The sequence below is a fragment of the Pseudomonas ovata genome (assembly GCF_003131185.1).
In the GTDB taxonomy this organism is placed as follows: Bacteria; Pseudomonadota; Gammaproteobacteria; order Pseudomonadales; family Pseudomonadaceae; genus Aquipseudomonas; species Aquipseudomonas ovata.
In genome coordinates this window covers 1-56,024 of record NZ_QFFU01000034.1, presented here as the reverse complement: position 1 = coordinate 56,024, position 56,024 = coordinate 1, and the positions used below count along the sequence as shown (strand labels likewise).

55 protein-coding genes and 1 pseudogene (1 of these 56 running past the window's edge) are annotated in these 56,024 nt (G+C 62.9%); 30 read left to right on the top strand and 26 right to left on the bottom strand.

Annotation, left to right across the window (positions count from 1 at the left end; genetic code table 11):
* On the bottom strand, positions 1–661 hold the 5' portion of the coding sequence (locus tag DGA31_RS27735) for an SDR family oxidoreductase (protein WP_109514678.1). 98 nt of this gene lie to the left of the window's left edge; the window shows 661 of its 759 coding nt (coding positions 1–661); its start codon is at positions 659–661; its stop codon lies off the left edge, out of view.
* Between the two features lie 109 nt (positions 662–770).
* On the opposite strand from DGA31_RS27735, the gene DGA31_RS27730 reads away from it, so the two are divergent.
* The 5 genes and pseudogenes from DGA31_RS27730 (at position 771) to arsH (ending at position 3,544) form a co-directional block, all read left to right on the top strand.
* A complete protein-coding gene (locus tag DGA31_RS27730) occupies positions 771–1,343 on the top strand; it encodes a TetR/AcrR family transcriptional regulator (RefSeq protein WP_161959239.1) in 573 nt (190 codons plus the stop codon).
* A gap of 187 nt (positions 1,344–1,530) precedes the next feature.
* Positions 1,531–1,887 (top strand): metalloregulator ArsR/SmtB family transcription factor, encoded by a 357-nt coding sequence (locus tag DGA31_RS27725; RefSeq protein WP_109514677.1) that lies wholly within the window; start codon positions 1,531–1,533, stop codon positions 1,885–1,887.
* Positions 1,888–1,913: 26 nt separating this feature from the next.
* Positions 1,914–2,272, top strand: a pseudogene (locus DGA31_RS27720) (ArsB/NhaD family transporter); the annotation flags it as partial.
* A gap of 36 nt (positions 2,273–2,308) precedes the next feature.
* Positions 2,309–2,779 (top strand): arsenate reductase ArsC, encoded by a 471-nt coding sequence (locus DGA31_RS27715; RefSeq protein ID WP_109514686.1) that lies wholly within the window; start codon positions 2,309–2,311, stop codon positions 2,777–2,779.
* Between the two features lie 51 nt (positions 2,780–2,830).
* Complete coding sequence (gene arsH, locus DGA31_RS27710; RefSeq protein ID WP_109514676.1) at positions 2,831–3,544, top strand: arsenical resistance protein ArsH; 714 nt, start codon at positions 2,831–2,833, stop codon at positions 3,542–3,544.
* Positions 3,545–3,876: 332 nt separating this feature from the next.
* Here the strand turns inward: arsH and DGA31_RS27705 are convergent, their stop codons facing one another.
* The 6 genes from DGA31_RS27705 to exaC all read right to left on the bottom strand — a co-directional run bounded on the left by DGA31_RS27705 (position 3,877) and on the right by exaC (position 9,396).
* Entirely contained in the window at positions 3,877–4,596 is a 720-nt protein-coding gene (locus DGA31_RS27705) for a S24 family peptidase (protein WP_109514675.1), read from the bottom strand.
* Positions 4,597–4,913: 317 nt separating this feature from the next.
* Positions 4,914–5,441 (bottom strand): inorganic diphosphatase, encoded by a 528-nt coding sequence (ppa, locus tag DGA31_RS27700; protein WP_056841849.1) that lies wholly within the window; start codon positions 5,439–5,441, stop codon positions 4,914–4,916.
* A 102-nt stretch (positions 5,442–5,543) separates the two neighbouring features.
* On the bottom strand, positions 5,544–6,371 hold the full coding sequence (locus tag DGA31_RS27695; protein ID WP_109514674.1) for a M90 family metallopeptidase: 828 nt from the start codon (positions 6,369–6,371) through the stop codon (positions 5,544–5,546).
* A gap of 4 nt (positions 6,372–6,375) precedes the next feature.
* Positions 6,376–7,023 (bottom strand): DedA family protein, encoded by a 648-nt coding sequence (locus tag DGA31_RS27690; RefSeq protein ID WP_056841851.1) that lies wholly within the window; start codon positions 7,021–7,023, stop codon positions 6,376–6,378.
* 267 nt (positions 7,024–7,290) lie between these two features.
* Positions 7,291–7,749, bottom strand: coding sequence for a GNAT family N-acetyltransferase (locus DGA31_RS27685; protein WP_056841852.1), 459 nt, complete (start codon positions 7,747–7,749; stop codon positions 7,291–7,293).
* A gap of 126 nt (positions 7,750–7,875) precedes the next feature.
* Positions 7,876–9,396: an acetaldehyde dehydrogenase ExaC gene (gene exaC, locus DGA31_RS27680; protein WP_056841853.1), complete on the bottom strand. Its 1,521-nt coding sequence runs from the start codon at positions 9,394–9,396 to the stop codon at positions 7,876–7,878.
* 200 nt (positions 9,397–9,596) lie between these two features.
* Between exaC and mpl the strand changes: the two genes are divergently transcribed.
* Together mpl and ubiX are read left to right on the top strand one after the other, a co-directional pair.
* Positions 9,597–10,946 carry a UDP-N-acetylmuramate:L-alanyl-gamma-D-glutamyl-meso-diaminopimelate ligase gene (mpl, locus tag DGA31_RS27675; RefSeq protein WP_056842006.1) on the top strand — a complete coding sequence of 450 codons (1,350 nt, stop codon included), beginning with the start codon at positions 9,597–9,599 and terminating at the stop codon, positions 10,944–10,946.
* Positions 10,943–11,569 carry a flavin prenyltransferase UbiX gene (gene ubiX, locus DGA31_RS27670; RefSeq protein WP_056841854.1) on the top strand — a complete coding sequence of 209 codons (627 nt, stop codon included), beginning with the start codon at positions 10,943–10,945 and terminating at the stop codon, positions 11,567–11,569. Before mpl ends, ubiX begins: the two co-directional genes overlap by 4 nt.
* Positions 11,570–11,610: 41 nt before the next feature.
* On the opposite strand, the gene DGA31_RS27665 is transcribed toward ubiX, so the two are convergent.
* The 3 genes from DGA31_RS27665 to DGA31_RS27655 form a co-directional block, all read right to left on the bottom strand.
* A complete protein-coding gene (locus DGA31_RS27665; RefSeq protein ID WP_056841855.1) occupies positions 11,611–12,252 on the bottom strand; it encodes an oxidoreductase in 642 nt (213 codons plus the stop codon).
* A 62-nt stretch (positions 12,253–12,314) separates the two neighbouring features.
* A complete protein-coding gene (locus tag DGA31_RS27660) occupies positions 12,315–14,039 on the bottom strand; it encodes a C13 family peptidase (protein ID WP_056841856.1) in 1,725 nt (574 codons plus the stop codon).
* A 143-nt stretch (positions 14,040–14,182) separates the two neighbouring features.
* Positions 14,183–14,638, bottom strand: a complete 456-nt coding sequence (locus DGA31_RS27655; RefSeq protein WP_109514673.1) for a MaoC family dehydratase — start codon at positions 14,636–14,638, stop codon at positions 14,183–14,185.
* A gap of 175 nt (positions 14,639–14,813) precedes the next feature.
* On the opposite strand from DGA31_RS27655, the gene DGA31_RS27650 reads away from it, so the two are divergent.
* Genes DGA31_RS27650 through DGA31_RS27640 form a run of 3 tightly spaced genes read left to right on the top strand, consistent with a single transcriptional unit; the run spans position 14,814 to position 16,485 of the window.
* Entirely contained in the window at positions 14,814–15,176 is a 363-nt protein-coding gene (locus DGA31_RS27650) for a CidA/LrgA family protein (RefSeq protein ID WP_109514672.1), read from the top strand.
* A 2-nt stretch (positions 15,177–15,178) separates the two neighbouring features.
* Complete coding sequence (locus DGA31_RS27645; protein ID WP_164708386.1) at positions 15,179–15,889, top strand: LrgB family protein; 711 nt, start codon at positions 15,179–15,181, stop codon at positions 15,887–15,889.
* Positions 15,890–15,900: 11 nt separating this feature from the next.
* The gene (locus DGA31_RS27640) at positions 15,901–16,485 is read left to right on the top strand and encodes an LON peptidase substrate-binding domain-containing protein (protein WP_056841860.1); all 585 of its coding nucleotides are present in this window, start codon (positions 15,901–15,903) and stop codon (positions 16,483–16,485) included.
* 6 nt (positions 16,486–16,491) lie between these two features.
* On the opposite strand, the gene DGA31_RS27635 is transcribed toward DGA31_RS27640, so the two are convergent.
* Positions 16,492–17,814 (bottom strand): bifunctional DedA family/phosphatase PAP2 family protein, encoded by a 1,323-nt coding sequence (locus DGA31_RS27635; RefSeq protein ID WP_056841861.1) that lies wholly within the window; start codon positions 17,812–17,814, stop codon positions 16,492–16,494.
* Positions 17,815–17,816: 2 nt separating this feature from the next.
* Positions 17,817–18,485: a DNA-3-methyladenine glycosylase gene (locus tag DGA31_RS27630; protein WP_109514671.1), complete on the bottom strand. Its 669-nt coding sequence runs from the start codon at positions 18,483–18,485 to the stop codon at positions 17,817–17,819.
* Between the two features lie 265 nt (positions 18,486–18,750).
* Between DGA31_RS27630 and DGA31_RS27625 the strand changes: the two genes are divergently transcribed.
* The 12 genes from DGA31_RS27625 to lipA all read left to right on the top strand — a co-directional run bounded on the left by DGA31_RS27625 (position 18,751) and on the right by lipA (position 30,123).
* Positions 18,751–20,022: a glutamate-5-semialdehyde dehydrogenase gene (locus tag DGA31_RS27625; RefSeq protein ID WP_056841863.1), complete on the top strand. Its 1,272-nt coding sequence runs from the start codon at positions 18,751–18,753 to the stop codon at positions 20,020–20,022.
* A 22-nt stretch (positions 20,023–20,044) separates the two neighbouring features.
* Positions 20,045–20,704: a nicotinate-nucleotide adenylyltransferase gene (gene nadD / locus DGA31_RS27620; protein WP_161959241.1), complete on the top strand. Its 660-nt coding sequence runs from the start codon at positions 20,045–20,047 to the stop codon at positions 20,702–20,704.
* A 56-nt stretch (positions 20,705–20,760) separates the two neighbouring features.
* Positions 20,761–21,147, top strand: coding sequence for a ribosome silencing factor (rsfS, locus tag DGA31_RS27615; protein ID WP_056841865.1), 387 nt, complete (start codon positions 20,761–20,763; stop codon positions 21,145–21,147).
* Positions 21,148–21,156: 9 nt separating this feature from the next.
* Positions 21,157–21,624 (top strand): 23S rRNA (pseudouridine(1915)-N(3))-methyltransferase RlmH, encoded by a 468-nt coding sequence (rlmH, locus tag DGA31_RS27610; RefSeq protein ID WP_056841866.1) that lies wholly within the window; start codon positions 21,157–21,159, stop codon positions 21,622–21,624.
* A 12-nt stretch (positions 21,625–21,636) separates the two neighbouring features.
* Positions 21,637–23,556: a penicillin-binding protein 2 gene (gene mrdA, locus DGA31_RS27605; RefSeq protein ID WP_056841867.1), complete on the top strand. Its 1,920-nt coding sequence runs from the start codon at positions 21,637–21,639 to the stop codon at positions 23,554–23,556.
* 31 nt (positions 23,557–23,587) lie between these two features.
* Complete coding sequence (gene rodA, locus DGA31_RS27600) at positions 23,588–24,691, top strand: rod shape-determining protein RodA (protein WP_056842007.1); 1,104 nt, start codon at positions 23,588–23,590, stop codon at positions 24,689–24,691.
* A gap of 17 nt (positions 24,692–24,708) precedes the next feature.
* Positions 24,709–25,716, top strand: a complete 1,008-nt coding sequence (mltB, locus tag DGA31_RS27595) for a lytic murein transglycosylase B (RefSeq protein WP_056842008.1) — start codon at positions 24,709–24,711, stop codon at positions 25,714–25,716.
* Positions 25,716–26,726, top strand: coding sequence for a septal ring lytic transglycosylase RlpA family protein (locus DGA31_RS27590; protein ID WP_056841868.1), 1,011 nt, complete (start codon positions 25,716–25,718; stop codon positions 26,724–26,726). The genes mltB and DGA31_RS27590 overlap by 1 nt, the downstream gene beginning before the upstream one ends.
* Positions 26,727–26,937: 211 nt before the next feature.
* Entirely contained in the window at positions 26,938–28,098 is a 1,161-nt protein-coding gene (locus DGA31_RS27585; protein ID WP_056841869.1) for a D-alanyl-D-alanine carboxypeptidase family protein, read from the top strand.
* Positions 28,099–28,191: 93 nt separating this feature from the next.
* Entirely contained in the window at positions 28,192–28,467 is a 276-nt protein-coding gene (locus tag DGA31_RS27580) for a DUF493 domain-containing protein (protein WP_056841870.1), read from the top strand.
* On the top strand, positions 28,467–29,114 hold the full coding sequence (gene lipB / locus DGA31_RS27575; RefSeq protein ID WP_056841871.1) for a lipoyl(octanoyl) transferase LipB: 648 nt from the start codon (positions 28,467–28,469) through the stop codon (positions 29,112–29,114). The genes DGA31_RS27580 and lipB overlap by 1 nt, the downstream gene beginning before the upstream one ends.
* A gap of 1 nt (position 29,115) precedes the next feature.
* Positions 29,116–30,123 (top strand): lipoyl synthase, encoded by a 1,008-nt coding sequence (gene lipA, locus DGA31_RS27570; protein ID WP_056841872.1) that lies wholly within the window; start codon positions 29,116–29,118, stop codon positions 30,121–30,123.
* 71 nt (positions 30,124–30,194) lie between these two features.
* Here the strand turns inward: lipA and DGA31_RS27565 are convergent, their stop codons facing one another.
* From DGA31_RS27565 to leuS, 5 genes are all read right to left on the bottom strand, one after another.
* Positions 30,195–31,523 carry a lytic murein transglycosylase gene (locus DGA31_RS27565; RefSeq protein WP_056841873.1) on the bottom strand — a complete coding sequence of 443 codons (1,329 nt, stop codon included), beginning with the start codon at positions 31,521–31,523 and terminating at the stop codon, positions 30,195–30,197.
* Between the two features lie 82 nt (positions 31,524–31,605).
* Positions 31,606–31,761 carry an alternative ribosome rescue factor ArfA gene (gene arfA, locus DGA31_RS27560; protein WP_056841874.1) on the bottom strand — a complete coding sequence of 52 codons (156 nt, stop codon included), beginning with the start codon at positions 31,759–31,761 and terminating at the stop codon, positions 31,606–31,608.
* A gap of 254 nt (positions 31,762–32,015) precedes the next feature.
* Positions 32,016–33,047 carry a DNA polymerase III subunit delta gene (gene holA / locus DGA31_RS27555; RefSeq protein WP_109514670.1) on the bottom strand — a complete coding sequence of 344 codons (1,032 nt, stop codon included), beginning with the start codon at positions 33,045–33,047 and terminating at the stop codon, positions 32,016–32,018.
* A 44-nt stretch (positions 33,048–33,091) separates the two neighbouring features.
* On the bottom strand, positions 33,092–33,697 hold the full coding sequence (locus DGA31_RS27550; protein ID WP_109514669.1) for an LPS-assembly lipoprotein LptE: 606 nt from the start codon (positions 33,695–33,697) through the stop codon (positions 33,092–33,094).
* Positions 33,698–33,785: 88 nt separating this feature from the next.
* Complete coding sequence (gene leuS / locus DGA31_RS27545) at positions 33,786–36,392, bottom strand: leucine--tRNA ligase (RefSeq protein WP_056841877.1); 2,607 nt, start codon at positions 36,390–36,392, stop codon at positions 33,786–33,788.
* A 311-nt stretch (positions 36,393–36,703) separates the two neighbouring features.
* Here leuS and DGA31_RS27540 point away from each other — a divergent pair, with 311 nt between their 5' ends.
* Positions 36,704–37,072: a hypothetical protein gene (locus DGA31_RS27540; RefSeq protein ID WP_109514684.1), complete on the top strand. Its 369-nt coding sequence runs from the start codon at positions 36,704–36,706 to the stop codon at positions 37,070–37,072.
* 84 nt (positions 37,073–37,156) lie between these two features.
* Entirely contained in the window at positions 37,157–37,918 is a 762-nt protein-coding gene (locus DGA31_RS27535; protein ID WP_109514668.1) for a YdcF family protein, read from the top strand.
* 80 nt (positions 37,919–37,998) lie between these two features.
* Here the strand turns inward: DGA31_RS27535 and lnt are convergent, their stop codons facing one another.
* The 5 genes from lnt to miaB form a co-directional block, all read right to left on the bottom strand.
* Positions 37,999–39,525, bottom strand: a complete 1,527-nt coding sequence (gene lnt, locus DGA31_RS27530; protein WP_109514667.1) for an apolipoprotein N-acyltransferase — start codon at positions 39,523–39,525, stop codon at positions 37,999–38,001.
* A 29-nt stretch (positions 39,526–39,554) separates the two neighbouring features.
* On the bottom strand, positions 39,555–40,397 hold the full coding sequence (locus tag DGA31_RS27525; protein WP_056841880.1) for an HlyC/CorC family transporter: 843 nt from the start codon (positions 40,395–40,397) through the stop codon (positions 39,555–39,557).
* 5 nt (positions 40,398–40,402) lie between these two features.
* On the bottom strand, positions 40,403–40,903 hold the full coding sequence (gene ybeY / locus DGA31_RS27520) for an rRNA maturation RNase YbeY (RefSeq protein WP_056841881.1): 501 nt from the start codon (positions 40,901–40,903) through the stop codon (positions 40,403–40,405).
* Positions 40,896–41,876, bottom strand: coding sequence for a PhoH family protein (locus DGA31_RS27515; RefSeq protein ID WP_109514666.1), 981 nt, complete (start codon positions 41,874–41,876; stop codon positions 40,896–40,898). Before DGA31_RS27515 ends, ybeY begins: the two co-directional genes overlap by 8 nt.
* Positions 41,877–42,503: 627 nt before the next feature.
* Positions 42,504–43,832 (bottom strand): tRNA (N6-isopentenyl adenosine(37)-C2)-methylthiotransferase MiaB, encoded by a 1,329-nt coding sequence (miaB, locus tag DGA31_RS27510; RefSeq protein WP_109514665.1) that lies wholly within the window; start codon positions 43,830–43,832, stop codon positions 42,504–42,506.
* Between the two features lie 129 nt (positions 43,833–43,961).
* Here miaB and DGA31_RS27505 point away from each other — a divergent pair, with 129 nt between their 5' ends.
* Positions 43,962–44,288 (top strand): DUF1820 family protein, encoded by a 327-nt coding sequence (locus DGA31_RS27505; protein WP_056841884.1) that lies wholly within the window; start codon positions 43,962–43,964, stop codon positions 44,286–44,288.
* A 38-nt stretch (positions 44,289–44,326) separates the two neighbouring features.
* Here DGA31_RS27505 and DGA31_RS27500 read toward each other — a convergent pair whose 3' ends face one another.
* Complete coding sequence (locus tag DGA31_RS27500) at positions 44,327–44,878, bottom strand: tetratricopeptide repeat protein (protein ID WP_056841885.1); 552 nt, start codon at positions 44,876–44,878, stop codon at positions 44,327–44,329.
* Between the two features lie 198 nt (positions 44,879–45,076).
* Positions 45,077–46,360 carry a glutamate-1-semialdehyde 2,1-aminomutase gene (gene hemL / locus DGA31_RS27495; protein WP_109514664.1) on the bottom strand — a complete coding sequence of 428 codons (1,284 nt, stop codon included), beginning with the start codon at positions 46,358–46,360 and terminating at the stop codon, positions 45,077–45,079.
* Between the two features lie 110 nt (positions 46,361–46,470).
* Here hemL and DGA31_RS27490 point away from each other — a divergent pair, with 110 nt between their 5' ends.
* Together DGA31_RS27490 and DGA31_RS27485 are read left to right on the top strand one after the other, a co-directional pair.
* Positions 46,471–47,967 (top strand): DNA-3-methyladenine glycosylase 2 family protein, encoded by a 1,497-nt coding sequence (locus DGA31_RS27490; RefSeq protein ID WP_241509667.1) that lies wholly within the window; start codon positions 46,471–46,473, stop codon positions 47,965–47,967.
* On the top strand, positions 47,964–48,494 hold the full coding sequence (locus DGA31_RS27485) for a methylated-DNA--[protein]-cysteine S-methyltransferase (RefSeq protein WP_109514663.1): 531 nt from the start codon (positions 47,964–47,966) through the stop codon (positions 48,492–48,494). The genes DGA31_RS27490 and DGA31_RS27485 overlap by 4 nt, the downstream gene beginning before the upstream one ends.
* 131 nt (positions 48,495–48,625) lie before the next feature.
* On the opposite strand, the gene thiE is transcribed toward DGA31_RS27485, so the two are convergent.
* On the bottom strand, positions 48,626–49,249 hold the full coding sequence (thiE, locus tag DGA31_RS27480) for a thiamine phosphate synthase (RefSeq protein ID WP_109514662.1): 624 nt from the start codon (positions 49,247–49,249) through the stop codon (positions 48,626–48,628).
* 22 nt (positions 49,250–49,271) lie between these two features.
* Positions 49,272–50,072, bottom strand: coding sequence for a hydroxymethylpyrimidine/phosphomethylpyrimidine kinase (locus DGA31_RS27475; RefSeq protein WP_109514661.1), 801 nt, complete (start codon positions 50,070–50,072; stop codon positions 49,272–49,274).
* Between the two features lie 358 nt (positions 50,073–50,430).
* Between DGA31_RS27475 and DGA31_RS27470 the strand changes: the two genes are divergently transcribed.
* Genes DGA31_RS27470 through amn form a run of 3 tightly spaced genes read left to right on the top strand, consistent with a single transcriptional unit; the run spans position 50,431 to position 55,642 of the window.
* Positions 50,431–52,452: a sensor histidine kinase gene (locus DGA31_RS27470; RefSeq protein WP_109514682.1), complete on the top strand. Its 2,022-nt coding sequence runs from the start codon at positions 50,431–50,433 to the stop codon at positions 52,450–52,452.
* A 42-nt stretch (positions 52,453–52,494) separates the two neighbouring features.
* A complete protein-coding gene (locus DGA31_RS27465; RefSeq protein WP_109514660.1) occupies positions 52,495–54,144 on the top strand; it encodes an acyl-CoA dehydrogenase family protein in 1,650 nt (549 codons plus the stop codon).
* Between the two features lies 1 nt (position 54,145).
* The gene (gene amn, locus DGA31_RS27460; RefSeq protein ID WP_161959238.1) at positions 54,146–55,642 is read left to right on the top strand and encodes an AMP nucleosidase; all 1,497 of its coding nucleotides are present in this window, start codon (positions 54,146–54,148) and stop codon (positions 55,640–55,642) included.
* Positions 55,643–56,024 lie beyond the last annotated feature (382 nt).

The window sequence follows — 56,024 nt, the reverse complement described above, 5'->3', positions numbered from 1 at the left end:
CCAGTTCGTGCGGGGTCGGATTGATCTTCAGCAGTTCGAAGATCTCATCGAGGAACTCGTCCAGCGGCATGGCGTTTTCATCATTTTCCTGCCCCAGTAAAGAGGTGCGCACACCGGGTGGGGCAAGCTCGATCACCTCGACCGACGAATGCTCCAATTGCACCCGCAGACTTTGGGTGAATGAGTGAACAGCCGCTTTGGTGGCGCTGTAGGTCGGTGTTGCAGGCAGCGGGACGAATGCCAGCGCCGAGCTGACATTGATGATCGTGGCACTGGGCTGGCTGATCAAGTGTGGCGTAAACGCATACACCATGCGGATGGTGCCAAGCAGGTTGGTGGTCACGGTATCTTCGGCCGTGCTCAGATTGTCCGGATTGGCCAGGTCCTCCCACAGCATGATGCCGGCGTTGTTTATAAGGACATTCAGGTCCGGGTGACTGCTTTTAAGCACTTCGCTGTTGCGCTGGATGGATTCCGGGTCGCAGACGTCCAGCAATACCGACTCGATGCCTGGATGCTGCGCCACGATTTTGTCGAGCAAGGCCTGGCGACGTCCCGCGATAATGACCTTGTTGCCTGCCTGATGGAGCCTGAGCGCCAGACCCAGGCCTATGCCTGAGGTGCCGCCGGTAACCAGAATCGTATTGCCAGTGCTGTTCATAGTAAACTCCAGAAGGATCCGCAACCGGACAAGTGTCCATTTGCGAAATCTACCGGACAGTTGTCCGCTTTACAATGAGATATTGCGTAATCAAGGAAAAGCTTTACCCATGAGTGACGAGTTGGTGATGCGTTCTGACGCCCGCAAGAACCGCGAGCGGATACTGCAGGTCGCGGTGGTCGAACTGACCCTTGACCCCGCCGTTCCCCTGAACGCGATTGCGAAGAAAGCCGGGGTAGGGCAGGGCACGTTCTATCGCCACTTCGCTACCCGGGAAAGCCTGGTATTTGAGGTCTATCAATTCGAAATGCAGCAGGTGGCCTCAATGGCGGAGCAACTGCTCGCGACAATGCCCCCTAAAGAGGCCTTGCGAGAGTGGATGGACCGCCTCGCTGAATACGCAATGACCAAGGCGGGACTTGCGACGGCCATACGACAAGCCGCCTCGGCTTACGAATTTCCAGGAAAATCGGGATATGCCCCGATCCAGGCTGCCGCCGAGCGGCTGTTAAGGGCAAACGAGCAGGCCGGTACGATTCGTAGCGGGGTCACGCACGATGACTTCTTTCTGGCTATTGCCGGCCTGTGGCAAGTAGATGCCCAGAGCGAATGGCGGCCGCGTCTCGCCAGATTGATGGATCTGGTAATGGACGGTTTGTGCGCTGGTAGCCGCAAGGGCTGAGCGATGAGCTGGCGTTGACTATCAAGACGACAATTTGCGCATTTTGATATCTGCTTTACTGAATATTCGATAAAGCATATATTCGATTTTTCGTATGCAGTAGCCAGGCGATGAGCCCATGCACTCATGACATTCACGAACACATCAAGCCCTTCGTGTTGGTCAAACCCTGAAAACCGGAGAGTCCATGACCGAGCCCATGACCCCCACCACACTGTTCAAGTGCCTGGCAGATGACACGCGCACCAGAATCACGTTGCTGGTCGTCAGTGAAGGCGAGCTGTGCGTCTGTGAGCTCACCGCTGCGCTGGAACTGAGCCAGCCCAAGATTTCTCGTCATCTGGCGTTGCTTCGTTCAGCCGGTCTGTTGATGGACCGTCGCCAGGGACAGTGGGTGTACTACCGACTGCACTCTGACCTGCCCGACTGGGTGACGGCTGTATTGAAAGACGTTGTGGATGCCAATCAGCACTGGCTGGAAGCCGAAGCCAGGCGCCTGTGCCGTATGGATGGTCGTCCCGTCAATCAGGCCCTGTGTGACTGACGCCCACTCCAGAATGAGTTGTTGAAATGCTGATTGCCGTTCTGATTTTCATCATCACCATTACGCTGGTCATCTGGCAGCCCAAAGGCTTGGGCGTCGTCTGGAGTGCGGCCCTGGGTGCGGTTCTGGCCATGCTGATGTGGTTCTTTCGCAAAGAACTGCCCAACGCCTACGACATCAATCAGCTGGAGCGTCCAGAGTCGGCTATTCGTGACCGCGCTACGTTTGTCGCCGACGGGGGCTGTTGTTGGTGGGCTTTTTCGTCAGCGAGCCTTTGGGTGTACCGATCAGTGCCATTGCAGCGGTATGCGCAGTCATCCTCTATGCCATTACAGCCCGGGGCCACGTGATTGACACCTACAAGGTACTCAAAGGCGCGCCCTGGCCGTGCGCCTCAGTTTCTGAATCAAGGAATCGGCCGATGAAAGTGTTGTTCATGTGCACCCACAACAGCTGTCGAAGCATCCTGAGCGAAGCGCTGTTCAATCATCTGGCGCCGTCCGGTATCGAGGCGGTCAGCTCCGGAAGTTTTCCAGGCGGGCGTGTCAATGCCCGAGCGCTACAGACCCTCGAAGCGGCTGGCATCTCCACGCAAGGGCTGAGCAGCAAGTCTTCGGATGCCTTTGCAGGCTCGCCGCCAGACATCGTGATTACCGTCTGCGACAGGGCCGCCGGCGAAGCTTGCCCGGTGTTTTTCGGTCCGGCGCTGAAGGCGCACTGGGGGCTGGCGGATCCGTCAGAAGCGACGGGAACGGAGGCGCAAGTGAAAGCTGCGTTCGAATCGACGCTGGCCCGCATCCAGGCGCGTGTAAGTGCGTTCCTGGCTCTGCCTCTGCACACCATGAGTGTTGATGCGCTCAAGACTGAACTGAGCCGGATCGGGACTCTTTAAGATCAAGCGCGCACTGTGGCTGGGCTCAACCGCCCAGTCGAGGGGAGTTATATGCAGGATGAATTACCGAACGTACAAGCCGATCTGATCGATACGCCATCGCTGGAGCAACTGACACCGCGTGCCCCGTCACTTCATAAACCCAGGATCCTGCTTCTGTACGGCTCGACCCGAGAGCGCTCCTTCAGCCGGTTGGTCACAGAAGAAGCTGCGCGTCTGCTGGAGGCCCTTGGCGCTGAAACCAGGCTCTTCAACCCGTCAGGCCTGCCATTGCCGGATGATGCTCCCGACACCCACCCGAAGGTTGTGGAGCTGCGCGAACTGATGCAGTGGTCCGAAGGGCAAGTGTGGTGCTCTCCTGAACGACACGGCGCCATGAGCGCAGTATTCAAGGCTCAGATCGACTGGGTGCCACTGGCCATCGGCGCTGTACGGCCCACCCAGGGCAAGACGCTCGCGGTGATGCAGGTCTGTGGCGGCTCGCAATCGTTCAACGTCGTCAACCAACTGCGGGTGCTGGGGCGCTGGATGCGCATGTTCACCATCCCCAACCAGTCATCGGTGGCCAAAGCGTTCGCAGAGTTTGATCAAGCTGGTCGGATGAAGCCTTCTTCGTACTACGACCGCCTGGTGGATGTGATGGAAGAATTGATGAAGTTCACCCTGTTGCTGCGTGATCGTCAGGACTATCTGGTGGATCGATATTCCGAACGCAAGGAGTCGGTAGAGGCACTGTCCAGTCGCGTCAATCAGCGCTCCATCTGATCAGCCTTACAGCGCGAGCCAACAACCGGAGTCAGGTTACGATCTGCGGTAGGGCCAGGACGGAAATTCCTTAGGCGGGGAAATTCAGGCATTAAAAAGCCGGCTTGTGGCCGGCTTCTCGTTGGCAATCTTGGCTTATTTTTGGTAAACCGCAACCACCTGCAAAAGGTGCATCCGCAAGGAACGCTAATCTGGAATCCAGAACACTCGTGTAGAGCGCCTGGTCAGGCATCGGTGTTGAGCGGTCGATGCCGTAAGTGGCGCACAGGATACTGGCATTCCCCCTTAAAGCCCAGCCCTGAAACACTTTGTCACCTCAAGACCGGCCCTCGTCAGCGACTGGTCATCAAAGGCTTGCGCGGGTTGAGGGTCGACCACCAGAAAATCCAGCCAAGAATACGCAGGGGTTGCCGGGCAATCTGTTCGGCGCTGAAGGATTCATCGGGGTATTCGTGGTTATTGTGGCTGCGCAGGCGCAGGCCGCCGCTGGGCAGCCGGTACAGGTAACGGATGCGCAACAGCCCGCCATGCTCCAGGGCATACATTTCGCCGTCGACCACCTGGGTGGTGCCACGGTCGACGGCCAGCAGCGAGCCGTCTTCCAGGCGATCGGCCATGCTGTTGCCGCTCATCCTGACGCAGAGGGTCTGCTTCGGGTCGATGTCCAGGCTATGCAACATGGTGAGGGGCAGGCGGATTTTCTCGCCTGGCACTTCGACCAGTGCGCTCTGGCCGGTTTCGCTTTCCTTGAACACCTGGATGTCCACATCCGGACCCGAGGTGTTGCGGCCTTGCATCGGAGCAGGCTGTCGTACGCCGCCGGTGCTTTCGTTGGCAGGTTCCGTAGGGTGTTTGGGGCCTTCGCCGGTGCGCAGCCAGCGGGCATTGACAGTCAGCAGCTCAGCCACTTCTTCCAGACGCGCCATGGGAATGCCCCGCTTGAACCAGTTGTTCACGTGCTGGGGCGTTACCTTGCGATTGGCAGCAAAGTCCGTTGCGGAAAGATGGCATTCGCGCAAGAGGATGCGGAGTCGATCACCTGATGTATTCATGGGCTCGGAGTTTACGAGCCTGCTGCCGGCGTTTAAATGAACGAAGTGTTCAAATGCGCAGTGCTTCGAATTCCAGTGAATAAGCCATGTGGCAACTGCCGAGAGAATTTGTAGGATGTTTCTCGGGAGTGGATTTCGAGGCTAAACAGGGGGTGTCCTGTCGGAGCGGATACACCGCCCGTTGCGCTGCGTTTAAAGGTGCGGGGCAATAAACGTGATTTTTCTACGCGTTTTTTACAGGAAGGGCGTCATCGGTGCAGCGCGAGGAGGGCAGGCTTCGAAGCGCCCCGCAGGGCACTTCGAGCCGCACAAACCGATCAGCCCTTGAAGGCTTCGACCGACTTCTGGATTTCGGCGCGGGCAGCATCAGCGTTGCCCCAGCCTTCGATCTTGACCCACTTGCCTTTTTCGAGGTCCTTGTAGTTCTCGAAGAAGTGCTTGATCTGCTCCAGCAACAGCGGTGGCAGGTCGGTGTATTCCTTCACGTCGACATACAGCTGGGTCAGTTTGTCGTGCGGAACCGCGATAACCTTGGCATCGCCGCCGCCGTCGTCGGTCATGTGCAGGATGCCGACCGGACGGGCGCGAATCACCGAGCCTGGCGTCACCGGGTAAGGGGTCACGACCAGCACGTCCAGCGGGTCACCGTCGTCGGCCAGGGTGTTGGGGATGAAGCCGTAGTTGGCCGGGTAGAACATGGGGGTGGCCATGAAACGGTCAACGAACAGGCTGTCGGTGTCCTTGTCGATCTCGTACTTGATCGGCGCATGGTTGGCCGGGATTTCGATCGCGACGTAGATGTCGTTTGGCACGTCTTTGCCAGCCGGAATCTTGCTGTAGCTCATTGGACTTGGTCCCCATAGTTGAACAGACAGTTTTTGACGCAAACCGCCAAAAAGTGGCCCGGATTATAGGCATATTCCAGGTGCCTTGCCATGCGTGGGGCATTATCCATCAGGCGTAGAGGTCACCGTCCGGTAGGCCGGATCAAGCTGTTGCAGGTTTTTCAGGCGTGACAACGGATCCTGGCGATAGAACTGCCCAAGTTGCCCGTAAACCGCCGGATAGGCTTCATGCAACAGGTCTGGCGCAGTAAAGAAATACTCGCTGGTGACCGCAAAGAACTCGGCCGGGTTCTCGGCGGCGTAAGGGTCGATGACCGTCTCGGCCTCGGGATGGGCGTCCAGTTGCCGGTTGAGGTCATCGAACGCCGTTTGCATGGCGCAGGCCCAGTCACTGATGGACATGCTTCGGTGCAGGGGTGGCAGGCCGTTGGCGTCGCCATTGAGCATATCGAGCTTGTGCGCCAGCTCATGGATCACCAGGTTATAGGCATCCCAACCACCGCTCGACTCGATCCCTGACCAGGCCAGGATCACAGGGCCTTGATACCAGGCCTCACCACTGTGCTCGCCATCGTATTGGTGTTCAATGCCGCTGGCATCGCGATAGCGCTGGGGGCTGAGGAAATCGTCGGGGTAGATCACCAGCTCGTGAAAGCCCTTGTACCAGTTCAGGTCGCCGAGGTTGAGCAGCGGCAGCTGCGCCTGGGCGGCCAGGAACAAGCGCTGCTCATCATTCAGGGTCACGCCCGCCAAGGGGGTCAGGTGCTTGTCTTGCAGAAACAGCACGCAGGCGTCACGTAGCCACTCCAGTTGCTGTTCGCTCAAGCCATCCAGAATCGGCAAGTGCTGCAGCACCTGCTGCCAGAGCGGCGCCGGCACGGGGTGCCGGTCCAGAATGCGTTGCCGGCGCCATTTGGCGAATGACCACATGGCCTCAGCGTGCGTCCGCCGAACGGCCAAAGCGACTGCGTACCAGACCGATCAGCATGGGCAGCAACGACACCAGGATGATCACCAGCACCATCAGCGTGAGGTGTTTCTTGATGAACGGCACATTGCCAAAGTAATACCCCAGGGTCACCAGGCTGCCGACCCACAGGATCGAACCCAGCACGCTGAAGGTGAAAAAGCGCAGGTAAGGCATGTGGGCAACACCGGCGACGAACGGCGCGAAGGTGCGCAGGATCGGCAGAAAGCGCGCCATCGTCACGGTCTTGCCGCCGTGGCGCTCATAGAACAGGTGCGTGCGCACCAGGTAATCGCGACGGAAAATCTTCGAATTGGGCTTGTTGAAGAGCTTCTCGCCCATCGTTCGGCCAATGACGTAGTTGGTGCTGTCGCCCATGATCGCCGCGAGCATCAACAGCCCGCCCAGCAATACCGGGTCCATGCCGCCGCCGGCCGCCACGGCGCCAGCGATGAACAGCAGCGAATCGCCAGGCAGGAAGGGCATGATCACCAGGCCCGTCTCGCAGAAGATCACCAGAAACAGGATCGCGTAGATCCAGGCACCGTAATTGGTTACCAGCAGGTCGAGGTAGGCATCGAGATGCAGGATGAGGTCAAGCGGGTTGAAATCCATTTGAGTACCTGGGCAATCAGCGTGATTAAGACCGCCGATGTCGATAACGCAGAAAACGACGAGAGCAGACGCGCGGCATTATAGAGGCAGAACTGCTCAATAGGGCGTAACCAGATGTGAGGGGTGGTTACAGATTGATGCAAGCGATCCGGGCCAACGGATTCCGGCTTCGTCTTGCGCCTTGAGCAGGCAGGGGGGATGAACGGGGTTCGCCCCTGAATATGAGCGAACCGCAGTCGACGAGCGGATAAGGCTAAAAGGCGGCGATCAGCGTTCGCTGATAGGCAGCACGTAGTTCTTGAACTGGGTGTCTTCCTTGAAACCGATGGATTCGTAAACCTTGTGCGCCACTTCATTGTCGATGCTGGTCGACACCCGCATGCGCACGGCCTGGGTCTCCTTGGCCATCTTCTTGGCGTGTTTCATCAGGTGATCGGCCACCAGTTGACGCCGGGCGTCCTCGGCGACGTAGATGTCGTTCAGGATCCACACACGCTTGAGGGACAGCGACGAGTAGCTTGGGTACAGCTGGCAAAAACCCAGCAGTCGGGTGTCATCGTCATTGGGTTGAGCCAGGTAGATGACCGACTCGTCACGGCGTAGCCGTTTTTCAAGAAAGTCCCGTGACGAATCCGGGAAGGGCAGCTCACCGTAGAATTCGCGATATTTCACGAACAACGGCGTCAGCAGGTCCAGATGTTCCAGCGTGGCTTTGATGATCCGCATGGGGAGGCCTCAACTTCGCTATGGGCTGATGCGCATTTCGGGCAACGGTTCGATGCTGCCTGCTGGCTTTAGAAAGCGCAATCTAAAGCGGTTTGTCAGACCGCTTCAGATCAATGGCAGCGTGCCTTAGAAGAAGCCCAGGGGGTTGATGTCGTAGCTCACCAGCAGGTTCTTGGTCTGCTGATAGTGATCGAGCATCATCTTGTGGGTTTCACGACCAACGCCAGACTTCTTGTAGCCGCCGAAGGCGGCGTGCGCCGGGTACAGGTGATAGCAGTTGGTCCACACCCGGCCGGCCTTGATGCCGCGACCCATGCGGTAGGCGCGGTTGATGTCGCGGGTCCAGACCCCGGCACCGAGGCCGAACTCGGTGTCGTTGGCAATCGCCAGGGCCTCGGCTTCGTCCTTGAACGTGGTGATGCTGACCACCGGGCCAAAGATCTCCTCCTGGAACACGCGCATCTTGTTGGTGCCCTTGAGCAGGGTCGGCTGGATGTAGTAGCCGGTGGCCAGGTCGCCTTGCAGGGATTCGACCTTGCCGCCGGTCAGCAGCTCGGCCCCTTCATCACGGGCAATGTCCAGGTACGACAGGATCTTGTCGAACTGTTGCTGCGAGGCCTGGGCGCCGACCATGGTGTCGGTGTCCAGAGGGTCGCCACGCTTGATCTGCTGGATCTTCTTGAGCACCACCTCGAGGAACTGTGGATAGATCGATTCCTGCACCAGGGCGCGCGACGGGCAGGTGCAGACCTCGCCCTGGTTGAAGAATGCCAGCACCAGGCCCTCGGCGGCCTTGTCGATGAATTCCGGCTCTGCGCTCATGATGTCTTCGAAGAACACGTTCGGCGACTTGCCGCCCAGCTCCACGGTCGACGGGATGATGTTCTCGGCGGCCAGTTTCATGATGTGCGAGCCGACCGGGGTCGAGCCGGTAAAGGCGATCTTGGCGATGCGCTTGCTACTGGCCAGTGCTTCACCGGCCTCGCGGCCAAAGCCCTGGACCACGTTGAGCACGCCCGGTGGCAGCAGGTCGCCGATCAGTTCCATCAGCACGGTGATGCCCAGCGGCGTCTGCTCGGCCGGCTTGAGCACCACGGCGTTGCCGGCGGCCAGGGCCGGGGCCAGTTTCCAGGCCGCCATCAGGATAGGGAAGTTCCACGGGATGATCTGCCCGACCACGCCCAGCGGCTCGTGAATGTGGTAGGCCACAGTGTTGCCGTCGATCTCGGCGGCGCTGCCTTCCTGGGCGCGCAGGGCACCGGCAAAATAGCGGAAATGGTCGGCGGCCAGCGGAATGTCGGCGTTGAGGGTTTCGCGGATGGCCTTGCCGTTGTCCCAGGTCTCGGTCAGCGCCAGGACTTCCAGGTTGGCCTCGATGCGGTCGGCAATCTTCAGCAGCACCAGCGAGCGGGCCTGCACCGAGGTGGCGCCCCAGGCATCGGCAGCGGCATGCGCGGCATCAAGTGCCTTGTCGACGTCTTCGGCCGTGGAGCGGGGGAATTCGGCGATCGGCTGGCCGTTGACCGGCGAGGTGGTGGTGAAGTACTGACCCTTGACCGGCGCGACGAACTCGCCGCCGATGTAGTTACCATAGCGCTCCTTGTAGCTGACGATGGCGCCTTCGGTACCGGGATGAGCGTAACGCATGGTGTTGCCTCCTGAGCGGGTTCGTTCTTGTTCTGGGACTGTCGCTTGAGCGTTTGATTCATGCAGTCCTCAAGCGTAGGCCATAAAGCCGGCGCCCGAAGCTGAACTTTAGGCGTAGATGCGGTCGATACAGCGCACAAACACAGGGTGCGATTTAATGGTCGCTGGGCTAACCTGCGCGAACGATTTTCGAGGTGGTCATGCATATTCATATTCTTGGTATCTGCGGCACGTTCATGGGCTCGCTGGCGGTCCTCGCCAAGGAACTGGGACACCGTGTCACCGGCTCCGACGCCAACGTCTATCCGCCGATGAGCACGCAGTTGCAGGCTCAGGGCATCGAACTGACCCAGGGCTACGACCCTGAGCAACTGGACCCGGCACCGGACCTGGTGGTGATCGGCAACGCGCTGTCGCGCGGCAATCCGGCCGTGGAATACGTGCTCAACCGCGGCCTGCCGTATGTCTCCGGGCCGCAATGGCTGGCCGACCATGTGTTGCAGGGCCGCTGGGTCCTGGCGGTGGCCGGTACGCATGGCAAGACCACCACCAGCAGCATGCTGGCCTGGGTACTGGAACACGCCGGGATGGCACCGGGCTTCCTGATCGGTGGCATTCCGCAGAACTTCACGGTGTCGGCGCGCCTGGGCGACACACCGTTCTTCGTGGTCGAGGCTGACGAATACGACAGCGCTTTCTTCGACAAGCGTTCCAAGTTCGTGCACTACCGCCCGCGCACCGCAATCCTCAATAACCTTGAGTTCGATCACGCCGACATCTTCCCCGACCTGGCGGCCATCGAGCGCCAGTTCCATCATCTGGTGCGCATCATTCCCAGCGAAGGGCTGGTGATCCACCCCACCACCGAGACCGCCTTGCAGCGCGTGTTACAGATGGGCTGCTGGACGCCGGTGCAGACCACAGGCCAGGGTGGCCAGTGGCAGGCACGCCTGCTCAGCGAAGACGGTTCGCGTTTCGAGGTGCTGTTCGACGATCAGGTGCAAGGTGTGGTCGAGTGGCCATTGACCGGCCAGCACAACGTCGCCAATGCCCTGGCGACCCTGGCCGCCGCCCGCCATGTCGGCGTACTGCCGACCCAGGGCGTCCAGGCCTTGAGTGCCTTCAAGAGCGTCAAGCGACGCATGGAAGTGGTGGCCCAGGTCAATGGCATCACCCTTTACGACGACTTTGCCCATCACCCCACGGCCATTGCCACGACGCTGGACGGGCTGCGCAAGAAGGTCAACGACGCGCCGATCATCGCTGTCATCGAACCACGCTCCAACTCCATGAAGCTGGGTGCGCACCGTGACGGCCTGCCCGAAAGCGTGCAACAGGCCGATCAGGTGGTCTGGTATGCGCCTGCCAACCTCGGCTGGGACCTGGGCGCCACGGCCGCCCAATGCGCGGTGCCGGCGGTGGTCTGTGACTCCCTGGAAGCCATCATCGCCCGGGTCAAGAGCCAGGCGCAGCCCGGCACCCATGTGGTGATCATGAGCAACGGCGGCTTTGGCGGGCTGCATGGCAAGCTGGCCGAGGCGCTGCAATGAGCGGTCCGGAGCGCATTACCCTGGCGGTGACCGGCGCGTCCGGGGCGCAATACGCCCTGCGCCTGCTGGACTGCCTGGTGCGCGAGGACCGCGAGGTGCATTTTCTGATTTCCAAGGCCGCGCAACTGGTCATGGCCACCGAGACCGACGTTCGCCTGCCGCCCAAGTCGGCGATGATGCAGGCCTTTCTGACCGAGTACACCGGCGCGGCTGCCGGCCAGATTCGTGTCTACGGTCGTGATGACTGGATGTCGCCGGTGGCCTCGGGCTCCGGCGCGCCGGCTGCAATGGTGGTGGTGCCATGCTCCACCGGCACCTTGTCGGCGATTGCCAGCGGTGCCTGCAACAACCTGATCGAACGCGCCGCCGATGTCAGCCTCAAGGAGCGCCGCACGCTGATCCTGGTGCCGCGCGAGGCGCCGTACTCCAGCATTCACCTGGAAAACATGCTCAAGCTGTCGAACATGGGCGCGACCATCCTGCCGGCATCCCCTGGCTTCTACCACCAGCCGCAGACCATCGACGACCTGGTGGATTTCGTGGTGGCGCGCATTCTCAACCTGCTGAACATTCCCCAGGACATGCTGCCGCGCTGGGGCGAGCACCATATGGGCAGTGACTGATCGTTGCCGGGTCGCTCATGCGACCCGGTACAGCGAATCGCCTATTTCCCCAGTTTGCGCAGCTCATCGGACTCCACGATCCGGATCCCGTCCTGTTCTTCAAGCGCCAGCCGCCACAAGGCCCGTGCCAGGCTGCAAGCCTCGATGGCGCCATATTTGCCGGGGATCAGCTTGGCAATGGGCGCGGCCAGTTGCTCGGTCCAGCGGGTTTCGGTGCGATTGCCCACCAGCAGCGAAGGGCGGGCGAGGGTCAACTGCGGCCAGGCCTGATCAATCAGCGCCTGCTCCATTTCGCCCTTGATGCGGTTATAGAACACGCTCGACTTCGGATCGGCGCCAATCGCGCTGATCACCAGCAAATGGCGGGCACCCAGGGCACGGGCGCGCTCGGCAAAGGCCACCACCAGGTCCAGGTCGACCGCCCGGAATGCCTCTTGCGAGCCGGCCTGCTTGATCGTGGTGCCCAGGCAGCAATAGGCGATGTCCACGCGGCCATCCAGGGTCGGCAGCAGGGTGGCCAGTTCGCCGACCGGGTTTTCCAGGTGGGCGTGGCGGGCCAGCGGTCGGCGGGTCGGGGCCAGCACGCGGCTGACTGTCGGTTCGCTGAGCAGACGATCGAGCAAGTGCTCGCCGGTCAGGCCGGTGGCGCCGGCCAGCAGAATATGTTGCGGCGTCAGGTACATAAAATTTCTCCCTTGCTGCTTACAGCCTAGACACTCATGGCCAAGCGGCGATGCCACGGCGCCTAACGGCTACTTGAGGTGTTCGCATCCTTGCGTATCAGCGTTGTGGTCAGTGCTCGTTCTGCCTGATGTTTGCGCAACAATTGCCAGCGGGCAATCACCCCCTTCGGTGCCCACATCTGGGGTTCGGACGCTTCGAAATTGTCTTCGATCTCACGCTGGGCGACGTAGGCGCTGGCGTGTTCGAACGCTTGTTTCAAGTCATCTGTTTCGACCAGCGCCTTGGCAAATAGTGCATCGCCAAAGTAAGTGAAGTCGGCCTCCTCGGAGCAGCCGAACGACACCCGGTCCGCCCGCGAGGCGGTGATCACCAGGGTGCGTTCATCCTTGAGCGGCGCAATGAAACCGCCTGAATAACAAGCCGAGATCACCACGACCTTGTCACGGTTTTTCAGCGGCGCCAGCAGCACGGCCAGTTCGTCGGCGGGCAGGTCCGAGAGCGACAGGCGCGGCTGGTCGAGCACCAGTTCGTGGTCCGAGGTGCCATGGCTGGTCAGATAGATGAAAATCAGGTCTTCCGGCCCGCTGCGCTGCGACAGGGTCTGCACGGCACGACTGATGGTCTCGCGGGTGGCCAGCGGTCGGTTCTGCATCTGGTCGCGATGGTTGACCAGGCTGACCTGGCCGCGAGCGCCGAAGCGCGTCTTCAACAGGTTACTGACGTAATCGGCTTCACGCATGAACACGCTCTGCTTGCCATCACCGCCAACCACCAGGCTGTACAGCTCAACTGCCGGCGTCGAGGCCGGCACCGCTTTCAGGGCATTTTCGAGCAGCGCACCCTGAGCCAGCAGGCCGGTTTCCAGGCTGTCGGGCAGCAGGTTGCCGTGTTCGTCACGCACTTGCTGGCCGTTGGCCCAGATACCCCGCAGAACGCGGCCATCGGCCTGGGTCAGTACGCCGGGGCCCTGATAGGTGTCATTGGCAAAGCGGCCGACATAGGTGCTGCCATCGGCCAGGCGCAGATGCCCTTCACCCATGAAGCGCCAGTTGTTGAACTCGCCCTGGTAGCGGCTGCCGTCGGCACCGATCAGTTCGCCCTTGCCAGTGAGGGCGCCGTTCTTGAACTGGCCGCTCCAGACGTCGCCCTCGCTGTTCTCGTAGCGCCCCTTGCCGTCGAGCTGGTTGTCATGAAAGTTGCCGAGGTACTGGTCGCCCTCGGCACTGGTAAAGGTGCCATTGCCCTGCAACTGCCCGTTGACGAAGCGGCCACTGAACTGGTTGCCGTTGGCGTCGCTGCGCACGCCTTCGCCGTCGGGCTTGCCCTTGACGAACTGGCCCTGGTACTGGCTGCCGTCATCCAGTTCCAGGCGCCCCGGGCCGTCGTAGAGGTCGGCCTTGAACTGCCCGCGGTAGAACACGCCCTTTTCCTTGAGCGTGCCTTCGCCGTCACGGCGGCCTTTCTTGAACCCGCCGACGTAACTGCCGTTGCGCGTGGTCAGGCTGCCCTGGCCGTTGAACAGGCCCTGCTCGAAACCACCCTTGTACACATCGCCGTTGCTGGCATGCCATTCGCCCTGGCCATGCCACAGGCCGTTGTCGAACTGGCCGGCGTACCAACTGCCGTTGGGGTAATCGATGCGGCCCTGACCCTGCAGCAGGCCGTTGACCAGCTCGCCGCGGTAGCGCCCGCCGTCCGGCAGGCGGCCGTCGGGTGGCAGCAGGGATTCGCCGTCTCCGCAACCGGCCATCAGAAGGGTCAATGCCAGGGGTGCAAGCGCGCGCATGTCAGGTCTCGACGAGGTATCTATCGGGGGGTGTGCGCCGGGCGTGGGCCAGACGCACAAAAGTGCGATACAACAGGCGCGAGTATGCCGCAGCGTGTCAGGGCGGCGAAACAGTCAGTACGACTGTTTCTTGCCCATCGGCGTTATACGAAGCACAAGGTCAGGGGTTCGGCGATATAGGCCGGCTTGTCCTGGCCTTCGATTTCCAGGGTCACGGTGCCCTTGAGCAGCCACTGGCCGGGTTTCTTTTCCGTGACGTCGGTGAGTTGCAGCTTGAGCCGCACCCGTGAGCCCACGGCCACCGGCTGGATGAAACGCACACTGTCCAGGCCATAGTTGACCACCATTTTCAGCCCTTCAGGCAACACCAGCAGGTCGCCCATGAGTTTTGGAATCAGCGACAGCGACAGAAAACCGTGGGCAATGGTGCCGCCAAACGGCGTTTGCGCGGCCTTGACCGGGTCTACGTGAATGAATTGAAAGTCGCCGGTGGCTTCGGCAAACAGGTCGATGCGCTCCTGGTCGATGGTCAGCCAGTCGGAATGTCCCAGGTCCTGACCCACATAATCAGCCAGTTGAGCTGCCGGTACATAAGGCATGTCTCTCTCCTTGAGGTGTCGTGCATTGAATGGATGCTCCGTCGTGCGGGCTGCTGAAGATCAGCAGAGGCAGGCGGGTTGGTCAAGTTCTGCAGGGGCTATCGATGGTGGTCTATAGCCTGCGCCCGAGCATGCCTATAATGGCGCCGCGAATGGTCATCTGCGAGAGTCACGCATGCTGCTACGAGGACTGACGGCGCTGGTCTTGTTCCAGTTGCTGGGAACTGCGCTCAATCACCTGTTCATACCGGTGTTGCCCGGGCCGATCATCGGCATGATCCTGCTGCTGGCGTTTCTGCTGGTGCGCGGCGAGGTGGACGAGCCCATCGGCCAGGCCGCCAGCAGCCTGCTGCGCTATCTGCCGCTGTTGCTGGTGCCGCCGGCGGTGGGCGTGATGGCGTATGCCGCCGCCATCGCCGAGGACTTCTGGGCCATTATCGCAACGCTGGTGGTGTCGCTGGTCCTGTCGATGATCTTTGTCGGGGTCCTGATGCAAAAACTGGCCGAGCGTCAGGCACGCCACAAGGAGCCCTCATGATGCTGGACTGGCATGGCGCCTGGGTGTCGGTGATCCATCACCCGTTGTTCGGCATCGGCATCACGCTGGCCGCCTACCAACTGGCGGTTGCCGCCTATGAGCGCACCCGCTGGATCTTCCTGCAGCCGGTGCTGGTGTCGATGCTGATCCTGATCGGCATCCTGCTGGCGTGCGCAATCGAATACGGCGAATACCGCAAGAGCACCGAAATCCTCGGTGTGTTGCTGGGGCCGGCCACCGTGGCGCTGGCCGTGCCGCTTTATCTGAATCTGCGCCGGATTCGCCAGTTGTTCTGGCCAACCTTGACTACGCTGGTGCTGGGTGGTGTCTTCGCCACCGGGGCCTGCCTGCTGCTGGGCTCGTTACTGGGGGCCAATCACATGATGCTGATGACCATGGCGCCCAAGTCAGTGACTTCACCCATTGCCATGCTGGTGGCCGAGCAGATGGGCGGGGTCGCCGCGCTGGCGGCGGTGTTCGTGCTGATTACCGGCGTGCTGGGGGCGATCTGCGGTCCGGCCTTGCTGTCATGGGCCCGGGTCGATCATCCTGCGGCGCGTGGCATGGCGCTAGGCCTGACTGCACATGCGGTGGGCACTTCGCTGGCCTTGCAGGAGGGTGAAGAAACCGGGGCATTCGCCGCGCTGGCCATGAGCCTGATGGGCGTGGCCACGGCATTATGCCTGCCCTTGGCGGTGTCTTTGATCGTTTGAAGGAACCTGTTATGACGTTGCCGCTTTTCCCGCTCAATGCGGTGCTGTTTCCCGGGTGTGTACTGGACCTGCAACTGTTCGAGGCCCGCTATCTGGACATGATCGGCCGGTGCATGAAACGCGGTGAGAGTTTTGGCGTGGTATGCATTACCGAAGGCCGCGAGGTCGGTGTCGCCCCGGACGGCTATGCGCTGATTGGCTGCGAGGCGCAGGTCTGCGACTTCCAGCAGCAGGACAACGGCCTGTTGGGCATTCGTGTAGTGGGCGGGCGACGCTTTCGGGTCACGCATGCCGAGGTGCAGCGCGATCAACTGCTGGTCGCCGACGTACAGTGGCTCGAAGACCTGCCGGAGCGGCCCTTGCAGGAAGAGGACGCCGACCTGGTGGCGCTGCTGCATGCCCTGGCCGAGCACCCCATGGTCGCCGCGCTGAACATGGGCCTGGAGGCCCAGGGGCAGCAGTCGCTGGCCAATCAGTTGGCCTACCTGCTGCCGTTCAGCGAGCAGGACAAGATCGACCTGCTGGAAATCGACGATCCCGAGGATCGTCTTGAAGCGATCCAGAACCTGCTCGACGACCTGCAGGGCGACGGCTGACTGCGCTCAGGGCAGGTACTGGTAGCGCTGCATCGCGTGCGACAGCGCATTGACCGCGAACACGCCCAGCAGCGCGGTCACGGCCGGTAGCAACAGCCACCACACCCGTGGCGACATGGCCGGCAGCGGCGTGCGGTGCTGGATGATGGTCAGGCTGGCGGCGCAGATGCCCAGTGCCAGCATCATGCCGGCAAGAATGTCGGTCGGCCAGTGCACCCCCAGGTACACCCGCGACAGGGCAATCGACAGCGCAGGAATCGCACCCAGCACCAGCCAGGCCAGGCGCAGGCGCACCGGCTGGCTGCGGCCGGCCAGTACGGCCAGGGTCATGAACAGCGCAAAGGCCGCCGAGCTGTGGCCGCTGGGCATGCTGTAGCTGCTCAGCGGGTCAAGCAGCACATCCGGGCGGGCGCGGGCGAACAGCAGCTTGAGCGCACCGTTGGCCAGCGCGGTGCCCAGCAGGGTCATCAATGCAAAGGCAGCATGCCGCCATTGGCGGGCGATCGCCAGGGCCAGGATCACCACGCAGGCGGCCAGCAACTGGGCCTTGAAGTCGCCCAGGCTGGTCACCAGCAGCACGATGTTTTGCGCCGTTGCGCTGCGGTGCTCCTGAATCAGTGTCATCAGGCCCTGATCGAAGCGGTCCAGGTGCGGCCAGCCAACGAACAAGGCCGCCATCACCAACAGGCACAGGCCGCTGATCAGCTTGGTGGCATAGCGTTGCTGGCGCATGCTGCTCTGGATGCTCAGCCCGAACAGGATCGCAAGACCGGCACCGACCACCGCCGCTTCGCTCCAGAATCCTTCCGGCAGTGGCAGGCGAATGGCCGCACCGGCGGCCCAGCCCGGCAACAGGTAGGCAATCGACCAGCCGATGGCGGCAATGATGCTGACCGCCAGGAAACGTATGAACGGCATGTCGCACATGCCGGCGATCATCGGTAGCATCGGCCGCAGCGGCCCGATGAAGCGGCCCACCAGCAAACTGGCAATGCCGTAGCGCTGGAAATAGGCTTCTGCGCCTGTCATCCACTCCGGGTGCGAGCGCAGCCCTGGCAAGCGGCGGATGTTCTGATGAAAGTGCCGGCCCAGAAAGTACGACACCAGGTCACCCAGCAGGCCGCCGAGAATGCCCAGCAGCAACACCTCGCCCAGCGGCAGGATGCCGCTGCCGGCCAGGGCGGCGATGGCGAACATCAGCACAGTGCCCGGGACCACGATCCCGGCAATCGCTACGCATTCGACAAACGCCACGACAAAAATGGCCACCGCCACCCAGGAAGGGTTGGCCGTCAGCCAGCCGGTAATGCCGTCAAGCCAGTGACCCATGGTCAGTTTCCTTGATCCAGATAAAAGTAATCGCGGCCTTCGACCTGACCGCGACGCAGTGGGTTCCGTGTGCACCAGCGGGCTTGTTCGGCGTCCACGAAGCGGTACATCAGGTGCTCGTCGCGCCCGGCCGGGATGCCCAGGCGGGTGGTCTGGATAATGCGCGGCTCAAGGCCCACGTCTTCGACGAACAAGCGCTCAGGATCGAAACGCTGCCCGTCCCACACCGGCACTTTCAGGCCCAGGGCCCGACACAACAAGGTCTGTCCGGCGCACAGGCGCTGCGGGTCACGCAGGTGCCCGCTGGCGTCGGGGTTGTTCAGTTGCATCTGCGCCAGGGCATTGGCATCGCTGACGTCGTCCGTCCACGGCATGCCGGACTTGATCAGCACGGCATTGCCGGGCCCCTGGGCACTGAAATTCAACGAATCGCCGCCCCGGGCGTAATACATGTAGATATGCCCGCCATCGAGAAACAGCGCCCGGCGCTTTTCGGTATAGCCCAGCGAAGCATGGCTGCCTTTGTCGGCCAGGTAATACGCTTCGGTCTCGATGATGCGTGCGGCCAGCCACAGCTCGCCGACCTTGTGGCGAATGACCTTGCCCAGCAGGTCGCGGGCCAGTACCTGGGCGTCACGGTTGAAGAAACAGTCGGGCAGGGCTGTGGGCATAAAGGCTCGCGTGCAGGGGCAAGGCGCAGAATCATAACAAGGGCGGGCTGGAATGCAGCTCAAACCTTGGGTTGGCTACGCTTTGTTGTTTCTGGAAATGACAAGATAGGGGCTTGGGCAGTCGGGGTCATCTGTAAAGCCTGTGAGACACGGTGTTAATGAAGATTTTGCAAGGATGTCGACCATCCGCCTGTCTGCGCTGTCGTTCGGGCGGCCCGACAGCTATAATCGACCGCTTTCCTCTTTGCCAAGACCTCCTGAGACCATGACCGAGTCTGTTCTTGACTACATGACCCGCCTGGGAAGCGCCGCCCGCCAAGCCTCGCGTGTGATCGGCCGGGCCAGCACCGCGCAGAAGAACCGCGCCTTGCTGGCCACCGCCGCCGCGCTGGACGCTGCGCGCGCCGAACTGTCGGCTGCCAACGAGCAAGACCTGGCCCACGGCCGCGCCAATGGCCTGGAGCCGGCCTTGCTCGATCGCCTGGCGCTGACCCCTGCACGCATCGACAGCATGATCGTCGGGCTGCGTCAGGTGGCCAGCCTGCCGGACCCGGTCGGCGCGATCCGCGACATGAGTCATCGACCGTCCGGTATCCAGGTGGGCAAGATGCGCGTGCCGCTGGGCGTGGTCGGCATCATCTACGAGTCGCGGCCGAACGTGACCATCGATGCCGCCAGCCTGTGCCTGAAGTCCGGCAACGCGACCATCCTGCGCGGCGGCTCCGAAGCCATTCACTCCAACCGCGCCATTGCCGCCTGCATCGCGCGTGGCCTGAGCGAAGCCGGTCTGCCGGCGGGCGTCGTACAAGTGGTCGAAACCACTGATCGCGCAGCGGTCGGCGCCCTGATCACCATGCCCGAGTTCGTCGACGTGATCGTTCCGCGTGGCGGCAAGGGCCTGATCGAGCGCATCAGCCGCGATGCCCGTGTGCCGGTCATCAAGCACCTGGACGGCATCTGCCATATCTACATCAGCGCCCATGCCGACCTGAGCAAGGGCCAGCAGATCGCCTTTAACGCCAAGACCTACCGCTACGGTATCTGCGGTGCCATGGAAACCCTGCTGGTCGATCAGGCCGTGGCCGCCGACTTCCTGCCGCCCATGGCCGCGCAATTGCGTGAAAAGGGCGTCGAGCTGCGCGGCTGCGAGCGCACCCGCGCCCTGATCGACGCCCTGCCGGCCACCGAAGACGACTGGCACACCGAATACCTGGCGGCGATCCTGTCGATCCGTGTCGTGGCCAGCCTGGATGAGGCCATCGAGCACATCAACCACTACGGCTCGCACCACAGTGACGGTATCGTGTCCGAGCATCAAGGGCAGATCCGGCGCTTCATGGCCGAGGTCGACTCCAGCTCGGTGATGGTCAACGCACCGACCTGCTTTGCCGACGGCTTTGAATACGGCCTGGGTGCCGAAATCGGCATTTCCACCGACAAGCTGCACGCTCGCGGCCCGGTCGGGCTGGAAGGGCTGACGTGCGAGAAATACATCGTGATCGGCGACGGCCAGTTGCGCGGACAGGAGCCTGTCTGACTTGAGCCAGTCCGCGCCCGCCTTGCCCAGGCGCATCGGCATGTTGGGCGGCACGTTCGATCCGGTGCACATCGGTCATTTGCGTGGAGCCCTTGAAGTCGCCGAGTTGCTCGGTCTCGACGAGCTGCGCCTGACGCCCAGTGCCCGGCCGCCGCACCGCGAACTGCCGAGCGTCTCGGCCCGGGATCGCCTGGCCATGGTGCGTTGCGCTGTGGCCGGGGTGGCACCGCTGACGGTGGATGACCGTGAGCTGGCGCGCGACAAGCCGTCGTACACCCTCGACACCCTGGAGTCGATGCGGACCGGGATGGACCCCGACGATCAACTGTTCCTGTTGCTGGGGTGGGATGCGTTTTGCAGCCTGCCGGCCTGGCACCGCTGGGAACAATTGCTGGAACATTGCCACATCGTGGTGCTGCAACGTCCGGATGCGGACAGCGAACCGCCCGAAGCCTTGCGCAACCTGCTGGCGGCGCGGGCCGTCAGCGACCCGTTGGCCCTGCCGGGGCCTGGCGGGAACATTACGTTTGTCTGGCAGACACCGCTATCGGTGTCGGCCACCCAGATCCGCCAATTACTGGCCGATGGCCGATCGGTACGCTTTCTGGTACCGGATGCGGTTCTGGCCTATATCGAAGCGCACGGGCTGTACCGTGCGCCGAAGACCGACGGAGCGCCCTGATACGCTTGCATGGCAAGCCACAGGGTGTGTCCACATTGATGAGTGAATGAGTTTTTATGACCAAGCAGAAATTGAACAGTGAAGAAGTCGTCAAGCTGGCCACCGCCGCACTGGAAGATGTAAAAGGCGCCGACATTCTAGCCATTGATGTACGAGACAAGACCAGCATCGCCGACTACATGCTGATCTGCACCGGTACTTCCAACCGCCAGCTCAACGCCCTGGTCGACAGCGTGCGTGAAAAGGTCAAGGCCGCCGGCGTGCAACCGCTGAGCGAAGAAGGCAAGGGCGACAGCGACTGGGTGCTGCTGGACCTGGGCGACGTCGTGGTGCACGTGATGACCGCCGCTGCCCGTCAGTTCTATGACCTCGAACGCCTGTGGCAGGGCGCCGAACAAAGCCGCGCCGCCAGCGCGGCGCATCACACCCCAGGTTTCGAATAAGCCGCTGTCGTGCGTATCCGCCTGATTGCCGTAGGCTCGCGCATGCCCAAGTGGGTCGAAGAGGGCTGGCACGAGTACGCCAAGCGCCTGCCTTCGGAGCTGTCCCTTGAGCTGGTCGAAATCGCGCTCAACACCCGTGGCAAGAACGCCGACGTGGCGCGCCTGATCCGTCAGGAAGGCGAAGCCATGCTGGCCAAGGTGCAACCGGGCGAGCGGATCGTGACCCTCGAGGTGCAGGGCAAGCCCTGGAGCACCGAGCAACTGGCCGGTGAACTCGATCGCTGGCGTCTGGATGCCCGCACGGTCAACCTCATGGTCGGCGGCCCGGAAGGGCTGGCGCCAGAGGTGTGCGCGCGCAGCGAACAGCGCTGGTCGCTGTCACCGCTGACCTTGCCGCATCCGCTGGTACGCATCCTGATCGGCGAACAGATCTATCGCGCCTGGACAGTCCTGTCCGGGCACCCTTACCACAAGTAGTTCGCCCTCCAAATGTCCCAGCCGATCCGCCTCAAAGACCACGAGAAAGACGCACGCCTGGTGCGCAGCCGTGTCGTGGTCGGAGCCGTGGCCATCGTGCTGCTGGTGTGCGTACTGATTGCGCGCCTGTATTACCTGCAGGTCATCCAGTACGACTATCACTCCACGCTGTCTGAGAACAACCGGGTCCATGTCCAGCCGATCCCGCCCAGCCGCGGCCTGATCTTCGACCGCAATGGCCTGGTGGTCGCCGATAACCGGCCCAGCTTCAGCCTGAGCATGACCCGCGAACGGGCCGGTGACTGGGCCGGGGTGCTCGACACCATCGTCGAGGTGCTGCAACTGAGCCCCGATGACCGGGCCATCTTCGAAAAGCGCATGAAACAGGGGCGCCGGCCGTTCGAGCCGGTGCCCATTCTCTTTGAGCTGACCGAAGAGCAGATCGCCCTGGTGGCGGTCAACCAGTTCCGCCTGCCCGGGGTCGAGGTGGTGGCGCAACTGGTGCGGCATTACCCGCAGGGCGCGCATTTCGCGCACTCGGTGGGTTATGTCGGGCGCATCAACGAGAAAGAGCTCAAGACCCTCGACCCGGTCGCCTACAGTGGCACCCACCACATCGGCAAGACCGGCATCGAGCGGTTCTATGAAAACGAACTGCACGGCCAGGTCGGCTACGAAGAAGTCGAAACCAACGCGCGCGGGCGGGTGCTGCGGGTGCTCAAGCGCACCGACCCGGTGCCGGGCAAGGACATTGTCCTGAGCCTAGACATTCACCTGCAGGAAGCGGCCGAAGCGGCACTGGGCGGTCGTCGCGGTGCCGTGGTGGCGCTCGACCCCAATACCGGTGAAGTGCTGGCCATGGTCAGTGCCCCCAGCTTCGACCCGAACCTGTTCGTCACCGGCATCAGCTTCAAGGCCTATGCCGAGTTGCGCGATTCCATCGACCGGCCGCTGTTCAACCGCATCCTGCGCGGCCTGTACCCGCCGGGCTCGACCATCAAGCCGGCGGTGGCCATTGCCGGGCTCGACGGCGGCGCCGTCACGCCGGGCTCGCGGGTATTCGACCCCGGCTACTACCAGTTGCCCAACTATGACCACAAATACCGTAACTGGAACCGCTCCGGTGACGGCTGGGTCGACCTGGACACCGCGATCATGCGTTCCAACGACACCTACTTCTATGACCTGGCGCACAAGCTGGGCATCGACAAGCTGTCGGTCTATATGAATAAGTTCGGCATCGGCCAGAAGGTCTCGCTGGACATGTTCGAAGAATCCCCCGGCCTGATGCCGTCCCGGGAATGGAAGCGCACCACGCGCCGCCAGGCCTGGTTCCCCGGCGAAACGCTGATCCTGGGGATCGGCCAGGGCTACATGCAGGCCACACCGCTGCAACTGGCCCAGGCCACGGCATTGGTGGCCAGCAAGGGCAAGTGGATTCGGCCGCACCTGGCCAAGACCATCGAAGGCCAGCCGCCGGTCGATCCCAATCCGGTGCCGGACATCATCCTGCGCGACCCCAATAACTGGGCGCGGGTCAACCACGGCATGCAGGAAGTGATGCACGGTGCCCGCGGGACCGCGCGCAAGGCAGCCGTCGGTGCGCAATACCGCATCGCCGGCAAGAGTGGTACGGCCCAGGTCGTGGCCATCAAGCAGGGCGAGAAGTACGACCGCACCAAGGTCCAGGAGCGCCATCGCGACCACGCCCTGTTCGTCGGCTTTGCTCCGGCCGACAACCCCAGGATCGTGGTGGCGGTGATGGTCGAGAACGGCGAGTCCGGCTCCGGCGTCGCGGCGCCTGTGGTCCGTCAGGTCATGGACGCCTGGCTGCTGGACCAGAACGGTCACCTCAAGCCTGAATACGCCGGCTCCCTCAACCCCGAACGCGGCGCTGCACCGACCGCCGAGGCCGCTGCCCGTGAAGAGTAATTTCGACCGCATCCTGTCCAGCGAAGACGTCATGCGTCGCCGCGCCACGCTGCTGCAGCGCATTCATATCGACGGTCCGTTGCTGGTGCTGCTGCTGATCCTGGCCGCGGGCAGCCTGTTTGTCCTGTATTCGGCCAGCGGCAAGAACTGGGACCTGCTGCTCAAGCAGGCCAGCTCCTTTGGCCTGGGCATGGTCGCGATGGTGATCATTGCCCAGTTCGAGCCGCGCTTCATGGCGCGCTGGGTGCCGGTGGGCTATGTGATCGGCGTGATCCTGCTGGTGGTGGTCGACATCATGGGCCACAACGCCATGGGGGCGACCCGCTGGATCAACATTCCCGGCGTCATCCGCTTCCAGCCTTCGGAGTTCCTGAAGATCCTGATGCCGGCGACCATTGCCTGGTACCTGTCAAAACGCACGCTGCCGCCGCAACTCAAGCATGTGGCCGTGAGCCTGGCGCTGATCGGCGTGCCCTTTGTGCTGATTGTGCGCCAGCCTGACCTTGGCACCTCGCTGCTGATCCTGGCCTCGGGCGCTTTCGTGCTGTTCATGGCCGGCCTGCGCTGGCGCTGGATCGTCAGTGTGCTGGCGGCGGCCGTACCGGCGGCCGTGCTGATGTGGTTCTTCTTCATGCACGACTACCAGAAGCAGCGGGTGCTGACCTTTCTCGACCCCGAGAGCGACCCGCTGGGCACCGGCTGGAACATCATCCAGTCCAAGGCCGCCATCGGCTCGGGCGGCGTGTTCGGCAAGGGCTGGCTGCTGGGCACCCAGTCGCACCTGGACTTCCTGCCGGAAAGCCACACCGACTTCATCATCGCCGTGCTCGGCGAAGAGTTCGGCCTGGTCGGCATCTGTGCGCTGCTGATCATCTACCTGTTGCTCATCGGTCGCGGGCTGGTCATCACCGCCCAGGCCCAGACCCTGTTCGGCAAGTTGCTGGCCGGGGCACTGACCATGACCTTCTTTGTCTATGTGTTCGTCAATATCGGCATGGTCAGCGGTTTGCTGCCAGTGGTGGGGGTTCCGTTACCCTTCATTAGCTACGGGGGAACTTCGCTGGTGACCCTGCTGTCAGCGTTTGGAATTTTGATGTCGATTCATACCCATCGCAAATGGATCGCACAAACTTGATCAAGGTGAACTATTCAATGCAAGCAGTGCGCAACTGGGCTCGCTACGCTCCGCTGGTCGGCCTGGTGGGACTTCTCGGCTCGCTGCAGGAGGCCATGGCCGGTGCCTACGAAGGTTCGCCCCAAGTGGCCGAGTTCGTGGGTCAGATGACCCGCGATCATGGTTTTGCCGGTGAACAATTGATGAGCATCTTCCGTGAGGTCGAGCGCAAGCAGGCGATCCTCGACGCCATCTCGCGCCCGGCCGAGCGGGTCAAGCCGTGGAAGGAATACCGGCCGATGTTCATGACCGAGGCGCGCATCGCCCGCGGTGTGGATTTCTGGCGCCAGCACGAAGCGGTGCTGGCCCGTGCCGAGCGTGAATACGGCGTGCCCGCCCAGGTGATCGTGGCAATCATCGGCGTCGAGACCTTCTTTGGCCGCAACACCGGCAACTACCGGGTGATCGATGCGTTGTCGACCCTGGGCTTCGACTACCCGCCGCGCGCCGACTTTTTCCGCAAGGAACTGCGCGAGTACCTGCTGCTGGCCCGCGAACAACAGATCGACCCGCTGACTGTCAAAGGCTCCTACGCCGGCGCCATGGGCCTGCCGCAGTTCATGCCCAGCAGCTTTCGCGCCTATGCCGTGGATTTCGACGGCGATGGCCATATCAATATCTGGACCGACCCGGACGACGCCATCGGCAGTGTGGCCAGCTACTTCAAGCGCCACGGCTGGACGGCCGGACAGCCGGTTGTCAGCCGTGCCAGCGTACAGGGACCGCAGGTCGACAAGGGGCTGAGCCCCGGACTCGACCCGGTCATGAGCCTTGGGGAGTTGCGAGCCCTGGGCTGGGCGAGTCATGATGCGCTGCGCGCCGACCTGCCGGTCACCGCCTTTCGCCTTGAAGGCGATCAAGGCCCTGAATACTGGATAGGATTGAACAATTTTTATGCAATCACCCGTTATAACCGCAGTGTGATGTACGCCATGGCCGTGCATCAGTTATCCGAATCGCTGGTTCAAGCTCGAGGCTTCAAGTAATGCGGGCAAGTACCTCACTGAAACTGCTGCTGTGTGCCGGGCTCGGACTGGTGCTTGCCAGTTGCTCGTCACCCAGCCGATCTCCCCAGAAAAGCGGTAGCGGCCCGGTCGTGCGTGCCACGCCAGGCCTGGACATCAACCGTGCCCACAAGGACGGTGCGCCCTGGTGGGACGTCGACATCACCAAGATTCCCGATGCCACGCCAACCGTGCACACCGGTGCCTTCAAGGCCAACCCCTACACCGTACTGGGCAAGAACTACTTTCCCATGAGCGACGGCCGGCGCTATGTCGCCACTGGCACCGCTTCCTGGTACGGCACCAAGTTCCACGGCCAGAACACCGCCAACGGCGAAGTCTATGACCTGTACGGCATGAGTGCCGCGCACAAGACCCTGCCGCTGCCGACCTACGTGAAGGTCACCAACCTGGACAACAACCGTACCGTTGTCCTGCGGGTCAACGACCGTGGGCCGTTCTACTCGGACCGCATCATCGATTTGTCGTATGCCGCCGCCAAGAAGCTCGGTTATGCCGAAAGCGGTACCGCCAGGGTCAAGGTCGAAGGCATCGATCCGCAACAATGGTGGGACCAGCGCGGCGGCCAGGCACCGCTGATGCTCAGCCAGCCGCAAGTGGCGCCCAGGGCCGTGGCACCGGTGATCACCGCCTCCACCGGCACGATCGAACAATGGACGCCGCCGCCCCAGCAGCATGCCGCCCCGACCGTGCCCTTGCAGGTTGAGGCAAAAAAAAACGATTCAGGATCAGCCGCTGGGCTGTTTCTCCAGGTAGGGGCCTTCGCCAACCCGGATGCTGCGGAGCTGCTGCGCTCGAAACTGAGCACGATGGTCCGGGCGCCGGTGTTCGTCAGTTCCATCGCACGCAACCAGCAGACACTCTATCGCGTGCGGATGGGGCCGGTGGCCACCCAGGGTGAAGCCCAGCAACTGCAGGACAGCGTAAGGTCGGCCAACCTGGGTTCGCCCAGCATGGTGACCCCTGATTGACCGCGCCGCCTGCCGTCTTCACGGCAGGCAAACGCACCGCATCATGGCCTCAACCTGCCGGGCAGAGCAGTAGGTGACGATGCAGCGGCAAGATGATTCTTGCCTGCCAGGCCTGGCCTGGCGTCACGGGAGACGGGAAGGCGCGCCCTTTCACGGATCCTTGAGTTTTGCCCGCGAGGGCATGTTTGCCATCAGCAATTTAGAGAGACGGATGAACATCACAACCTTTGCAAAACGTTTGTGCCTGCTAGTGCCACTGATCATCACGCCTGCTGCCTGGGCCGTAGAACAGATGACACCGGCGGCACCGCAACTGGCCGCCAAATCCTACGTGCTGATGGATGCCTCCAGCGGCAACGTTCTGGTTGAGAACAACGGCGACCAGCGCCTGCCTCCGGCCAGCCTGACCAAGCTGATGACGGCCTACATCGCGACCCTGGAAATCCGCCGTGGCCAGATCGGCGAAAACGATCCGGTGACGGTCAGCGAGAACTCCTGGCGCACCGGCGGTTCGCGGATGTTCATCAAGGTCGGCAGCCAGGTCAGCGTCAGCGACCTGCTGCACGGGGTCATCATCCAGTCGGGCAACGACGCCAGCGTCGCCCTGGCCGAGCACATCGCCGGCAGCGAAGACGCGTTCGCCGACATGATGAACAAGACCGCGGCCGACCTGAACCTGACCAACACCCACTTCATGAACCCTACCGGCCTGCCGAACCCCGAGCATTACTCCTCGGCGCACGACATGGCCAAGCTGGCCCGGGCGATCATTCATGAAGACCCGGCGCATTACGCGATCTACTCGCAGAAAGAGTTCTTCTGGAACGGCATCAAGCAGCCTAACCGCAACCTGCTGCTGTGGCGCGACAAGACCGTCGACGGCCTGAAGACCGGTCACACCGACGAAGCCGGCTATTGCCTGGTGTCCTCGGCGGTGCGTGACGGCATGCGCCTGATCGCCGTAGTCTTCGGCACCAACAGCGAGCAGGCCCGGGCCGCTGAAACCCAGAAACTGCTGACCTACGGTTTCCGCTTCTTCGAAACCCAGAACTTCTATCAGAAGGGTGCCGAGCTGGCCCAGGCCCCGGTCTGGAAAGGCGCTACCCGCCAGGTCAAGGCCGGCCTTGCCGATGACCTGAGCCTGACCATGCCGAAAGGGCAGATGAAAAAACTGTCTGCCAGCATGACCATGAACCCGCAACTGGTCGCGCCGATCGCCAAGGGCGATGTCATCGGCAAGGTTGAAGTGCGCATGGAAGACAAAGTGGTGCACACCGCCGACCTGATCGCCCTCGATGGCGTCGAGGAAGGTGGCTTTTTCCGCCGTGTGTGGGATAGCATTCGCCTGTTCTTCTTCGGTTTGTTCAACTGACAATCCAGAAATCAATGCCGACTCTCTCGCCGCCCGTCCGTGATCCGGACGGGCGGCGTGTCCGTCGTCACGGCTTGTGAGACCTTTACTGCCATGACCGATACCGATGTACAGCCACCAAGAATCGAATTTCCCTGCGCCGACTACCCGATCAAGGTGATCGGTGACACCGGTGTAGGCTTTACCAACAGCGTGATCGAGATCCTCAAGAAGCACGCCGAAGTCGATCTCAAGACCCTGGCCGAGCGTCAGAGCAGCAACGGCAAGTACACCACAGTCCAGTTGCACATCATCGCCATCGGCGAGGATCAGCTGCGCGACATCAATAGCGCCCTGCGCGCGACGGGTGTCGTGCACATGGTGCTCTGATGAGCGATGTTCTCGGCATCCGCGAGCTGGGACTGGTCGACTACGAGCAGGCCTGGCATGCGATGCAGCGCTTCACCGACACCCGTGGCCGCGAGGCCGCCGATGAGGTCTGGCTGGTGCAGCACCCGCCGGTGTTCACCCAGGGCCAGTCCGGCAAGGCCGAGCATTTGCTGCTGCCGGGCGATATTCCTGTCGTACAGGTCGATCGTGGTGGCCAGGTGACTTATCATGGCCCCGGCCAACTGGTGGCGTACCTGTTGCTTGATGTCCGGCGCAAGGGCTGTGGCGTGCGTGATCTGGTCACGCGTATCGAAAACTGCCTGATCGATCTGCTGGGCAGCTACGGCGTGGTGGCGGCGGCCAAGGCCGAAGCGCCAGGCGTCTACGTCGAAGGCGCGAAAATCGCTTCTTTAGGCCTGCGCATCCGTAACGGTTGTTCCTTTCATGGCCTGGCGCTGAATGTCGACATGGACCTGGAGCCGTTCCGGCGTATCAACCCCTGCGGTTATGCAGGGCTGACGATGACCCAGCTGAGTGAGCATGCCGGGTCAATAGAATTTGCCGAGGTAAGTGCCCGGCTGCGCGCGCAGCTCGTCAGACACCTCGACTATGCTGAGCAGGCGACCCTTACGGGCGGAATAGACTGATATGACTGATACCGTGCAAACCCTGATCCCGACGCTGGATGTGTCCGAGCGTGCGCCCCGCCCCAAAGTCGAAGCAGGCGTAAAGCTGCGTGGCGCGGAAAAAGTAGCGCGCATCCCGGTCAAGATCATTCCAACCGTCGAACTGCCGAAAAAGCCTGACTGGATTCGCGTGCGTATCCCGGTTTCGCCGGAAGTCGACCGCATCAAGCAACTGCTGCGCAAACACAAGCTGCACAGCGTCTGCGAAGAAGCGTCCTGCCCGAACCTGGGCGAGTGCTTCTCCGGCGGCACCGCCACGTTCATGATCATGGGTGACATCTGCACCCGTCGCTGCCCGTTCTGCGACGTGGGCCATGGCCGTCCCAAGGCCCTGGACACCGAAGAGCCGCACAACCTGGCGGTGGCGATTGCCGACCTGCGCCTGAAGTACGTGGTGATTACCTCGGTAGACCGCGACGACCTGCGCGACGGTGGTGCCCAGCACTTTGCCGACTGCCTGCGCGAAATCCGCAAGCTGTCGCCCAACGTGCAGCTCGAGACCCTGGTGCCCGACTACCGTGGGCGCATGGACGTGGCACTGGAAATCACTGCCGCCGAGCCGCCGGATGTCTTCAACCACAACCTGGAAACCGTGCCACGCCTGTACAAGGCCGCGCGTCCGGGTTCCGATTACCAGTGGTCGCTGACCCTGCTGCAACGCTTCAAGCAGATGGTGCCGCACGTGCCGACCAAGTCCGGTCTGATGCTGGGCCTGGGCGAGACCGACGAAGAGGTGATCGAAGTCATGCAGCGCATGCGCGAGCATGACATCGACATGCTGACCCTGGGCCAGTACCTGCAACCGTCGCGCAACCACTTGCCGGTGCAGCGCTTCGTGCACCCGGACACCTTTGCCTGGTTTGCCGAGGAAGGCTACCGCATGGGCTTCAAGAACGTGGCGTCCGGGCCGCTGGTGCGTTCGTCGTACCATGCCGACGAGCAGGCCAAGATCGCCAAGCAAGCGCTCTGATCACAGGGCATAAAAAAAACGGGCCGCAGAGTGATCTGCGGCCCGTTTTTTCATGTGCGCTGAAAAGGCGCCTACTGCTGTCGCAGGCTGTTGAGCAGCTCGTGGGTCGGATAGCCATCGGCCGGCCAGCCCAGCGCCTGCTGGGCGCTACGGATCGCCTTGCGGGTGTTGGTGCCGATGATTCCGTCAGGCGCGCCGGCGTCGTACTGGCGGGCACTGAGCAGGCTCTGCAGCTCCATGCGCTCGGAGCGACTGAGCGGCAGGTCGGTGCGCGGCCAACTGCCCACAACGTAACCGGCGCCCTTGAAGCGATCGCCCAGCATGCTGATGGCCATGGCATAAGAGCTTGAGTTGTTGTACTTGAGAATGGCGCGGAAGTTGTCCAATACCAGAAAGGCCGGGCCACGGTAACCGGCGGGCAGCAGCAGGGAGGCCTGTTGCTGAGCGGCGGCGGGCGGCAGCGGCGTGCCGTCGGGCAGCTTCAGACCCAGTTCCTGCCATTGCGCCAGGCTCTTGCGAATCGCAGGGTCTGCCAGGGCGTAGTCGAAACCGCTGGCCAGGACCACTTCATAACCCCACGGCTGTCCACGCTGCCAGCCCGAGCTTTGCAGATAGTGGGCGGCCGAGGCCAGGGCATCGCTGGGGCTGCTCCAGATATCGCGGCGACCGTCGCCATCGAAGTCCACGGCATGGGTGTTGTAGGTGGTCGGCATGAACTGGGTCTGGCCCATGGCGCCGGCCCACGAGCCGATCATGCGGTCGGCACTGATGTCACCTTGCTGGATGATGGTCAGGGCCGCCAGCAACTGGCTTTGCGCAAAGGCCGGGCGGCGGCCTTCATAGGCCAGCGTGGCCAGCGAGCGGATCACCGACTGGCTGCCCTGGAACTGGCCGAAGTTGCTTTCCATGCCCCAGATGGCGACCAGGGTCTGGCGGTCGACGTTGTAGCGTTGCTCGATGGCCTGCAACTCGCTGGCGTACTGGGTCAGCAGGGCCTGGCCCTTGCGCACGCGGGCATTGGAAATGGCGTTGTCGAGGTATTCCCAGACCGGACGGCTGAACTCGGGCTGGCTACGGTCGGCCTTGACCACGCTCATGTCGGGTGTGACCCCGGCGAAGGCCGTGTCGAAGACGTCGGCGCGGATACCGGCCTGCAGGGCCTGGTTGCGAAAGCCGGCCTGCCACTCGCTGAAACTCACGGTAGGCTGGAGGGACAGGGTATCGTCGACCGCCAGCGGGGCAACAAGAGCCGGCGCGGGAGTCGCTGCGGCTGTGTTGACGTTCTGAAGCGGGGTGGCGTCGGCCGCAGTGGGCTTTTCAGCGCAGGCGACCAGGGCAATGAGGCTGGAGGCGGCGATCAACTGGCGCAGGGGCCAGCGTGGGGTAAAACAGAAGTGCATGCTGGGGTCCAGGCAAATACCGTTAGATGCAGACCTTAACACGCCAGCCAGGTTGCATGGGCTGTGAAAGTAACGACATTTATCAGGCAGCCATAAAGTAAAAAGCCTCCCGGTCTTTCGACTGGAAGGCTTCGCGGCGGTAGCTGCCTTTGCCCTTGGCCGGGCGTTCCTGGCGGCTGCGGAACAATGGTTGGGCAATGATGGATTTGGCCTTGTTGGGCCGCTTGTTCTTGCTCATGGCAATAATTCCCTCGGGTGTGTGCGGGGCGCATGATCGGACACGACGCGCAGCGTGTCCAATAGACCTGTGCTATGAAGCGACCTTCACTCTAATCACGCATACAAGTACTGACAGATTTTGCTGGATATTGAATTCACCCTTTGTAGGAGCGCGCTCTGCCCGCGACCGAGTGCGCAGCGCTCGCAAAATTTGTGAAACGCCACAATTTTACGACTGCTAACGCAGCCGGTCGCGGGCAGAGCGCGCTCCTACTACGGCAACTGCAACCGTTGCCCCGCCATCATCAGGGCCAGTCGCGCCAGGCTGCTCCACGGTGAGCCGGGTGCCTGGCCCTTGATCTGTGCGTCGATCTGCTGGGCATCGAGCAGCAACTGGTTCCAGCGCTTGCTGGACAGGCGCTGCAAGGCCTTGCCCATCAGTGGCTTGCGCTTGTCCCAGACCGGCGGGCGCGCCGAGCTGAACACCTTGTCCAGTGGCATGCCCTGGCTGAACTGCAGGGCCATGGTCGCCAGGGCACGCAGCTCGCGGGTCAGGGCCCAGAGAATCACCGGGGTTTCCACACCCTCACCGCGCAGCCCTTCCAGAATGCGCAAGGCATGGGTCGCATCGCCGGCCAGCACCGCATCGGTCAGGCCGAATACATCGAAGCGCGCACTGTCGGCAACGGCCGCCTGGACGGTCTCGACGGTAATCTGCCCGTCTTCGGCCATCAGCTTGAGCTTTTCGATTTCCTGCGCGGCCGCCAGCAGGTTGCCCTCGACCCGGGCGGCGATCAGTTCAACGGCATCCTGGGTGGCGGCAAGGCCGGCCTGGGACAGGCGCTGGCGAATCCATTGCGGCAACTGGTTGGCATCCACCGGCCAGATCTGTACGAACTGACACTGTGCGCCGTCGACCAGCGCCTTGCCCCATTTAGTCTTCTGCGCGCTGCCATCGAGCTTGGGCAGGCTGATCAGCAGCAGGGTGTCTTCGGCCGGGCGCGAGCAGTATTCGATCAGCGCCGCCGCGCCCTTGTCGCCAGGCTTGCCCGAGGGCAGGCGCAGCTCCAGCAGGCGTCGTTCGGCGAACAGCGACAGGCTGGCCCCGGCCTGGAGCAGGGTGCCCCAGTCGAAGTTGGCGTCGGCGCTGAACACCTGGCGTTCATCGAAGCCCTGCTGGCGCGCAGCGGCACGAATGGCGTCGGCCGCTTCCTGGCACAGCAACGGGTCATCGCCACTGACGATGTAGACCGGTGCGAGCGTGCCTTGCAGGTGTTTGCCGAGTTGGGCGGGGGCGAGTTTCATGGCGGGGCCGGCGATCGGGGCCAGCAGGCTGGCCCCGTAGAAGTTTAGCGGTTCGGGATTTCGACAGGCGACTGCTGAGGCGTGGCATCACGCAGGCGTTGTGCGTCCTGGCGGGCTTGCTCTTCGGCACGGGCGACTTCGTCGGCACGGACTTGCAGTTGGTCCAGGCGTTCCGGGGTCAGCTGTTGCAGGCGGGCGAGCAGGCGCTGGATCAGTTCGCTGCGCATTTCCTGGCGGATCTGCGCCGCTTCCTGGTCGGAACCGGTCAGGTTGTTGCCGTCATGCACGTAGATGCGGTCGACGCTGACCTTGTCGCCCAGCAGGAAGCGGTCCTGGATACCATGGATCTCGTAGTCCAGCGTGGTCGTCAGTTGGTACTCGGCCGAGCGGCCGGAACCGGAATAGCTGGCGGTGCGCTGGCTCTCGGATTCGTTGACCAGTTGCAGCTTGTACTGCGCGCCGGTATAGACGTTGACGCCGGAGCTGGTCAGCACGCGCGTCAGTTGGGTCACGGTGTCGCCATAGGAGTTGCGGGCGCTGACGTCCAGTTCCTTGATGGCCAGTTCGTTGCTGCCGGTGCCGCGCAGCTGGAAGCCACAGGCGCTCAGCATCACAGCCAGACCCAGCACCAGCAGATTGCGTTTGATCATCTTTATATTCCCCTTGAATCCGTCTGGGGCGCTCGTGCGCACCCTGGAAATAGGCCGGGCGCCCGAACCTGTCGGGCGCCCGGGACCATCAGCTTGCGACGATATTGACCAGTTTTCCTGGCACTACGATGACCTTGCGGATCGTCAGGCCGTCGATGAAGCGCAGCACGTTCTCGTTGACCCGTGCAGCCGCTTCGATTTCTTCGCGGCTGGCGCTGGCCGGCATCTCGATCTGGCCACGCAGCTTGCCATTGACCTGAATCACCAGCTGCAGGCTGTCCTGCACCAGCGCGTTTTCATCCACGACCGGCCAGCCGGCATCGATGACCGGCGTGGCATGGCCCAGTTGCTGCCACAGTTCATGGCTGATGTGCGGCGTGATCGGCGCCAGCAGCAGGGCGACGGTCTGCAGGCCTTCCTGCAGCAGGGCGCGGTCCTGTGCACTGGCTTGCGGGGCCTTTTCCAGCACGTTCATCAGGGTCATCACCTGGGCAACGACTGTGTTGAATTTCTGGTGCTGGCCAATATCCTGGCTGGCCTGCCTGATCGCCTGGTGAATCGAGCGACGAATGACTTTCTGCTCGTCGTTCAGGGTCGCCAGGTCCAGGCTGCCCGGCAGGCCCTGGGCCACATGGGCCTGGGCCAGGCGCCAGACGCGGCGCAGGAAGCGGCTGGAACCTTCGACGCCCGAATCGGACCATTCCAGGCTCTGGTCGGGTGGCGAGGCGAACATCATGAACAGACGGCAGGTGTCGGCACCGTACTGGTCGATCATGGTCTGCGGGTCGATGCCGTTCTTCTTCGACTTCGACATCTTTTCCGTGCCGCCGATCTGCACCGGCAGGCCGTCGCTGGTCAAGGTGGCGCTGATGACCTTGGCCTTGGCGTCACGCTCCAGGGTCACATCGGCCGGGTTGATCCAGGTCTTCTTGCCGCTGGTTTCCATGCGGAAGTAGGTTTCGGCGTTGACCATGCCCTGGGTCAGCAGGTTCTTGAACGGCTCGTCCGAGCTGACCAGGCCTTCGTCGCGCATCAGCTTGTGGAAGAAGCGCGCATAGAGCAGGTGCAGGATGGCGTGTTCGATCCCGCCGATGTACTGATCGACCGGCAGCCAGTGGTTGGCCGCTTTCGGGTCGACCAGGCCGCCTTCATAGTGCGGCGAGGCGTAGCGCGCGTAGTACCAGGACGACTCGACGAAGGTGTCCATGGTGTCGGTTTCACGCTTGGCCGGTGCGCCGCATTTCGGACAGCTGCACTCGTAGAATTCGGGCATGCGCGCCAGTGGCGAGCCGGCGCCGTCCGGCACCACGTCTTCAGGCAGCACGACCGGCAGTTGATCTTCGGGCACCGGCACGTCGCCGCACTGCTCGCAATGCACGATCGGGATCGGGCAGCCCCAGTAGCGCTGGCGGCTGATGCCCCAGTCGCGCAGGCGGAACTGGGTGCGTGACTGGCCCAGGTCTTTCTTGATCAGTGCCACTTCGATGGCATCGAACGCGCCCTGGAAGTCCAGGCCGTCGAATTCGCCAGAGTTGATCAGTTCGCCGTGCTCGCCAAAGGCGGCCTGCCATTCGCCGGTCACCTCATCGCCGGCGCTGGTGCGCACGACGGCCTTGATCGGCAAGCCATACTTGGTCGCGAATTCGAAGTCGCGCTCGTCGTGGGCCGGTACGGCCATGACCGCGCCGTCGCCGTAGTGCATCAGCACATAGTTGGCGACCCACACCGGCAGTTTTTCACCGGTCAGCGGGTGCTCGACGAACAGCGAGGTCGGCAGGCCTTTCTTTTCCTGGGTCGCGACATCGGCTTCGGCGACGCTGCCGCCCTTGCATTCGTCGATAAAGGCCTGCAGCTCGGGATTGCCTTGCGCGGCCTGGGTGGCCAGCGGGTGCTCGGCAGCGACGGCGACGTAGGTCGCGCCCATCAGGGTGTCGGGGCGCGTGGTAAAGACTTTCAGGGCACCGGCCTGGCCGATGCTGGCCTGGTCGTACGGGAACTGCACTTCCATGCCACGCGACTTGCCGATCCAGTTGCGCTGCATGGTCTTGACCTGCTCGGGCCAGCCCGGCAGATCGTCCAGGCTGGTCAGCAGTTCATCGGCGTAAGCGGTGATCTTGAAGTAGTACATCGGGATTTCACGCTTCTCGATCAGCGCGCCCGAACGCCAGCCACGGCCATCGATGACCTGCTCGTTGGCCAGAACCGTCTGGTCGATCGGGTCCCAGTTCACGGTGCCGTTCTTGCGGTAGATCACGCCTTTTTCGAACAGGCGCGTGAACAGCCATTGTTCCCAGCGGTAGTAATCGGGCTTGCAGGTGGTGACTTCACGCGACCAGTCGATCGCCAGGCCCAGGCTCTTGAGCTGGGTCTTCATGTAGTCGATGTTCTCGTACGTCCACTTGGCCGGGGCGACGTTGTTGTCGATGGCGGCATTTTCTGCCGGCATGCCGAAGGCGTCCCAGCCCAGCGGCTGCAGGACGTTCTTGCCGAGCATGCGCTGGTAGCGGGAAATTACATCACCGATCGTGTAGTTGCGCACATGACCCATGTGTAGCTTGCCGCTGGGGTAAGGAAACATCGACAGGCAGTAGTAAGTCTCCTTGCCTGGCTGTTCACTGACTTCAAAGGATTTTTGCTCGTCCCAGAAGGACTGGGCGGCGGCTTCGATTTCGCGGGGCTGATAGAGTTCGTGCATGGCTTTTTTTACTAGAGATGGGTGACCCTTGGCCTCTTCATCGCTTCGCCGGGTCAGGCGTGCACCGGGGGTGATGGCCTGGGCGGTGCGTCGTGACTCGAGTGAGCGCAAGTGGGGTTAAGGAAACGCCGTAGCATACATGAGCGCTGTCTACCGAGGGAAACCTTGATTGCGCAGCCCGGTGGCAAAAGCACCGATGAGTGACGCGTTCAACGAATAGTTCCCGCCGTTGGTCGCAGTTTCGCGCCTGTTTCGATAGCAGCGCTAAGCTCAAGAACGAGGGTATGTCCTATCTTCGAAGAGGTGAGCGGATGACAGAGTTGCAGCACATATCAGGCACTCCTGAGCTGTATGAACGTTTGATCAATCGTATGGAGCTTGCGCTGGAAACGGCAAACACCGCCGTTCGTCTTCGCAACGAGTTGCTTGTCGAGCTGGAGTTCGACGGGTTGAGCGATGACGAGATCGAGCTGATTGAGGCCTACCTGGAAAACGGCGAAAGGCAGGCAAGCGGGGCTGTTGGAGACACGTCGCAGGACAGTTCAAGGGCTTTGCCGGAGCCATCCGCTTCGCTGCACGCGGCGCGGGAGCCGGCCAGGGTCATCTGGCTCAAGGACCGGCGACGCAAAGGTCGCGCAGGCCGATCGAGCGATCACCCGACGACCCCGTTCAAGTTCTGACCATCGCGGGCTGCGGGCCCGTCTTTCAAGCATTGTCGCTTGGCATCATTGCTTCTAGGCTTCGGACATCTCTGGAGATGTCCGATGCCTTTACGCTACCTGTTCAAAACCCTGCTGCTGCCACCTGGCATTCTGTTCGTGCTGTTATTGATGGGCTGGTGCTGGCGATATTCACGGCCGCGCCTGGCGGCTGCCTGCTTTGCAGTGGGGCTGGGCGGGTTGTGGCTGATGAGCCTGCCGGTGGTGATCGAACACGCCGCCCGTGGCCTGGAGCAGGTACCGCCGCTGCCGCGTGAGCAGTGGCAGGCGCTGGCGCAGCAGGCTGATGCGATCGTGGTGCTGGGCAGTGGCCGGGAACGCAACTCGCCCACCTGGGGGGCGGATGCCTCGACGGCAATGGGGCTTGAGCGCCTGCAACTGGCCGCGCGGCTGGCAAAAGTGTCCGGGTTGCCGGTGCTGGTGACCGGCGGCCTGCACTATGGCGAGCCGCCCAGCGAGGCACGGATCATGAGCGACACCCTGCGCGAGGATTTCGGCGTCGAGGTGCGCTGGCTGGAGGAGCAGAGCCGTACAACCTGGGAAAACGCCACCCTGAGCGCCCGACAGTTGTTGCCGCAAGGCGTCAGGCGCGTAGTGCTGGTGACCCACGCCTGGCACATGCCGCGATCACGCTGGAGCTTCGAACAGGCCGGCTTTACCGTCATCGGTGCGCCGGTGGGGTTTCTTGGCGTGGACAACGCCCGGCCTTTCGGCGGCTGGCTGCCGGAAAGCCGCGCCTTCGGCCAGAGCGCCGTGCTGCTCAACGAGGCCGCAGGCCTGCTGGTCTACCCGTGGATTTATCCATAGGAGCACCTGCGGTCGCGAATACCGCGGTGAATCAGGCGGGCCCCTTCGCGACCGTTGGTCGCTCCTGCGGTTCTACGGTTCTACGGTCCTGCGTGGCGGGCACGGCGTGCCGTAACCCACGCCCAGCCCAGCAACAGGACGCACACACTACCCAGTGGCCAGGAGCGCCAGCGCAGGTACGGTGTCAGTTCGTGCATGGGCACCACTTCGCCATAGAGTACGCCGCGTTCGAACGAGGGCAGGCGGGTGGTGATCCTGCCATACGGATCGATCAAGGCCGTGACGCCATTGTTGGTCGCACGAATCATCCAGCGACCGGCCTCCAGTGCGCGCATCTGGGCCATTTGCAGATGCTGCAACGGGCCGATGGAGGTGCCGAACCAGGTGTCGTTGCTGACCGTCAGCAGCAAGTCGCTGCGGGCTGCCAGCCCGGCGGCAAACTCCGGGTACACCACTTCGTAGCAGATGTACGGCGCAATCTGGTAGCCCTGCGCCTGCAACAGCGGCTGGTCGTGCGGCCCGCGGGCAAAGTCCGACATGGGCAGGTTGAAGAACGCGATCAGGCCCCGCAGCAGGTCCTGCAAGGGCACGTATTCGCCAAAGGGCACCAGCTTCTGTTTCAGGTAGGTGCCATCGCCCACGCCGGTCACGGTGATGCCGTTGTAGTAACGGTATTCGCCTTCATGGTTGCTCTGGCGCAAGGGGACGCCGGTGATCAGCGCCGAATTCCGGTCGGCGGCAAAGCGGCCCATCATGCTCAGGTAGCCTTCGGCCATTTCCTTGAGCACCGGCACGGCCGTTTCCGGCCAGACGATCAGGTCGGCCTGTTTCGAGCGAAACGTCATGTCGCGGTACAGCGCCAGTTGCGCGTTGAGGTGCTCGGGGTCCCACTTGAGGATCTGCTCGACATTGCCTTGCACGGCCGCGACCGTCAGTGGTTTGCCGGACGGTGATGTCCAGGCATGGCCCTTCAGTGCCAGGCCGATGACCCAGGGCGCCACCAGCAGCGCCGCGCCGCCTGCCAGCCATGAACGTTGCATGCGCAAGCGGGGCAGGTTGCACAGCAGGGCAGCGGTCAGTGCCAGGGCGAAGGACACCAGCCATACGCCGCCCAGCGGTGCCAGGCCTGCCAGTGGCCCGTCGAGCTGGCTGTAGCCGGAATAAAGCCACGGAAAGCCGGTCAGGAACCAGCCACGGAAGGCTTCCTGGGCCACCCACAGGGCCGCAAACGCCAGGGCGTCGGCCAGCGGCTGCGGCGTGCGCCGCAGCCAGCGTGCCCAGGCCCAGGCGGGCAGGGCGAAGAACCAGGCGATGGCAGCAATGAACGCCAGCATCAACAGGCCTGCCAGCAGGGCCGAAGCCCCGCCGTAGGTGTTGATGCTGACATAGATCCAGCTGGTGCCGGCACCATACAGGCCGAAGCCATAGCACCAGCCGCGCCCCAGGGCCTGGCGCGGACTCAGGTCGCGCAGCCCCAGGTAAAACAGGGCGGCAGCCAGCAATGCCAGCGGCCAGATATCGTACGGCGCAAGGGCCAGCGTGGTGAGACCACCGGCCGCCACGGCCAGCAGGTTACCGGGCCAGCCGGGGCGGGTGATCCAGCGCATCAAAGATCCTTAATACAACGTATGACGGGTCAGGCCCGTGACAGGGGGCTCAAGCGCAGCAGGTGAATGCGGCGGCTGTCGGCGTTCAGGATGCGGAAGCGGTAGGCGCCGATCTCGGTGGTCTCGTTGCGCTTGGGCAGGTGGCCGAAGGCATTCATGACCAGGCCGCCGACGGTGTCGAACTCGTCGTCGGAGAACTCGCTGTCGAAAAACTCGTTGAAGCTTTCGATCGGCGTCAGTGCCTTGACCAGGAAGTCGCCACTGGGCAATGGCTTGATGTAGCTGTCTTCCTCGACATCGTGCTCGTCCTCGATGTCGCCGACGATCTGCTCCAGCACGTCTTCGATGGTCACCAGGCCTGCCACGCCGCCGTATTCGTCGATGACGATGGCCATGTGGTTGTGGTTGGCGCGAAACTCGCGCAGCAACACGTTCAGGCGCTTGGACTCGGGCACGAAGGTGGCCGGGCGCAGCAGTTTCCTGATGTCCTGGCTGTCGCTGTCCTGTTGCAGGATCAGCGGCAGCAGGTCCTTGGCCAGCAGCACGCCGAGCACGTCGTCGTGGCTTTCACCGATCACCGGGTAGCGCGAGTGGGCGGCATCGATGACCGATGGCAGGAATTCGCGCGGCGTCTGGGTGGCGCGGATGCTGATCATCTGCGAGCGCGGCACCATGATGTCGCGTACCTGCAGGTCGGCCACCTGGATGGCGCCCTCGACGATGGCCAGCGCCTCGCTGTCCAGCAGTTTGTTCTGGTGGGCTTCGCGCAGCAGCTCCAGAAGCTCCTGGCGGTTCTTGGGCTCGTGGGCAAAAGCCTGGGTCAGTTTGCCCAGCCATGACTTTTGCCCGTTGCTCGATCGATCTTCGCTCATGGCCCTTACTCGTGGTCCTTGCTTGGTGTTTCTGAATGATGAGGTTCTTCGCTGTCGTCGTCCGCATACGGATCCGGGTAGCCCAGTTCAGCAAGCAACGTTCGTTCCAGCGCTTCCATTTCTTCGGCTTCGTCATCGTCGATGTGATCGAAACCGAGCAGGTGCAGGCAGCCGTGAATCACCATGTGCGCCCAGTGCGCATCACACTGCTTGCCCTGTTCCTGCGCCTCGCGGTTGACCACCGGCACGCAGATGACCAGGTCGCCCAGCAGCGGGATGTCCAGCAGGTCATCGGGCACGTCGGCCGGGAACGACAGCACGTTGGTGGCGTAATCCTTGTGCCGCCAGGTGTGATTGAGCTCGCGGCCTTCGGTTTCATCCACCAGCCGGATGGTCATCTCCGAATCGGCCGTGCGCGGGCGCAAGCCGGTTTCGCACCAGAGGCGAAACTGGGCTTCAGTGGGCGCTGCGGTGGTACTGGCGATCTGCAGGTCCAGCTCAAGCATTGCGGTTGCCTTCCTCGGGCCGCGCCTCGAAGCGCTCGTAGGCTTCGACGATGCGTTGCACCAGCGGATGGCGGACCACATCCTTGGGCTGGAAATGGGTAAAGCTGATGCCCGGTACATCCTTGAGCACGTCGATGACATGCGCCAGGCCCGACCTGGTGCCGCGTGGCAGGTCGACCTGGGTGATGTCGCCGGTGATCACGGCGGTAGAGCCAAAGCCAATGCGGGTCAGGAACATCTTCATCTGCTCGACGGTGGTGTTCTGACTTTCGTCGAGAATGATGAAGCTGTTATTAAGGGTGCGACCGCGCATGTAGGCCAGCGGGGCAATTTCAATGACTTGCTTCTCGATCAGCTTGGCCACGTATTCAAAGCCAAGCATCTCGTACAGCGCGTCGTAGAGCGGGCGCAGGTACGGATCGATCTTCTGTGCCAAGTCGCCGGGCAGGAAGCCGAGTTTTTCACCGGCCTCGACTGCCGGGCGTACCAGCAGGATGCGGCGGATCTGCTCGCGCTCCAGGGCATCGACTGCGCAGGCCACGGCCAGCCAGGTCTTGCCGGTACCGGCCGGACCAATGCCGAAGTTGATGTCGTTGCCCAGCACGGCCTTGACGTAGCGCTGCTGGTTGAGCCCGCGCGGGCGGATCATGCCCTTCTTGGTGCGCAGGGCCATGCTGGCTTCGCTGACCGGGTCCTGTTGCTCGCCGGTTTCCAGCAGAAACAGGTGCACCATGTCCGGGGTCAGGTCGGCTGCCTTGGTTTCCCGATACAGACGGCGCAGCAGGTTTTCTGCCGAGGCGGTGAGACTGGCATCGCCGATCAGTTCGAACTGATTGCCCCGGTTGCGGATCTCGATGTCCATGCGCTGCTCGATCAGGCGCAGGTGCTCGTCGAATTGTCCGCACAGGTTGGCGAAACGATGGGCCTCGAAGGGTTCGAGGGTGAAACGATGGGGTTCTATGGGTGCGTTCAAGGTCTTCTTTTTGGCCGCCTGACGGCTGTTGGGGTTGAACTGAAGAATAACCCCAGTGCTGCCTGTGCGAAAGGTCTGACTTGTAATGACGCGCGCTTGCCGGAATGCCGGACCGCCGCGACCGAGTGCGTAGCGCTCGCAAAAATTGATGAAACACCACTATTTTTACGACTGCTGCGCAGCCGGTCGCGGTGGTCCGGCATTAGAGCAGGCTATTCGGGCAGGCGCCGACCAGTAGGAGCGCGCTCTGCCCGCGACCGAGTGCGCAGCGCTCGCAAAAATTGATGAAACACCACTATTTTTACGACTGCTACGCAGCCGGTCGCGGTGGTCCGGCATTAGAGCAGGCTATTCGGGCAGGCACCGACCAGTAGGAGCGCGCTTGCCCGCGACCGAGTGCGCAGCGCTCGCAAAATTGTATAGACGCTGAAAATTTACGACTGCTACGCAGCCGGTCGCGGGCAGAGCGCGCTCCTACAGAGCAGGCTATTCGGACAGGCACCGACTGGTAGGAGCCCGCTTGCCGGCGACCGAGTGCGCAGCGCTCGCAAAAATTGATGAAGCACCACTATTTTTACGACTGCTACGCAGCCGGTCGCGGGCAGAGCGCGCTCCTACCAGGTGTCGTTATTGCAGCAGCGAGCCGCGCAGCGAGTGGGGCTGGGCGGCATCGATGTGCACATCGACGAACTGGCCGATCAGGGCGGGGTTGTCGCAGCTGAAGTTGACGATCCGGTTGTTCTCGGTGCGTCCCTGCAACTGGCCCGGGTCTTTCCTGGAATAGTCGGTGACCAGAATGCGCTGGGTCGAGCCGACCATCTGTCGGCTGATCTCGAAGCCCTGCTGGTTGAGCCGGTGCTGCAGGTCAGCCAGGCGCTGCTTTTTCACTTCTTCAGGGGTTTCGTCCTTCAGGTCGGCCGCCGGAGTACCAGGGCGCGGGCTGTAGATGAACGAGAATGAGAAGTCGAAGCCCACGTCCTGCACCAGCTTCATGGTGTTTTCGAAGTCTTTCTCGGTTTCGCCCGGAAAGCCGATGATGAAGTCCGAACTGATGCAGATGTCCGGCACCGCCGCCTTGAGCTTGCGCAAGCGGGATTTGTATTCCAGCACCGTGTGGTTGCGCTTCATGGCCGCCAGGATCCGGTCGGAGCCGGACTGCACCGGCAGGTGCAGGTGCTTGACCAGTTCGGGCACCTCGGCATGGGCCTGGATCAGGCTGTCAGAGAACTCCAGCGGGTGCGAGGTGGTGTAGCGAATCCGGTCGATGCCTTCGATGGCCGCCACGACGCGGATCAGGTCGGCCAGGTCGGCCACGCTGCCGTCAGGATTGACGCTGCGATAGCCGTTGACGTTCTGTCCCAGCAGGGTGACTTCACGCACGCCGTTTTCTGCCAGGTGAATGACTTCACCCAGGACATCATCGAACGGGCGGCTGACTTCTTCACCGCGGGTGTAGGGCACCACGCAGAAGGTGCAGTACTTGCTGCAGCCTTCCATGACCGAGACATAAGCGGTCGGGCCGTCGACACGGGGCTCGGGCAAATGGTCGAACTTTTCGATTTCCGGAAACGAGACATCGACCTGCGGCTGGCCGCTGACACGGGCCGCATCGATCATTTCCGGCAGGCGGTGCAGGGTCTGAGGACCGAAGACCACGTCAACGTAGGGCGCGCGGTCACGAATGGCAGCACCTTCCTGGCTGGCCACGCAGCCGCCGACGGCAATCACCATCTCGGGGTTGGCCAGTTTCAGTTCACGCCAGCGGCCGAGCTGGGAATACACCCGGTCCTGGGCGCGCTCGCGAATCGAGCAGGTATTGAGCAGGATCACGTCGGCATCTTCGGCGCGTGCGGTGACTTCCAGGGCTTGATGTTCGCCCAGCAGGTCGACCATGCGCGAGCTGTCGTACTCGTTCATCTGGCAACCGTGGGTTTCGATGTAAAGCTTCTTGGCCATGCTCACTAGTCTGCTGATTCAAAGAACCGCGCATTATAGGGGCGATGCGTGCGGTGATCTAGCATTGCCTGTCCGGCGGGCATGCTATAATTCCGCTCTTTTCACCTCTGTGATCATTGCCTGTCGACCATGACCAAACGCGAATCTCCCATCTACAAAGTTATTTTCCTCAATCAGGGCCAGGTGTTCGAAATGTACGCCAAGCAAATCTACCAGAGCGATCTGTGGGGGTTTCTTGAAGTAGAGGAGTTTGTCTTTGGCGAGCGCACGACCGTGGTCGTGGACCCCAGCGAAGAAAAACTGAAGGCCCAGTTCGAAGGCGTGGTGCGCAGCTTCGTGCCGATGCACTCGATCGTGCGCATCGATGAAGTCGAGCGCATGGGGACGCCGAAGATCAGTGAAGCGAAGGGCGGCAGCAACGTCATGCCGTTCCCGGTGCCAATGCCGGAGAAATAATCCGGCAGGCTGTCGGCCCGCCGCGCCCAAGGCTGCGTCTAAGGCAGCGGCGAGAAGGGCGTGCGGCCTTCGGCAGTCTGCAGCTCCAGCAGGTACTTGCGGAAGATCTGCCCCAGCACCTGGGTGGCGATTTCCAGTTCGTTGCGCTGCATCCTGGCCGAGACTTCATCGGCGGCATCAAGGGCGTCTTCCGAGCCATTGACCGCCGCCATCTTGAGCACGACATACGCCTGGATGTTGTTCACCGGTACGCCTTCGCCAGCCGCGAACATCGAGCCCAGCCGGTATTGCGCCTGGGCATGGCCCTGCAACGAGGCTTTCTCGAAATAATTCAGGGCCTGGGCCAGGTCGCGTTCGGCCTGCTTGCCTTCGTAGTAGAACTCGCCCAACTCGTACTGCGCCTGTGCGTCACCCGATTGCGCGGCCTGCTGGCAGGCGCTCAGGGCGTCGGGCAGGTTCTCGGGCAGCGTATTGAGGGTGCAGCGACCCATCGCTGGGATCAACAACGAGTTGCCGCCTGCTGCCTGGGTCAGCAGGGGATAGACAAGCAACAGGCAGCCCAATGCAAGGGTGCGGCCGGTGCGGTTCATGGGAGTCGACGTGCCTCTGGAAAAAGATGCGGGCGTACCGTGCAGCTAAAGGTGCTGGCTGCGCATTATGAAATAAGCGGAGCCCACCTTACAAAGTGTTTACGGATTTTCTGCTGCACGGCTTTTAAAAGCCTTGTTTTAAGAGGGTATGGCACTAAGCGATGGGCGCCCGCCTGAGCGCAGGCAGGCGCCTTTGCCTTATCCGAGCGCGGCGAACGCCTTTTCGGCAGCATCTAGCGTCAATTGCAGCTCGACCTCGCCATGGGCAATGGAGGTGAAGCCGGCCTCGAAGGCACTGGGCGCCAGGTACACACCGCCTTCCAGCATCAGGTGGAAGAAGCGCTTGAAGCGCTCGGCATCGCTGGTCATCACGTCCTGGAAGGTCACGATGGCTTGGGTCTCGGTGAAATACAGGCCGAACATGCCGCCGGCCTGGGTCGTGGTAAAGGCGATCCCGGCCGCATCGGCGCGCGCCTGCAAACCGGCCAGCAGGCGACGGGTGTAAGTGTCCAGCTCGTCGTGGAAGCCTTCACGGCTGATCAGGCGCAGCGTGGTCAGGCCGGCGGCCATGGCCAGCGGGTTGCCCGACAGGGTGCCAGCCTGGTAGACCGGGCCCAGCGGTGCGATGTGCGACATGATCTCGCGCTTGCCGCCAAAGCAGCCGACCGGCATGCCGCCGCCGATGATCTTGCCGAAGGTCGACAGGTCGGGCGTGACGCCGTAATACGCCTGGGCACCGCCCAGCGCGACCCGAAAGCCGGTCATCACTTCGTCGAAAATCAGCACCACGCCATGCTCGTCGCACAGGGCGCGCAGGCCTTGCAGGTAGCCGGGGGCCGGCGGTACGCAGTTCATGTTGCCGGCCACCGGCTCGACGATGATGCACGCCACTTCCTGGCCGACTTCGGCGAGCATGGCGCGCACGGCGTCCAGGTCGTTGAACGGCACGGTCAGGGTGTGCCTGGCAAAGGCCGCCGGCACGCCGGGCGAACTGGGCACGCCCAGGGTCAGGGCGCCGGAACCGGCCTTGACCAGCAGGCTGTCGGAATGGCCGTGGTAGCAGCCTTCGAACTTGATGATGCTGTCGCGGCCGGTGTAGCCACGGGCCAGGCGGATGGCACTCATGGTCGCCTCGGTGCCGGAGCTGACCATGCGCACCATTTCCATCGACGGCACCAGCGAGCAGACCAGGTCGGCCATCTCGGTTTCCATCGCGGTCGGTGCCCCATAGGACAGGCCATGTTCAAGCTGGGCGCGCACGGCATCGAGCACTTGCGGGTGGCTGTGGCCGAGGATCATCGGGCCCCAGGAGCCGACATAGTCCACGTAGCGCTTGTCGTCTTCGTCCGTCACGTAGGCGCCTTCGGCGTGCTTGAAGAACAGCGGCGTGCCGCCGACGCTCTTGAATGCGCGCACCGGCGAGTTGACGCCGCCGGGGATGTGTTTTTGGGCGTTGGCGAACAGTGCTTCGGAACGGGACATGATCGGGTCTCTGCTTTTGAAACGGGAAGTCGTGTCTGCACCCGGGAGGTAAACACCAGGCGGCGCAGGAGCCGGCACTATAGCAAATGCAAATTGACTGGCGGCTGTCGATGTCCGATTTCAGCCAGACTTGCGCGCCGGGCTGGCTTAAAGTCGGCCTTATGAAAATCCTCGACCCGCACATCTGTTATACCGCCTTTGTCGCCCGCGATCGCCGTTTTGACGGCTGGTTTTTCATGGGCGTGTCCTCCACCGGTATCTACTGCCGGCCGGTGTGTCCGGTGCGGGCGCCACTGGCGCGCAACTGCACGTTCTTCACCTCGGCGGCGGCTGCCGAACAGGCCGGTTTTCGCCCGTGCCTGCGTTGTCGCCCGGAGCTGGCGCCGGGTCACGCCGCCCTGGATGCCTCCGAACGGCTGGCCCAGGCGGCGGCCCGGTTGATCGAGGAAGGTTACCTCAATGGTCGCACTCTTCAGGACCTGGCGCAGCGGGTAGGGGTCACTGCCCGCCACCTGCGCCGGCTCTTCGAGGCGCACTTCGGGGTGACCCCGGTCGAGTTTGCCCAGACCCAGCGCCTGCTGGTTGCCAAGCGCTTGCTCAGCGAAACCTCGCTGCCCATGGTCGAGGTGGCGCTGGTGGCCGGGTTCGGCAGCGTGCGCCGCTTCAACGATGTCTTCCAGGCGCGCTACGGGCTCAATCCCTCGAACCTGCGCAAGGCGCGGTCGGTCGCGGCGGCGCACGGTTTGAGCTTTGAGCTGGCGTACCGGCCACCGTTTTCCTGGTCCGGTGTGCTGGCTTTCCTGGCCCATCGCGGCATTGCCGGAGTCGAGCGGGTCGAGGCTGACAGCTACAGCCGTGCCCTTGAACTGGAGCATGCGGGCGTGCGCCTGACCGGTTGGGTGCAGGTGCGTCATGCGCCTGCACGCCATGCCTTGCGGGTCGAGATATCCAGCGCCCTGCAACCGGCCATTGTTCAGGTGCTGGGTTTGCTGCGGCGGGTGTTCGATACCGGTTGCCGGCCCGACCTGGTCGATGCGCACCTGGGCGCACTGGCCGAAGGCTTGCCGGGCATGCGCGTGCCGGGTGCCTTCGATGGCTTCGAGATCGCCGTGCGTGCGGTGGTCGGCCAGCAGATCTCTGTACTCAGGGCGCGGCAGATCCTGGCGCGCATTGCCGAGCGCTACGGAACGCCGGTGGCGCAGGCGCCTGAAACACTGGTGCAGACCTTTCCACGTGCCGAGGTGCTGGCCCGCCTGGAACCTGCCGCGCTGATTGCCACCGGGCTGATCGGTATTCGCGCCGAGGCCATCATCCAGGTCGCCCAGGAAGTGGCAGCGGGCCGTATCGTGCTGGAGCCGCTGGTGCCGCTGGAGCCAACGCTTGCGGCCTTGCGCCGGATTCGCGGCATCGGTGAGTGGACCGTGCAATACATTGCCATGCGGGCGCTGGGCTGGCCCAATGCATTCGTGCAGGGTGATGCGGTGCTGAAAAAATACCTGGGCTGCGCCACGACCGCGCAGCTCGACGAACAGGCCAACCGTTGGGCGCCCTGGCGGGCGTATGCCGTGGTGCACCTGTGGCGCTTGAGTGAGGAGGCAAAACAATGAATGCGGGTTATCTGTTAAGCAGCACCCTGGGCGATATCGTCCTGCGCGCTGAAGACGATGCCTTGACCGGTGTGTTCTTCACCGGCCAGAAACATTATCCCGAACGCTTGCTGCTGGTGAATGACGACACGCCTGTGCCGCGCATCATCGATCGGGCGCGTGAGCAGCTGCAGGCATTCTTCAACGGCGAGTTGCAGGTGTTCGACCTGCCGTTGCGCACCAGGGGCACGCCCTTTCAGGAACAGGTCTGGCAGGCGCTGGCGCGCATTCCCTATGGCGAGGTGCTGTCGTACGGCGCCATGGCCCGCAAGATGGGCCTGAGCCCCGGTCATTCACGGGCGGTGGGCACCGCCAACGGGCGTAACCCGATCTCGATCATCGTGCCGTGCCACCGGGTAGTGGGCGCCTCCGGGGACCTGACCGGCTATGCCGGCGGCGTCGACCGCAAGCGCGCCCTGCTGGCGCTGGAATGCGCGCAGGGCTTCAAGCTGGGTCAGGAGCGGCTTCAGCCGCGAATAGGGCGGTAGGTTCGCTACAGGTGCGGTGATTTTACTGGCCATTTCGCGACTGAAGTCGCTCCCACAGAAGCAATAGGCACCTAAGTGAACAGTATTGGCTTCAGCCGCGAAAGATCGCTCGGTGTTCGCTGTGCGGCGTTCTAGCGACCCAGCAGGGCGTTGAACGCCTTGGCCCGGCGGGTCACTTCGGCGGTGTTGTCGGCGCCGAACAGGCCGTTGACTACCGCCAGCAGGTCGGCGCCGTGCTCTACCAGGGGCGCTGCGTTTTCCAGGGTAATCCCGCCAATCACCGCAATGGGCAGGTTGATCCGTGCCCGCACCTGCCCGAGCAGCTCCAGCGGGACGGCCGGTGCCTCAGGTTTGGTCATCGAATGGAAGAACCTGCCGAACGCCACATAGCTGGCGCCGTCGGCCTTGGCCTGTTCGGCCAGTTCCAGCCGGCCGTGGCAGGTCGCCCCCATGATCGCCTTGTGGCCCAGCAAGGCCCGGGCATTGGACAGCGAGCCGTCGGTCTGGCCCAGATGCACGCCTACGCCCAGGCGCGCCGCCAGTTCGGCGTCATCGTTGATGATCAGGCGCGTCCTGTAGCGCTCGCACAGCTTGAGCAGTTCGCTCGCCTCGCGCAGACGGCGCGATTCGTCATGGGTCTTGTCGCGGTACTGCAGCAGCGTGACGCCGCCTTCAAGAGCGGCCTCGACGTAGGACAGAAACCGGCCGGCCAGGAGCTGGCCGTCGGTGATGGCGTACAGGCCGCGTAGCTTCATGGAACTGGCCTCGACAGGGTGATCACGAACAGAAATCCAGCGGCAGACGGCGCGGTACGAACTGACCCCGGCCCAGCAGGTCGGCATCGCGCAGGGTGCGCCAGGTGTAGTCCAGCGCTGACTCGACAGCGCTGACCAGTTCCTGCCCCAGCGCCAGGCGTCCGGCCAGGGCACTGGCCAGGGTGCAGCCTGAACCATGATAGCTGCCCGGCAGGCGCTGGCAGGTAAAGGTGAGCGGCGGCTGGTCACGAATGTACAGACGGTTGTGCACCTGCTCTTCATCACCATGGCCACCGGTGATCAACAGGTGCTGGCAATACTCAAGCAGACGCGCCGCGCACTCATCGGCGCTGCCTTCGGGCAGTTCGGCCAGGATACGGGCTTCAGGCAGGTTGGGCGTGGCGATGGTCGACAGCGGCAACAAGCGCTCGCGCATCGCATAGCCGACCTCATCCTTGCCCAGTCGGCCGCCGCCGCCGGCCCGCAGGACCGGGTCGCAGACCACCGGCAGGTGCGGGTGGGCGCTGAGCAGCCCGACCACCGTGTCGACCATCTCCAGCGAGCCGAGCATGCCCAGCTTCACAGCCTCTACGGTCGAGTCGTTGAGCACGGCATTGGCCTGGGCCAGCACCCACTCACGATCCAGCACGCGAAAATCGCTGACATTGACCGTGTCCTGCACGGTCAGGGCGGTGACGGCCGGAGCCGCATGACAACCCTGGGCCAGCAGGGCTTCGATATCGGCCTGCAAACCGGCGCCACCACTGGGGTCGTGGCCGGACAGGCAGAGAACTACGGGGCGGGTGCTATAGATAGTGTTCATGGTGCGCGAGCTTATCACTAACCCGGCGGCGGTCGCTGCCGGTGCCTGAAATTTTCCATGGGGCGCCGCTATTGCAGGGGCGGCAGCCGATTGCGCTGTGCCGCAGGCTCCGCAGTCGGCGTCCGATGCTCTATGTCGCGGTTTTGGCTTATGAGTCAAAGACATGGTGCCTTTGGGCGATTAACGGCTATCCTTGACAGTCTGTGCGTGCACACAAGCAAAAGGCCCGTCCATTGCGGCCTGCAGCGCCGCCCGGCACAGGGTCACAGAACCTATTGAACCTGCTTCACGGATGGGAACTGCAGGGCGTCGCTTCACGGATCGAGCAAGCGCGACGGACTACCTTGGGGCTTTCATGTTGCGCTACTTGCTGATGTTGCTGGTTGCTTGCCTGCCATTGTGGGCTCATGCCGTCGAGTTCGACGAAAGCACCCGCAACCTGTCACTGGGTCAATGGACCGAAGTGTTCGAAGACACCAGCGCCGCCGTGGGTATCGATCAGGTCAGTGCGCCTGGCATGGCCCAGGCGTTCCGGCCCCTGGACGCGAAAACCCTCAACGCCGGCTATTCGCACTCGGCGTTCTGGATGAAGATCAGGCTGTCCTACCAGCCACGCGACCCGGCCAGGCATGCCGACTGGCTGCTGGAGCTGGCCTATCCGCCGATCGATCATGTCGATGTGTACCTGCTCGACGCCAGCGGACGCCAGCACATGAGCTGGAAAACCGGTGACATGCTGCCGTTCTCCAGCCGCCAGGTCCGCCAGAACAACTTTGTCTTCGAGTTGCCGCTCAAACCCGGCGAAACCATGATTGCCTACGTGCGCGTCGCCAGCCGCGGCTCGGTGCAGGCCCCGTTGAACCTGTGGTCCAGCCATGCCTACCTTGAAGAGCAGCCGGCGCGTATCTATATCCTCGGGCTGATCTACGGCGTGCTGCTGGGCATGCTGCTCTACAACCTGTTCATCTATGTCAGCGTGCGCGACAGCAGTTACCTGTACTACATCCTGTATATCGCCTCGTTCGGGCTGTACCAGGTGTCGGTCAACGGGGCTGCCATCGAGTACCTGTGGCCGGACAACCCCTGGTGGGCCAATGTGGCCACGCCGTTTCTGATCGGCATTTCAGTGCTGTTTGCCAGCCAGTTCACGCGCAGCTTCCTGCAGACCGCCCTGTTGGGGCGCTGGCTGGACACTGCGCTGGTCTGGGTGATGGGCAGCGCCGGGGTGGTCATGGCCCTGGCGCTGTTTGCCGACTACGGCCTGGCGTTGCGCATGGTGACCCTGCTGGCCGTGGTGTTCACCGTGCTGGTGTTCACCACCGGCATCATTGCCTCGTTCAGGCGGGTCAGGGTGGCGCGCTATTTTCTGGTGGCCTGGTCGGCCTTCCTGTTTGGCGGCCTGGTCAATGCCGTGATGCTCATGGGCTACCTGCCCAATACCTTCCTGACCATGTATGCCAGCCAGATCGGTTCGGCGATCGAAGTGGCCCTGTTGTCGCTGGCCCTGGCCGACCGTATCAACCATGCCCGCGAACTGCAGGCGCAGAACCTGCTGGAAGCCGGCAAGGATCTGGAGCGGCTCAACCAGCAACTGGCCACCAGCAACCGCCTCAAGGATGAGTTTCTCGCCACGCTGACCCATGAACTGCGCACGCCCATGAACGGCATCATCGGTTCTCTGGAGCTGATGCGCACCGTGCCCATGGACGTCGAGCTGCAGATGTATCAGCAGACGGCCGCCAGCTCTTCTCAAGACATGATGCATCTGATCAACGGCATGCTGACCCTGACCGAATTGCAGGCCGGCGCGCTGTCGGCCCAGGCCGAGGCCTTCGAACTGCACAGCCTGACCCGCCGCCTGCGTGCGCGCTTCGTGGCGCCTGCACAGGCCAAGGGCCTGCAATTGCGCCTCGACATGGACCCCCGGCTGCCGCGTTGCCTGCGCGGTGATCCGGACAAACTGTACCAGTGCATCGAATGCCTGCTCGACAATGCGATCAAGTTCACCCGTCATGGCACGGTCACGCTGCGTTTGCGCAATCAATGTCGCCAGGCCGACACCTGCCAGTTGCAAATCGATGTGATGGACACCGGCATCGGTTTCAAGCGGCTCGACGAAGCGGTGCTGTACCAGCGCTTCTTCCAGGTCGACAGCTCGATGACCCGCGAATACGGTGGCCTGGGCATTGGCCTGGCGATCTGCCGGCAGTTGATCGAGCTCCAGGGCGGGCGCCTGAGCCATCAGTCCGAGCCCGGACGCGGCAGTTGTTTCACCCTGACCCTGTCCTTGCCGACGGTGGGCACTGCCATTTGCCAGCAAGAGGGAAAATGCACTGACACTTCGTCCGGTATGGCGCTTTTTAACCTGCGGGGTGCGTGATTCACTGACAGGCCTTGTTTGCGACTGATCGAGGAGCGCTGAATGAACCTGTATTCATTGGCCCGGACCCACGACGTCACCAACCAGCCGCCTCCGCTCGACGGCCTCAACCTGTACCGCATCGACCTGCCGCTGCAAGCCTTGGTGCAGCGCTTCGGTGCTGCCTGGGCCAGCCCGCGCATCGACGCCTACGGTGCTCTGGCCGGCGGGCCGCTGATGGAGGCGGGCTTTCTGGCCAACCGTCACAAGCCGGTGTTCCACAGCCATGACCGCTACGGCCACCGCATCGACCTGATCGAATTTCATCCGGCCTGGCATCAACTGATGCGTACTGCCATCGAGCATGGCATTCCATCCCTGCCGTGGCGCGAGCCACAGCCCGGCGCCCACGTGGCCCGCGCTGCCATGAGTTACCTGCACACCCAGGCCGAGCCCGGCAGCGGCTGCCCGCTGACCATGACCTTTGCCAGCGTGCCGGCGCTCAGGTTGCAGCCTGAGCTGGCCAGTGCCTGGTTGCCCAAGGTGCTGGCCACCGAGTACGACCCACGCAACGTCGGCATCGCGCACAAGGCCGGCGTCACCCTCGGCATGGCGATGACCGAGAAACAGGGCGGCACCGATGTGCGGGCCAATACCACCCGTGCCCATCCTGTGGGCAGCTGCGGTCCGGGGCAGGCCTATGAACTGGTCGGGCACAAATGGTTCTGCTCGGCACCGATGTGCGATGCCTTTCTGACCCTGGCCCAGACCGACAAGGGCCTGAGCTGTTTCCTGTTGCCACGCCACCGCCCCGACGACACCCTCAACGCTTTCCAGATCCAGCGCCTCAAGGACAAACTGGGCAACAGCTCCAATGCCTCGTGCGAGGTCGAGTTTCGCGGCGCGCTGGCCTGGATGCTGGGCGAGGAGGGGCGCGGCGTGGCGACCATCCTCGAAATGGTCGCCATGACCCGCTTCGACTGCATGACCGGCTCCAGCGCCCTGATGCGCCAGGCCCTGACCCAGGCCATGCACCATTGTGCGCACCGTCAGGTGGGCGGGCGCGTGCTGGTGCAACACCCCTTGATGCAGAACGTGCTCGCCGACCTGGCGCTGGAAAGCGAGGCCGCCCTGGCCCTGAGCTTGCGCATGGCCCACGCCCTGGACCGCGCCGACAATGACCACCAGGCGCGTTTCATTCGCCTGGTGACGGCGGTGGGCAAGTACTGGATCTGCAAGCGGGCACCGGCCATGATCAACGAGGCCGCCGAATGCCTGGGCGGCGCCGGCTACATCGAAGACAGCATCCTGCCGCGCCTGTACCGCGAAGCGCCGGTCAATTCCATCTGGGAAGGCTCGGGCAATGTCCAGTGCCTGGACGTGCTGCGGGCCCTGGCGCGCGAGCCCGGCGTACTCGATGCCCTGTTCGACGAACTCGACGACGGCCGTGGCGATGCTGATCTGGCCGACCATGTTCGGCGGCTCAAACAGGACCTCGGCGATCATCAGGACCTGCCGTACCGCGCGCGGCAACTGACCGAAGGCATTGCCGTGGCCTTGCAGGCGCGACTGTTGCTTGATGCCGGCGTCAGTGCCGTCAGCGATGCCTTCATTGCCGGTCGCTTGCGCTCGCCGGCAATGGCGTATGGCGCGTTGCCCAGGGGCGTGGACTGCGCAACATTACTGGCGCGTGCAGCGCCACAGGTGAGTTAGGATGCAGCACTGCATGTCAGACAGGATCCTTACCGTGAGCCACGCTTTTGTTGTCGTAGAAACCGCTGAACAAGCCGTCCAGCACCTGGCCGAACTGCACGAGCGCGCCACTGGCGCCTTGAACCAGGCCCTCAAGCGCTACCTCAAGGAGCGCATCGAGCCCGATGCCGAGCAACGCGCGCTGTTTCGCTACCCCGAGCTGCGTCTGACCTATACCTCTAATGGCGAAGTGCCGACCACCACGCGTGCCTATGCCAAGGTCCAGTTGCCCGGCACCTACAGCGTGACCGTGACCCAGCCGGCGTCGTTTCGCAAATACCTGCTCGAGCAGCTCGGCCCGCTGATCCGTGACTTCAATGTCACCCTGGAAGTGGGCCTGAGCGACAAGACCATTCCTTACCCGTACGTGGTCGAGCAGGGCGACGAACTGGCCGGCACCGGCATCACCGCCGCCGCCCTGGCGCGGGTGTTCCCCAGCACTGACCTGTCGGCCACCACCGACGGCATCGCCGACGGCCTGCACGATTGGGCCAACGCCGACCCGTTGCCGCTGGCGCTGTTCGACGCCGCCCGCACCGACTTTTCGCTGCGCCGCCTGGTGCACTACACCGGCAGCGACTGGCGCCATGTGCAGCCGTGGATCCTGCTGACCAACTACCACCGCTATGTCGACCAGTTCATCATGCACGGGCTGGAGACCCTGCGTGACGACCCGCGTTTCGTGCGCCTGGTGCTGCCGGGCAATGTGATCGTCGATAAGGGCATGGACGCCGAAGAGGCGCAGAGCGTAGTGGCCAGCGTGGTCTGGCACCGTTACCAGATGCCGGCCTATCACCTGGTGGCCGAGGACGGCCATGGCGTGACCCTGGTCAATATCGGCGTCGGCCCGTCCAATGCCAAGAACATCACCGACCACCTGGCGGTCCTGCGCCCGCACTGCTGGCTGATGATCGGCCACTGCGGCGGGCTGCGTCAGTCGCAGACCATCGGCGACTACGTGCTGGCCCATGCCTACATGCGCCGCGACGGCATCCTGGACCGCGTGCTGCCGCCGCACATCCCGATCCCGGCTTTGGCCGAGGTGCAACTGGCGTTGCAGGAAGCAGCCGCCCAGGTCACCGGCGAGCGCGGCGAAGAACTCAAGAAACGCCTGCGCACCGGCACGGTCCTGACCTACGACGACCGCAACTGGGAGCTGCGCTGGGCCCAGGAACGCCCGCTGATCAACCTGTCCCGGGCCGTGGCGGTCGATATGGAAAGCGGTACCATCGCCGCGCAAGGCTACCGCCTGCGCGTGCCGTACGGCACCTTGCTATGCGTTTCGGACAAACCGCTGCACAGCGAGATCAAGCTGCCGGGCTCGGCCAACGCGTTCTATAACCGCGCTGTCAGCCAGCACCTGAAGATCGGCATCGCCGCCCTGGACCTGCTGCGCGCCGAACTCAACTCCCTGCACTCACGCAAACTGCGCAGCTTCGACGAGCCACCGTTCCGCTGACAGCCCCTTGCAGGCGCCCCGTAGGAGCGCGCTTGCCGGAATGCCGGACCACCGCGACCGGCTGCGCAGCAGTCGTAAAATTGCAGCGTTTCACAGATTTCTGCGAGCGCTTCGCACTCGGTCGCGGGCAAGCGCGCTCCTACGGGTTTAAATTTTATAACCAATAAAATCAATAAGTTATTTTGTGTTTGATGAGAGATCACCTTGTGTCACTGACACAACGCTTTCGCGCAGCAAACATGGACCCGGTGTAGGAGCGCGCTTGCCCGCGACCGGCTGCGTCAGCAGTCGTAAATTTTCAGCATTTCACAGATTTCTGTACGCGTTCACCGTCATGAATTTATGGCGTTTCACAGATTTCTGCGAGCGCTTCGCACTCGGT

Bases quoted from the DNA above. Each gene is read 5' to 3' on its own strand.
- holA (WP_109514670.1), bottom strand. From the start codon at position 33,047: ATGAAACTCGCCCCCGCCCAACTCGGCAAACACCTGCAAGGCACGCTC.
- DGA31_RS27550 (WP_109514669.1), bottom strand. From the start codon at position 33,697: ATGATCAAACGCAATCTGCTGGTGCTGGGTCTGGCTGTGATGCTGAGC.
- DGA31_RS27655 (WP_109514673.1), bottom strand. From the start codon at position 14,638: ATGCCTTATGTACCGGCAGCTCAACTGGCTGATTATGTGGGTCAGGAC.
- leuS (WP_056841877.1), bottom strand. From the start codon at position 36,392: ATGCACGAACTCTATCAGCCCCGCGAAATCGAAGCCGCCGCCCAGTCC.
- DGA31_RS27625 (WP_056841863.1), top strand. From the start codon at position 18,751: ATGACCGAGTCTGTTCTTGACTACATGACCCGCCTGGGAAGCGCCGCC.
- DGA31_RS27685 (WP_056841852.1), bottom strand. From the start codon at position 7,749: ATGCGGATCATCAAAGCCACGCTGGAACATCTGGACCTGCTGACGCCG.
- DGA31_RS27525 (WP_056841880.1), bottom strand. From the start codon at position 40,397: ATGAGCGAAGATCGATCGAGCAACGGGCAAAAGTCATGGCTGGGCAAA.
- arsH (WP_109514676.1), top strand. From the start codon at position 2,831: ATGCAGGATGAATTACCGAACGTACAAGCCGATCTGATCGATACGCCA.
- DGA31_RS27540 (WP_109514684.1), top strand. From the start codon at position 36,704: ATGACAGAGTTGCAGCACATATCAGGCACTCCTGAGCTGTATGAACGT.
- mltB (WP_056842008.1), top strand. From the start codon at position 24,709: ATGCAAGCAGTGCGCAACTGGGCTCGCTACGCTCCGCTGGTCGGCCTG.
- miaB (WP_109514665.1), bottom strand. From the start codon at position 43,832: ATGGCCAAGAAGCTTTACATCGAAACCCACGGTTGCCAGATGAACGAG.
- DGA31_RS27485 (WP_109514663.1), top strand. From the start codon at position 47,964: ATGAATGCGGGTTATCTGTTAAGCAGCACCCTGGGCGATATCGTCCTG.
- DGA31_RS27640 (WP_056841860.1), top strand. From the start codon at position 15,901: ATGACGTTGCCGCTTTTCCCGCTCAATGCGGTGCTGTTTCCCGGGTGT.
- DGA31_RS27665 (WP_056841855.1), bottom strand. From the start codon at position 12,252: ATGTACCTGACGCCGCAACATATTCTGCTGGCCGGCGCCACCGGCCTG.
- ybeY (WP_056841881.1), bottom strand. From the start codon at position 40,903: ATGCTTGAGCTGGACCTGCAGATCGCCAGTACCACCGCAGCGCCCACT.
- DGA31_RS27490 (WP_241509667.1), top strand. From the start codon at position 46,471: ATGTCCGATTTCAGCCAGACTTGCGCGCCGGGCTGGCTTAAAGTCGGC.
- arfA (WP_056841874.1), bottom strand. From the start codon at position 31,761: ATGAGCAAGAACAAGCGGCCCAACAAGGCCAAATCCATCATTGCCCAA.
- amn (WP_161959238.1), top strand. From the start codon at position 54,146: ATGCAGCACTGCATGTCAGACAGGATCCTTACCGTGAGCCACGCTTTT.
- DGA31_RS27730 (WP_161959239.1), top strand. From the start codon at position 771: ATGAGTGACGAGTTGGTGATGCGTTCTGACGCCCGCAAGAACCGCGAG.
- hemL (WP_109514664.1), bottom strand. From the start codon at position 46,360: ATGTCCCGTTCCGAAGCACTGTTCGCCAACGCCCAAAAACACATCCCC.
- DGA31_RS27500 (WP_056841885.1), bottom strand. From the start codon at position 44,878: ATGAACCGCACCGGCCGCACCCTTGCATTGGGCTGCCTGTTGCTTGTC.
- DGA31_RS27475 (WP_109514661.1), bottom strand. From the start codon at position 50,072: ATGAACACTATCTATAGCACCCGCCCCGTAGTTCTCTGCCTGTCCGGC.
- mrdA (WP_056841867.1), top strand. From the start codon at position 21,637: ATGTCCCAGCCGATCCGCCTCAAAGACCACGAGAAAGACGCACGCCTG.
- lipB (WP_056841871.1), top strand. From the start codon at position 28,467: ATGAGCGATGTTCTCGGCATCCGCGAGCTGGGACTGGTCGACTACGAG.
- DGA31_RS27585 (WP_056841869.1), top strand. From the start codon at position 26,938: ATGAACATCACAACCTTTGCAAAACGTTTGTGCCTGCTAGTGCCACTG.
- lipA (WP_056841872.1), top strand. From the start codon at position 29,116: ATGACTGATACCGTGCAAACCCTGATCCCGACGCTGGATGTGTCCGAG.
- DGA31_RS27630 (WP_109514671.1), bottom strand. From the start codon at position 18,485: ATGCCCACAGCCCTGCCCGACTGTTTCTTCAACCGTGACGCCCAGGTA.
- ppa (WP_056841849.1), bottom strand. From the start codon at position 5,441: ATGAGCTACAGCAAGATTCCGGCTGGCAAAGACGTGCCAAACGACATC.
- DGA31_RS27580 (WP_056841870.1), top strand. From the start codon at position 28,192: ATGACCGATACCGATGTACAGCCACCAAGAATCGAATTTCCCTGCGCC.
- DGA31_RS27590 (WP_056841868.1), top strand. From the start codon at position 25,716: ATGCGGGCAAGTACCTCACTGAAACTGCTGCTGTGTGCCGGGCTCGGA.
- DGA31_RS27695 (WP_109514674.1), bottom strand. From the start codon at position 6,371: ATGTGGTCATTCGCCAAATGGCGCCGGCAACGCATTCTGGACCGGCAC.
- rsfS (WP_056841865.1), top strand. From the start codon at position 20,761: ATGACCAAGCAGAAATTGAACAGTGAAGAAGTCGTCAAGCTGGCCACC.
- rodA (WP_056842007.1), top strand. From the start codon at position 23,588: ATGCGTCGCCGCGCCACGCTGCTGCAGCGCATTCATATCGACGGTCCG.
- DGA31_RS27715 (WP_109514686.1), top strand. From the start codon at position 2,309: ATGAAAGTGTTGTTCATGTGCACCCACAACAGCTGTCGAAGCATCCTG.
- DGA31_RS27725 (WP_109514677.1), top strand. From the start codon at position 1,531: ATGACCGAGCCCATGACCCCCACCACACTGTTCAAGTGCCTGGCAGAT.
- DGA31_RS27635 (WP_056841861.1), bottom strand. From the start codon at position 17,814: ATGGGTCACTGGCTTGACGGCATTACCGGCTGGCTGACGGCCAACCCT.
- DGA31_RS27505 (WP_056841884.1), top strand. From the start codon at position 43,962: ATGACCAAACGCGAATCTCCCATCTACAAAGTTATTTTCCTCAATCAG.
- ubiX (WP_056841854.1), top strand. From the start codon at position 10,943: ATGAGCGGTCCGGAGCGCATTACCCTGGCGGTGACCGGCGCGTCCGGG.
- DGA31_RS27650 (WP_109514672.1), top strand. From the start codon at position 14,814: ATGCTGCTACGAGGACTGACGGCGCTGGTCTTGTTCCAGTTGCTGGGA.
- DGA31_RS27465 (WP_109514660.1), top strand. From the start codon at position 52,495: ATGAACCTGTATTCATTGGCCCGGACCCACGACGTCACCAACCAGCCG.
- DGA31_RS27660 (WP_056841856.1), bottom strand. From the start codon at position 14,039: ATGCGCGCGCTTGCACCCCTGGCATTGACCCTTCTGATGGCCGGTTGC.
- lnt (WP_109514667.1), bottom strand. From the start codon at position 39,525: ATGCGCTGGATCACCCGCCCCGGCTGGCCCGGTAACCTGCTGGCCGTG.
- DGA31_RS27690 (WP_056841851.1), bottom strand. From the start codon at position 7,023: ATGGATTTCAACCCGCTTGACCTCATCCTGCATCTCGATGCCTACCTC.
- thiE (WP_109514662.1), bottom strand. From the start codon at position 49,249: ATGAAGCTACGCGGCCTGTACGCCATCACCGACGGCCAGCTCCTGGCC.
- DGA31_RS27565 (WP_056841873.1), bottom strand. From the start codon at position 31,523: ATGCACTTCTGTTTTACCCCACGCTGGCCCCTGCGCCAGTTGATCGCC.
- DGA31_RS27535 (WP_109514668.1), top strand. From the start codon at position 37,157: ATGCCTTTACGCTACCTGTTCAAAACCCTGCTGCTGCCACCTGGCATT.
- mpl (WP_056842006.1), top strand. From the start codon at position 9,597: ATGCATATTCATATTCTTGGTATCTGCGGCACGTTCATGGGCTCGCTG.
- DGA31_RS27705 (WP_109514675.1), bottom strand. From the start codon at position 4,596: ATGAATACATCAGGTGATCGACTCCGCATCCTCTTGCGCGAATGCCAT.
- exaC (WP_056841853.1), bottom strand. From the start codon at position 9,396: ATGCGTTACGCTCATCCCGGTACCGAAGGCGCCATCGTCAGCTACAAG.